This is a genomic window from Tessaracoccus lubricantis (assembly GCF_039544535.1).
Taxonomy (GTDB): domain Bacteria; phylum Actinomycetota; class Actinomycetes; order Propionibacteriales; family Propionibacteriaceae; genus Arachnia; species Arachnia lubricantis.
This window is the reverse complement of sequence record NZ_BAABLV010000005.1, coordinates 1-57,525: the sequence shown is the minus strand read 5'-3', so window position 1 is coordinate 57,525 and position 57,525 is coordinate 1. Positions and strand designations below refer to the sequence as shown.

The window sequence follows — 57,525 nt, the reverse complement described above, 5'->3', positions numbered from 1 at the left end:
TAGCCGTGCTTGGCCAACGTGCGCAGGTGGAACGAGCAGCTGGCCACGGATTCGCCGATGGCCTCGGCGCACTGCGTGGCGGTGGCGTGCTCCACACCGGAGAGGTAGTCCAGCAGCGCCAGGCGCGTGGGGTGCGCGAGCGCGCGGATGCGGGTCGGGTCCGAGGTGTGGTCGGCGTGTCCCTGGGGTGCGGTCATGACCCCACGGTAAATGCTAAAGAACTCTTTCGCAAGAGTTCTTTAGCATCAGTATGGGATGACGTCGCGGAACTGGCGCAGGTGGTAGCCCAGGCTGCTGTCGCTGTGTGCCTCGGCCGCCGCCACCGTCGCCAACACGACGGTGTGGTCACCACCCGCCACGAACTCGAGCTGCTCGCACCGCAGCCAGGACACGGAGCCTTCGAGGCGGGGGAGCCCGTGGTCGTCCTGCCAGGCGAGGTCGGCGAACCGGTCGGGGATGTCGCGGCGGGCGAAGCGGAGGGCCACCTCGCCCTGGCCCGCGGCCAAGATGTTGATGCCGACTCGGCCGGTCTCGCGGATGCGCTCGATCATGCCGGAGCGGTTGTCCAGCGCGAAGAACACCATGGGAGGCGTCACCGACAGGGAGGCGAAGGCCGACACCGTGGTGCCCGTCGGCACGCCGTCGAGCATGGTGGTGACCACGGTCACCGGCGAAGGCACGCGGGCCATGGCCTCGCGGAAGCTCACCTCAAGTTCGTGCACCCGTCCACCGTAGTCGCTCGGCGCGGTGGCGCCTACGACGCGGTGGGCGGGTGCCCGGCGACCCTCAGTCCTCGTCGACGTGGTGCATGCCCTCCACGTCGTACTGCAGGGTGGCGCCGTCGGCCTCCTCACGCATCTGGCGCGGGGCGATGGCGCGGGCCAGGTGGTACACGGCGATCGTCACGATGGTGCCCAGCGCGATGCCGCCCAGCTCGAAGTCGCCGATCGGCACCTTGACGTCGCCGATGCCGATGATGATGCCCGCAGCGGCCGGGATGAGGTTGACGGGGTTGCCGAAGTCGACGTGGTTCTCCTTCCAGATCTTCGCGCCCAGCAGGCCGATCATGCCGTAGAGCACCACGGTGATGCCGCCGAGCACGGCCGAGGGCGTGGCCGAGATGACGGCGCCGAAGACGGGCGAGAAGCCGAACAGGATGGCCACGATGGCCGCGACGACGTAGGCCGCCGTCGAGTAGACGCGCGAGGCCGCCATCACGCCGATGTTCTCCGCGTACGTGGTGGTGGGGCCGGCGCCGACCGCGGTGGCCAGCATGGAGGCGGCGCCGTCGGCCGCGATGGCGCGGCCCATGAGCGGGTCGAGGTCTTCCTTGGTCATCTCGGCCACCGCCTTGACGTGGCCGGTGTTCTCCGCGATCAGGGCGATCACGACGGGCAGCGCGATGATGATGGCACCGAGCGAGAACTGCGGCAGGTGCAGGCCGACGACGTTGGTCGTGGCGCCGAACTCCCAGGTGGCGAGGTCGGTGACCGGGGGCAGGCCGAACCAGTCGGCCTGCTGCACTGCGCCCCAGTCGACGCGCAGCTGCTCGGTCACGGTGCCGTCTGCACCCTCCTTGACCATGGGGCCGAACACCACGTCGGCCAGCCAGCTCAGCACGTAGCCGATCACCAGCGACAGGAAGATCGCGATGCGCCCCCAGAAGCCCCGGAGCCCGATGGACAGACCCACCACGATGAGCATGACGACGAAGGCGAGCCACGGGTCGACCGGCCAGTACACGCCAGCCACCACCGGCGCCAGGTTGAAGCCGATCAGCATGACCACCGCGCCGGTCACCACGGGCGGCAGCGCCTTGTGGATCACGCGCGCGCCGGCGAAGTGGATGATGATGCCCACCATGAACAGCAGCAGGCCGACGACGAACAGCGCCCCGGTCAGCGTGGCGGGGTTGCCGCCCGCCGCGTAGATGGCGGTGGCGACGCCCACGAATGAGGCCGAGGAGCCGAGGTAGCTGGGCACGCGGTGCTTGACCACGAACAGGAACAGCAGCGTCGCCACGCCCGACATCATCACCGCGAGCTGCGGGTTGAGGCCCATCAGGAGGGGGAACACGAACGTGGCGCCGAACATGGCCACGACGTGCTGGGCGCCGAGCCCGATGGTGCGTCCCCAGCCGAGGCGTTCGGTGGGCTTGACCACCGCGTCGGGGAGGAGGACTCCGTTGTTGTGCAGCTTCCACATGAGGGGGGCTTCCTTTCGTCGGCGGAATGTTACTCGCGCGCCCGCCCCCGCAGGAAGCTCGGGTCCCCGAATGAACGCGGCGGCTGCGTGCCGCCCGGCACTGCTCCGACGTCGCCGGTTAGGGTTGGGACATGGCGCATGACGTGGTGGTCCTCGGCGCGACCGTGGCTGGTCTCACGGTCGCCCGCCTGCTCGCGTCCGAGGGCTTCGGCGTCGTCGTGCTCGACCCCAACACCGAGGGGATCAGCGCCGCCATCGGCCACGGCGTCGCCGCCATCGGGCACGCCTCCACCGTGGCGAACATGGCCCACTTCTACGGCCTGGCCGCCGCCCGCGAGCACACCCGCCGCAACATCGCCGGCCTCGCGCAGATCAACTCCGTCCTCCCCGACGCCCAACGCCTGCAGATGCGTGACAACTCCCTTCCGGGCGGCGACGAGGGGGAGACCCTGCAGCTGGCCGAGCTGTACCGGGGCGAGGGTGGCAAGGCCGACGTGCTGGTGGCGCCCGACGCCATCGCGCTCATGACCGAGGTCCTCGTCGTGGACCCCGCGGCCTACGCCGTCGAACTGCGCAGGGCCGCCGTCGCAGCGGGGGCGAACGTGGTGCACGGCGTGACCGTGACGCACCTCACCAGGCGCGACGGCGCCACCCGCATCTACTTCCGCAACAACATGGCCTGGGTCCACGACATGGGACACGTCACCGGCATGGCGGTCATCGACACCCTGGGCGTCAGCCCCTGGGGGCGCGTGGCGCGGATCGGGCCGGCGGAGTACGTGCCGGTGCTGCGCTGCACGCCGGCCGAGCCGGTGACCGAGGTGTCGCTGCACGCCCGGCCCGACGTCTGGATGGTGCGCCCGACGGGGGACACGGCCCTGCTGCTGGGCCAGAAGACGACGCTGAACGGCGTGGCGGACGCGTCCCGGGCACTCGAGGCCTGGGCCGTGGCGAACCTCGGCGCGACCGACCTCGAGCACAGCCGTCTGGCGATCGACCCGAGCGACCACGGCCGGCCCGTCGTCGGCGCCTCCGCCATCCCGGGCGGGTTCTATGCCCGGGGCAACGGCCGGGGCGAGCTGATGAACGGCACCGCCAGCGGGCACTACCTCGCGCGACTGCTGGCCGGGCACCAGAAGAGCGGCAACGCCCTGCCCCCCATCAGCAAGCTGCGGGCCTTCGGGTCGCGGGTGCTGCGCAGCCTCTGACAGACACGAAGGGGCCCCGGAGTCGTCGACTCCGGGGCCCCCTGTGGTGGTTGCTCAGCTCTTGAACATCACGATGTTGTTGAACACCCATTCGTTGTTCTGGCTGAAGGAATATCCACCCATGGGCCTGGCGGTGGCGGCGTACACCGTCGTCCACGTGTACGAGCGGCACGCACCACGGCCGGTGGCCGCGGTGTCGCACTCGGTGCGCCACTGACGGCCGGCGGAGGTGAACTCACCGGCGGCGCCCAGCGGGTTGCCCTTCCAGGCGTCCCGCGTCATGAACGGCAGGTAGGTGAGGTTGTTGAACACCCAGCCGCTCTTGCGCACGAACTCGCCGCCCTCGATCTGCACCACGGTGGCCCAGATCTCCGTGCGGCAGCGCTCGGTCTGCGAGTAGTCCTCACAGGTGGTCATCCACTGGCGGCCGTTCAGCTCGTGCGTGCCCGCCAGCGTGTAGGGCGCCGTGCGGACGAAGTCGGCACCCGGCTTCGTCGGCGACGTCGTCGGCTTGGGGCTGGGCGACGTCGTCGGCTGGGTCGACACCGACGGCGACGGCGACGACGTGGGGCCCGGCTTGCGCTGGACCTTCAGCGTGAACGTCACCTGCGAGGTGTTGCCCTCAACGTCCGAGACACTGACGGTCACGCCGAACGTGCCTGGGCCGGTCGGGGTGCCCGAGAGCTTCCCGGTGGCGTCGACCGTCAACCACGACGGGTTGCCAGCCAGGGTGTAGGTGAGGGGCTGTGACTGGTCTGTGGCCGACACCTGCAGTTCGAAGGCCTCCCCGACGGTGGCGTTCTGCGCAGCGATCTGCGAGACCTCCGGGCCAGTGGCGTCGACCACGAGCAGGGCTGCAGTGGTCACCACGTTCGACGTGCCCACGGCCCGCACCACCGTCTCGCCGGGGGCGAGCGAGGTGGGCACCGCGACGGAGGCGGTGAACGCGCCCTGGGCGTCGGCCGTGGCGTTCACCACGGTGTCGCCGATGGAGACCTTCACGACCTCACCGGATGCCCATCCGGCGCCGCTGACGGTGACGGTGTCACCGGCCTCGGCCTCGGCGGGCGAGACCGTGATGGCGGCCGCGGGCAGCGGCTCCGGCTCTGCCGCGGCGGCGGCGCGGACGCCGAGCTCGCCCGCGTGGGCCCACGCCTGACCGGCAGCGGCCGGCGTGGTGGCGAGGAGCTTCACGTAACGGGCGGTCACCGGCTCGTCGAACGTCACCGTCTTCGGGGCGGTGTTCTTCTCGAACGTGCCGCTGGCGACGGTCTCGTAGACGGCGTCGGCCGGCTGGGCGTACTGGGCCTGGCGCAGCTGCGCCGCGGTGGGTGCGACGAAGGTGCCGGCCGTCGGGACCTGGATGGAGTACCCGCCGATCTGGCCGTTGCAGACGGCCGGGTCGTTCGACGAACCGCAGTCGCTCTTCGGGCGCGGGGTGTAGACGAACGACTGGAACGTCTTCTCCGAGCCCAGGTCGAGCACGATGTAGTGCGGGTAGGCGGGGCTGCCGCCCGACCACTGCGTGTGCCAGAACGTCGACGGATTGCCGTCGATGGCGGCCGACACGAAGCCGTTGGTGGGGCCCTCACCGGTGACCTCGGCGCTGTCCCACGCCGCGATCCCCTGGACCGGGACGATCGACGGATCCACCAGCTGGATGCCGACGGTGCCCGAGACCTCGAGGTCGGGCCCGACCAGCTTCACCCGCAGGGTGCCCTGCGTGCCCGTGTTGGGGGCGCGGACGGTGAACGACGCGGTGCCGTCACCCTCCCCGACCAGCTGGCGCACGGGGGAGACCTGCCAGCCCTCCGGTGCCTCGACGACGAGCTCGCTGCCGGCGGGGGCGCCGGTGTAGTTGACGGTCACGGTGCCGTCGGTGGAGTACACGAGCGAGTCGGGCGCGTCGGCGACGGTGACCTTGACGTTGCCGTCGATGGTGTAGGTGCCACCGGCGGTGGCAGTGAAGGACACGACGCCGTCGGCACGCGTGGAGGCGACGGTGGCGCCGGAGCCGTCACGCACGGTGACGGCGCCGCCGGCCAGGGTCGTCTTGACCTTCACCGGGCCGGCGTTGCCGGTGGTGAGGCGGACCTGGTCGGTGGCGCCGGAGGACCAGGTGGCGCCGACCGTGACGTCGTTCCAGGCCTTGATGCCGTCGAACGAGCCGTCGGCCCAGGCGGCGGGGACCGCCGGGAGGACGGTGATCAGGCCGGGGTCGTTGGCCACGAGCATCTCGTTGATGCCGGAGGTGGCGCCGAAGTTGCCGTCGATCTGGAACGGCGGGTGCGCGTCCCAGAGGTTCGGGTAGGTGGAGTTCGAGATGATGTTCTTCACCATCTGGTGGGCGTGGTCACCGTCGAACAGCTTGGCCCAGAAGTTGATCTTCCACGCCATGGACCATCCGGTGCCGCCGTCGCCGCGGTGGACCAGCGACTTGCGGGCCGCCTCCGCCAGCTCGGGCGTGGTGTTGACGGAGATGTTGCGGCCCGGCCACAGGGCGTAGAGGTGCGAGACGTGGCGGTGGCCGATCTCGCCGAGCTGCTCGGTGCCCTTCCATTCGAGGAGCATGCCGGTCTCCTCGCTGATGGTGAGGCCGTCGTCGGTGTCGGCGAGCGTGGTGCGCAGGCCGGTGACCTCGGACTCGAGGCCGAGGACCTCTGCGGCCTCGATGGTCGACTGGAACAGTTCGGTGGCGATCTGCTGGCTCATCGAGGCGCCGGCCACGAACGGGCCGTGCTCCGGCGAGTACGAGGGGTTGGCGACGAGCTGGCCGTCCCGCGGGTCCTCGACGAGGTACTGCTCCCAGAACTTCGAGGTCTTCTTCAGCATCGGGTAGGCGGTGGTGCGCAGGAAGTCCTCGTCACCGGTGTACAGGTACTTCCACCAGAAGGCCTGCGCCAGCCAGGCGTTGGCCTCGGGGAACCAGAAAGCGGTGGACCAGTCGAACACGCCGGTGAAGCCGAAGGGCGTGGTCTCGTTCATCACCATCCAGGAGTCCTCGATGCCGAGCACGTTCTGCGCGGAGGTGGCACCGGCGCCGACGAGGGAGTCGATGTAGTCGAGGTACGCGTCGTAGGTCTCGGGCATGTTGCCCGACAGCGCCGGCCAGTAGTTCATCTGGACGTTGATGTTGGTGTGGTAGTCGGCCGACCACGGCGGGTTGTTGACCTGGTTCCACACGCCCTGCAGGTTGGCCGCGCCCAGCACGTGGTCACGCGACGACGAGATCAGCAGGTAGCGGCCGTACTGGTAGTACATGGTCTCGAGCGTGCGGTCTGCGGCGGAGGTGCCGCGGTACGCCGACCGGGCCTGGTTCGTGGGCACGGTCAGGGCCGCGCCGTTCAGGTCGAGCTTCACACGGTCGTAGATCGCCTTGTAGTCGGCCTGGTGGGCCGTCTTGACCTCTGCCCAGCCCTTCGTCTGCGCGTCGGTGACCCGCTGGGTCACCTCGGCCGCGACCTCGGCGGCCGTGCGGCCGTCCCGGTAGGACTTCGTGATGTCGGCGTTGTACTCGGCGCCGTAGTCGGTGGCCGCGGCCCACACGATCGTGGCCGAGTTGGCCCCGGCCACGGTGATCGTGGCGCCGGCCGCCGTCGTCGTGCCGCCGTCGGTGACGACGTCGGCCTGGGCGTTGTACTTCAGCCCGTTGTTCGGCGACGTGCCGGCCAACGTGATGCGCGAGCCGGAAGCCGTGACGGTGCCGCTGCTCAGCGCCTGCTGGTCTGCGGCCATGCCGGACTGCAGCTTCTTGTCGTAGGTGGTGGTGAAGTTCACGGCGCCGGGCTTGTCGGCGGAGATCTTCATCATGACGACGTTGTCGGGGTACGAGGCGATGTACTCGCGCGTGAAGGTCGTCTCGCCGACCTTGTAGGTGACCTTGGCCACCGAGTTGTCGATGTCGAGGGAGCGTTCGTAGTCGGTGGGGGTGCCGACGCCGTTGTTGAACGCGAACATCAGCTTGCCGAAGGACTGGTAGTTGCCGTAGCCCACCTTCGGCTGGCCCAGCTTGCCCGCCACCCATCCGGCGGTCGCCTCGCCGGTGGTGTTGATGACGTCGCGCACCTCCTGCAGGTTGGCGCGGCGCTGCGCGACCTCAGCCTCGGGGTAGTTGCCGTAGCGGTAGCCGGGCACGCCGGGGCCGCCGGTCCAGAGGGTCTTCTCGTTGAGGAAGACCTCGTCGTTGGCCACCTGGCCGAAGATCGACGCGCCCAGCGCGCCGTTGCCGATGGGCAGCGACTCCTCCTGCCAGCGGTTCAGCGGGGCGGGTGCGGAGTACTTCAGGACCAGCGGGTCCTGCTGGGTCGTGGTGGGGGCCGCGTTTGCCGTTTGCGACAGCACGGGCGTTACAGCCGTGGTGGTGACCAGAGCCGCCGATACTGCTGCAACGATTGCCTTTGATAAGCGGGACATCGTTGACCAACCTGTGTCGAATGTGGACAGTTCCGGGCCATTCTTGTGCTCACAAGGTGCGTCAGGAACGGGGAGCCCCAAAGTGCGCAGACCGGTTGAGCCTTGTGCGGCAGCGCGCGTCGAATGGGTCAGACCCAGGTGTTGCCCAGCCACATCCGCGCCCACCAACTGCTCCGGCTGATCAGGTCTGCGGTCAGGATGGGGTAGAGGTAGACGAAGTTCGCGATCACGAGGGCGACGATGAACCCGGCCACGACGGAGCGCAGCATCCGCTGGGGATGGTCCGCCGGGCCGATGATCTTGCCGATGGCCATGGCCAGGGCCACGGTGCTGAACGGGATCATCATGATCGCGTAGAAGAAGAAGATGGGGCGGTCGGCGTACTGGAACCACGGCAGCCAGACGGCGGCCAGCGCCAGGACGGGCACGGCGAAGCGCCAGTCGCGCTTGATGATCCACCAGTAGAGGCCGAGCAGCAGCGCCAGGGCGGCGGCCCACCACAGGAACGGCGTGCCCATGCCGGAGATGATCCGCATGCACGTGTCGCCGACGGCCTCGCAGCCTTGGGTGCCGGGCTGGATGTCGTTCTCGGCCTCGATGCCGATGGGGCGCAGCATCAGGATCCAGCTGGCCGGGTGCGACTCGTACGGGTGGTCCGTCTCCGTCATCATCTTCTCGCTGGTGTGGAACTCGTAGGCCTGCTTGTGGTACCACATGAGCGACGCGAGGGCCTTGCCGAAGAACTTCACCAGCGGGTGGTCGGGGTTGTGCTCGCCCCAGTCCCGGGTGTAGCCACCGGTGGTGCTCAGCCAGCCCCACCAGGTGACCAGGTAGGCGGGCACGGCCACGACGACGAGCTGCACGAACGCGGCAGGCGCGTCGATCACGAGCGAGAGCCACTTCCGGTACCGGGCGCCGGCGAGCTGCCGGGCACCCAGGTCCCAGATGACGGCGACGATGCCGAACACGGCCAACAGGTAGATGGTGTTCCACTTCACCGCGCAGGACAGGCCGAACAGGATGCCTGCGGTGAGGCGCCAGGGGCGAAACAGCAGGAGCGGGCCGAACCGGCCCCCCAGGTCGACGAGGTCATGGCGCCGGAGGTGGTTGGCCAGCCGGTGCCTGAACCAGTCGCGGTCCGCGACCAGCGCGGCGACGGCGGCGACGGCGAGCGTGGCCTGGAAGATGTCGAGCAGCGCGATGCGGCTCATCACGAACGCGAGCCCGTCGAACGTCAGGAGCAGGCCGGCGACGGCACCCACCAGCGTGGAGCGGGACAGGCGGCGGGCCAGCCGGATGGTGAAGAACACCAGCAGCGTGCCGAAGATGAGCGCCATGAAGCGCCACCCGAACGGGTTCATGCCGAACATGGCCTCGCCGGCGCCGATCAGCAGCTTGCCGAGCGGTGGGTGGACGACGAACGCGGCAGTGTCCTCCATGCCGCTGAGGTCCCCCTTGAGGAGGAGGTCGTTGGCCTCATCCGTCCAGTTGCGCTCGTAGCCGGACTGCAGGATGGCCCAGGCGTCCTTGGCGTAATAGGTCTCGTCGAAGAGCACCTTGTGGGGGAAGCCGATGTTGTAGAAGCGCAGCGCGAAGGCCATGAGGGTGATCGAGATCGTCACGATCCACCCGAGCGTCCAGTCGCGGAGGCGGCCGTCGTCGAGCGCCCTCAAGGTCGTTTGCACACAGGCATCATAGGCTCTACCCATGCATGACCTGAGCGACGGAAGGCTGATCCTTGCAGCCACACCGATCGGTTCGTCCGACGACGCCAGCCAGAAGCTGCGCGACGCCCTGACGACGGCGGACCTGATCGCGGCGGAGGACACCCGACGTTTCCTCACCCTCACCAAGCGGCTCGGCATCGAGCCCGCCGCACGCGTGGTGAGCTACTTCGAGGGCAACGAGGCCAGCCGCACGCGGGAACTGGTCGACGCCGTCGCGGCGGGGCAGCGCGTGGTGCTGGTCACCGATGCCGGCATGCCGTCGGTCAGCGACCCCGGCTACCGGGTGGTCACCGCCTGCATCGACGAGGGCCTGCGCGTGACGGCGGTGCCCGGCCCGTCGGCCGTGCTGACGGCGCTTGCCGTGTCGGGGCTGCCGGTGGACCGGTTCTGCTTCGAGGGCTTCCTGCCGCGCAAGGCCGGGGAGCGCCGCCGTCGGCTGGGGGCACTGGCGACGGAGGAGCGCACGATGGTGTTCTTCGAGGCGCCGCACCGGTTGGAGGACTTCCTGTCCGACGCCGCCGCCGAGTTGGGGGCCGGCCGCCGTGGCGCCGTGTGCCGCGAACTGACGAAGCCGTACGAGGAGATCATCCGCGGGCCGTTGTCCGAACTGGCGCAGTGGGCCGCAGGGGAGGTGCGCGGTGAGGTCACCGTCGTGATCGCGGGCGCCGAGGCGCCGGAGACCTCCGCCGACGACGCGCTGGCGCTGGTTCGGCAGGCCATGGCCGGTGGTGCGAAACTGTCTGCTGCGGTGGCTGAGGTGGCCAAGGTCACCGGCACCAACCGCAAGGCACTGTACGCGGCCGCGCTGGCCGACAAGGAGAAGTGATGAGCGTCCTCGACGAACTGGGCCTGCCCCCGCTGCCGGAGGCGTTGCCGCGCCCGGTGGTCGACAACCACACGCACCTCACGTCGACGGCGGAGTACTCGGGCCTGCAGGTGGCCGACAACCTGGCGCTGGCCGCCGGGGTCGGCGTCACGCGGCTGATCGAGGTGGGCTGCGACGTGGAGAGCGCCAGGTTCGCCGTCGAACTGGCCGGCGCGGACCCGCAGGTGCGGGCGGCGGTGGCGCTGCACCCCAACGACGTGGCCCGGACGTTCCTCAAGGCGGGGGAGTCGCGGCTGGAGGCCGACCTCGCCGTGATCGAGGAACTGTGCGCGGATCCCGGCGTGGTGGCCGTGGGCGAGACGGGCCTGGACTACTTCCGCACCCGCGAGGCCGAGGGGCGCCGGGCGCAGGAAGTCGCCTTCAGACGGCACGTCCAGTGGGCCAAGCGCCTCGGGAAGACGCTGATGATCCACGACCGCGACGCGCACGACGACATCCTCCGCGTGCTCGACGACGAGGGCGTGCCGGAGCGCTTCGTCATGCACTGCTTCTCGGGCGACGCCGACTTCGCCCACCGTTGCCTGGAGCGCGGCGGCTGGCTGTCGTTCCCCGGCGTGGTCACCTTCGGCTCGGCAGAGGCGCTGCGCGAGGCCGCGCTGGCCACGCCGCTGGACCGGATCCTGGTGGAGACGGATGCGCCGTACCTCACGCCCAAGCCGCAGCGGGGCAAGGCCAACGCGCCCTACCTGCTGCCGCACACCGTCCGTTTCCTGGCCGAGTTGCTCGACGTGGACCTCGCCGAGTTCTGCGACCAGGTCACGGCCAACACGTTCGCCGCGTACGGCGGGAGGTGGGGAGATGCCTGAGCTGGGGCTGCTGGACCCGTCGTCGGTCCGGAAGATCGCCGCGGAACTGGACCTGCGGCCCACCAAGCAGCGGGGCCAGAACTTCGTCATCGACCCCAACACCGTGCGGCGCATCGTCGACCTCGCCGAGGTGGTGGCCGACGATGTGGTGCTGGAGATCGGCCCAGGCCTGGGGTCGCTGACGCTGGGGCTCCTGGAGCGGGGCGCCACCGTCGTGGCGGTGGAGATCGACGACCGCCTGGCGCAGCGTCTCGAACGGACGGTGCGCGAGCGGATGGGCGACGACGCGGCCGGCCGGTTGCACGTCGTCGAGGCCGACGCGCTGCAGGTCGACCAGTTGCCGCTGGCGCCCACCGCGCTGGTGGCGAACCTGCCGTACAACGTGTCGGTGCCGGTACTGCTCCGGATGTTCGAGCTGTTCCCCGACTGGACCCGCGGCCTGGTCATGGTGCAGTTGGAAGTGGCAGACCGGTTGGTGGCCGCCCCCGGCTCCAAGGTCTACGGCGTGCCCAGCGCGAAGGCGGCGTGGTACGCCGAGACCTCGCGCGTCGGCACGGTGCCACCGAAGGTGTTCTGGCCGGTGCCCAACGTCGACTCGGGGCTGGTGCGCATCACGCGGCGGCCCGCTCCGGAGACCACGGCCACCCGCGCGCAGGTGTTCGAGGTAGTGGACGCCGCCTTCGCGCAGCGGCGCAAGATGTTGAGGGCCGCGCTCGCCGGGATGGCAGGTTCGTCGGCTGCCGCGTCCGCCGCAATCGAGGCGGCGGGCCTCGATCCTCAGCTGCGCGGGGAAATGCTTGACATCGAGGCATTTGCCCGTATTGCCGAACGACTTCTGGGGTAGGTTTCATGCCGTGAGCAACACGGTGCGTGTGCGCGTGCCTGCGAAGGTGAATCTCGCTCTGAGCGTCGGTGGGACCGACACTCAGGGCTTCCACGAGCTGGCAACGGTTTTTCAGGCCGTCTCCCTCGGCGACGAGGTCACCGCCGAGGTCGCCCGGCCCGGTGAGTTCAAGTTGGCGTTCCACGGCGAGGGTGCCGCGTTCCTGCCGGTCGACGACACCAACCTCGCGATCAGGGCCGCGAAGCTGCTGGCCCGTCACGCCGAGCTCGACGACGTGGGCGTCTCGCTGGTCATCCGCAAGCGCATCCCGGTGGCCGGCGGCATGGCCGGCGGCTCGGCTGATGCCGCTGCGGTGCTGGTGGCCTGCTCCGCGCTGTGGGGCCTCGGGCTCACCCGTGAGGAGCTCCACCCCTTGGCGGCAGAGCTCGGCTCGGACGTGCCCTTCCTCCTGCTGGGCGGCACCGCCATCGGCACCGGCCGCGGTGAACAGTTGGCGCCGCTGATGACGTCGGGCACCTACCACTGGACGTTCGCGCTCTCGCACACCGGGCTGTCCACCCCGTCGGTGTTCAAGGAGTTCGACCGGCTCTCGACTCCGGGCCAACCGGCGGTGGCCGACGAACTGGTCGAGGCGCTCCGTGCCGGCGACGTGCCCGCCGTCGGGGCCGCGCTGTCCAACGACCTCGAAGAGGCGGCCATCTCGCTGCAGCCCACGCTGGCGCACACCCTCAGGTTGGGTCGCGACGCGGGCGCGTTGGGTTCGATCGTCAGCGGCTCGGGCCCGACGTGCGCGTTCCTCGCGGGCTCGGAGGCGCACAGCCACGAGATCGCCGAGGCCCTGGCCGTGTTCAGCGGCGTCAGGGCGGTCCGACGCGCCTACGGCCCCGTCGCGGGAGCGCAGGTGATGGGATGAACGACGAGGTCGACGCCGTCGTCGCCGCCTGGGAGCGGGTGCGGCCAGACCTGGAGCTGGCGCCGCTGCAGGTGTGGTCGCGGATCGACCGGCTCGCCGGCATCCTGGCGGTGCAGCGCAAGGAGGCATTCGCGCAGCACGGCATCGAGGGCTGGGAGTTCGACGTGTTGGCCGCGCTGCGTCGCGCCGGAGACCCGTACCAGATGACGCCCGGCCAGCTGCTGAAGGAGACGCACGTCACCTCAGGCACCATGACGAACCGGGTGGACCGGCTGGTGCACAGGGGAGCGGTGACCCGAGAGCCCGACCCCAATGACGGCCGTGGCGTGCTGGTGTCGCTGACGGAGCACGGTCTGACGCTCGTCGACGCCGCCATGGCGACGCTGATCCGGCTCGAGGCGGATCTGCTGGCGAATTGGGAACAGACGGACCAGGACCGGCTGGCCCACTACTTGCGGCGCCTGCTCCTGGGCTCGTCCTGAGGCTCCTCCGCCGCTGCCTGCTTGTCACGTCGCTTGTCGATGGTCTCCATGATCAGTTTGGGGTCTGGCTTGAGGTGCGCCATGCCGTTCCAGGCGAGGTTGATCAGATGCCGCGCCACCACCTCGCGTGACGGCTCACGGTTGTCCAGCCACTGCTGACCGGTCTGCGCCACCAGCCCGACGAGGGCCTGGGCGTACAGGCCGGCGAACTGCGGGTCGTGGCCCAGGCGGGTGAACTCTGTGGCGAGGAGGTCTTCGACCTGTACCGCGATGTCGCTGAGGATCGACGCGAACGATCCGCCCGTCTGCCCCGAGGTGGGGACGGACGAGGGGTCACGCGAGAGGATGCGGAAGCCGTCTGGCCGCTGCTCGATGTACTCCAGCAGCGCCATGGCCCCGCGTTCCAGCAGTTCCCGCGAGCCGGCGCCGGGCGTGGTCAGCGCGCTGCGGATGGCGTTGTGCAGCGTCTGCGTCTCCCTGTCGACGACGACGGCGTAGGCGCCCTCCTTGCCGCCGAAGTGTTCGTAGACCACCGGCTTCGACACGCCGGCGCGGGCGGCGATCTCCTCGACCGCCGTGCCCTCGAAGCCCCGCTCGGCGAACAGCTCGCGGGAGATCTCGATGAGCTGCTCCCTGCGTTGGGCCGCCGTCATCCGCGTCCGCGAGCGGCGGGCACGGTTGGGCGCGGCGGGAGTGGTCACTGCCCCAGTCTGGCCCATGCCTCAGGCGCGCGCCAGCCAGCAGCCCTTGATGTGGTCGTCGACGTGCCCGATCGCCTGCATCAGTGCGTACATCGTGGTGGGGCCGACGAACCGGAAGCCTCGTCGGCGCAGGTCCTTGCTGAGCGCCACCGACTCCGGTGTGCTGGCGGGGACGTCGAACCAGGTGAGTGACGCCTGCTCCCGCGGCTCGGGCGCGTACCCGGCGATGACGTCTGCCAAGCGTTCGCCGTTGTCATGCATCTCGTTGAGCGCGCGTGCGTTGCCGATGGCTGCCTGGATCTTCAGCCGGTTGCGGATGATGCCGGTGTTGGACATGAGCACCTCGACGTCGTCCTCGTCGAACTCCGCCACCACCGCAGGGTCGAAGCTCGCGAAGGCCTCGCGGAACGCCTCGCGCTTGCGCAGCACCGTGATCCAGCTGAGGCCCGCCTGGAAGCCCTCCAGGCAGACGCGTTCGAGCAGCTCATGTTCGTCGTCCGAGGCCTCGAGCGGGCGGCCCCACTCCTCGTCGTGATAGGTCTGGTAGAGCGGGTCGTCGGCGCCGAAGCAACGCACCTTGTCCATCTGGTTCTCCTTCATGGCAGGAACAAGTCTCGCTTCCACTCTGGCCACTTGGCTACCGGAATTTCGATGGTTTCGGCTGCTGTGGATAACCCTCGGGCCCCTTGGTAGACTCACCGGAGCCTCAGACGAGGCTGATCCCCGGTTGGTCTTTCGGCAGGGCCCGCCTGACTTTGAATCAGGATTAGCGAAGTAGGTTCGACTCCTACCCGGGGAGCGCAGAGCGATCGCGATGAACAGCGCGCGGTCAGAGCAACTGCCGCAGCACGTACGGCAGGATCCCGCCATGCCGGAAGTACGCCTCCTCTGCGGGGGTGTCCACCCGGACGATGGCGTCGAACTCCAGGTCATCGGCCGTCACCGTGACCCGCTCGGGCAGGGTGTCGCCATCGGCCAGACCGGTGATGGTGAAGACCTCCTCGCCGGTGAGACCGAGCGATTCCGCCGTCGTCCCCTCAACGAATTGCAGGGGCAAGACGCCCATGCCCACCAGGTTCGAACGATGGATGCGCTCGTAGGACACGGCGATGACCGCGCGGACGCCGAGCAGCGTTGTGCCCTTCGCGGCCCAGTCCCGCGACGAGCCCGAGCCGTACTCGGCGCCGGCAATGACGACGAGAGGTGTGCCCTCTGCCTGGTACCTCATGGCAGCGTCGAAGATCGACATCTGCTCCCCATCAGGCAGGTGACGCGTCACGCCGCCCTCCGTTCCGGGGGCCAGCAGGTTGCGCAGGCGCACGTTCGCGAACGTGCCCCGGATCATCACCTCGTGGTTGCCGCGGCGTGAGCCATAGGAGTTGAAGTCCTTGACCGCCACACCCTGCGCCTGCAGGTACTGGCCGGCCGGTGACTTCGGGCTGATGGTGCCGGCTGGCGAGATGTGGTCCGTGGTGACGGAATCGCCCAACAGCGCCAGCACTCGGGCCCCACTGATGTCCCGGACCGGCGTCGGCTCGGCCGTCATGCCGTTGAAGTAGGGCGGCTTGCGAATGTAGGTGGAGTCGGTGGACCACGCATATGCGTCGCCCTCCGGCACGTGCATGCCCTGCCAATTCTGGTCGCCGTCGAACACATTACTGTAGCCGTCGGAGAACATCTCCGCACGCACGTTGGCCTCGACCACCTCGCGGATCTCCTCCTCTGTCGGCCAGAGGTCGCGCAGGTAGACGTCGTTGCCGTCGGCATCCTTCGCGAGGGGGTCGCTGAGCAGGTCTGTGTGCAGGCTGCCGGCGAGGGCGTAGGCGACCACCAGCGGTGGGGAGGCGAGGAAGTTCATCTTCACCTCGGGGTGGATCCTGCCCTCGAGTTGCGGTTGCCCGAGAGCACCGACGCGACGTTGAGGTTGTTGCCCGTCACCGCCTGGCTGACCTCAGGGATCAACGGTCCGGAGTTGCCGATGCACGTGGTGCAGCCGTACCCGACGTTGTGGAAGCCGAGGGCATCCATGTACTGAGTGAGGCCCGCGCGGTCGTAATAGTCCGTCACGACGCGGGAGCCTGGGGCCAGGGTGGTCTTGACCCACGGCCTGGGCCTCATCCCGCGCTCGACGGCCTTCTTCGCCAGCAGCGCCGCACCGATCATGACCGACGGGTTGGAGGTGTTCGTGCACGACGTGATCGCCGCGATCACCACGTCGCCGTGGTCCACGGTCGCCTTGGTGTCGTTGATCACCACCTTGACGGCGTCGCTCGGCCAGCCGAGTTGCGCATTGGCCGTGAGCTCGGCCTCCGTGAGCGTGCGCGGCGGGGCGTCCTTGCGGGGTCCAGGGGTCAGCGCCGCGGGATCGCTGGCCGGGAACGAATCCGAGGAGGTGTCGTCGACGCCGCCCGCCGCCGGCTCGAACGTGCTGCGCTCCCCTGCAAGCAGCCCGAGCACTGTGGCGGGCGCGTCGCCCAGCGGGATGCGGTCCTGTGGGCGCCTGGGTCCGGCTATCGACGGCTCCACTGTGGAGAGGTCCAGCTCGACCACCTGTGAGTAGTCAGCCGGCTGGTCCGGGTCATGCCAGAGTCCCTGCGCCTTCGCATACTGCTCGACGAGCGCGATCTGAGCCTCGCTGCGGCCCGTGAGTCTCAGGTAGTTGAGGGTCACGTCATCGATGGGGAAGATGGCGACGGTGGCGCCGTACTCGGGGCTCATGTTGCCGAGGGTTGCGCGGTTCGCGAGCGGCACGCTGGCCACGCCTGGGCCGAAGAACTCGACGAACTTGCCCACCACCCTGGTCCGGCGGAGCAACTCGGTGACGGTGAGTACCAGGTCGGTGGCAGTCGTTCCCGCGGGCAGTTCGCCGGTGAGCTTGAGCCCGACGACCTCCGGGATGAGGAGGCTGGCGGGCAGGCCCAGCATCGCCGCTTCCGCTTCGATGCCGCCCACGCCCCAGCCGAGCACGCCAAGCCCGTTGACCATGGGTGTGTGTGAGTCAGTGCCGACGAGCGTGTCGGGATACGCCTGGGTCACGCCGTCGCGCTCCTTGGTGAACACCACGCGGGAGAGGTACTCGAGGTTGACCTGATGGCAGATGCCTGTGTCTGGCGGCACCACGACAAAATCGGCGAACGACTCCTGCGCCCAGCGGAGCAGCTCATATCGTTCCTGATTGCGATCGAACTCGAGCTGCGCGTTGATGCCCAACGCTCTGGGTGAGCCGAAGGCATCCGCGATGAGGGAGTGGTCGATGACGAGCTCGCCGGGGATGAGCGGGTTGATCCTCTTCGGGTCCCCACCCAGGTCGGTCATGGCGTCGCGCATGGCCACCAGGTCGACGACGCACGGTACGCCGGTGAAGTCCTGCATCAGGACCCGCGCGGGAGAGAACTGGATCTCGCCGCTCGCGGTCTCCGGCGTCCACGCGCGGAGGGCGTCGATCTGCTCCTTGGTGACGAGACGCCCATCCTCGTTGCGCAGGAGGTTCTCCAGGAGGACCTTCAGGCTGTAGGGCAAGCGGGAGGCGGTCGCTACCTTGTCGAGACGGAAGATCTCGTAGGAGTTGTCGCCGACGTTCAACGTGCTGCGGGTGTGGAAGCTGTTCACGATGGATACCTCTCCGACGGTGGTCTTCGGGAGCCCGGACCGGAAGGCTTCGGGTTGTGCATCCGAAAACCGCGTACCTGTGCCAAGCTACCCAGTTTCGGAGATGAGGGTGCGGTCTACTGGATTACGGTGTGGCCCCCGGCCCGCATCGTGGCGCTCGAGTGCCGGGGCACATCACTGGTAGCGGCCCCGGCGATGCACGAGGGCCTCCACGTCGGAGCCCGGGAGTTCGACGGATTCGATCACTGCCCTCACGAGCAGCCCCCACCCGGCGTGCCCCGGGTTCGCGTCGAGGAGTCTTACGCCGGCCCAGGCCGCAGCATGGACCAGGCGGGGGCCGCGCGGGTCGTCGCTCCACTCTCCGGTACGGAACGGCCCGCCAGGGGACGGTGCCACGCGGGCGAACACGTCGGAGAGCCAACCCTGCCCATGTGGCAGGACGTTGACGGTGGCCAGCCCCGTCCTGCGGAACAGGGTCCACCAGTCGCTGTCCTCGTCCACCAGCGCCACCAATTCAGCGGGCTCCCCGTCGGCCACCAGCACGGACGAGATGGTCCACCCATCGCGCGTGGTGCCGTCGGCGCTGGTCCAGATCGTGACCGGGGACGGCATCAGGCCGCGGAGCCTGCGGACCGGGTCGCGCAGGTCTCGCGGTGGCAGGAACGGATGGTCACTGTGGATCGACATGGTGCGAGTGTGCCCCGGCACCCGAGGGATAGGGTGGGGGAAGTCAAGAGATCGAGGAGCAAGGATGCCCACTCTCGCCATCGTCGGTGCCGGTTCGCAGTTGGGGGCCGCCGTCGCCCGTAGGTTCGCTCGCGAAGGGTTCGCCGTCGCGCTGATCTCCCGCACCGCCGAGCGGGTCGAAGCGGTCGCCGAGGAGTTGCGCGGCGAGGGGATCAACGCCCGCGCCTACGCGGCCAACGTCAAGGACCGCCCAGCGCTCCGGGAGGCACTGGATGCCGCTGCGGCGGAGCTCGGCGCCATCACCGCCCTCCAGTACAGCCCGCTGCCGGCCCGTGAGTTCATGCGCCCCATCCTGGAGACGACGGTGGAGGACCTGCAGTCGGCCATCGAGTTCTCCGTCTACGGGGCCCTGACGGCGGCCCATCACGTGCTGCAGAACATGCGCTTCATGGGCGGCGGCACCATCATCTTCGTCAACGGCGGCACGGCCGTGCGCCCACTCGCGAAGTTCGGCGGGACGTCCGTCGCCTTCCACGGCGAATCGGCGTTGGGCGCCGCGCTCCACGAGGCCCTCGAACCCGACAACATCCATGTCGGCCAACTCGTCATCCCCGGAGGCATCATCGCCGGGCATCCCCGCAAGGACCCTGTCGCCCTCGCGGAGAAGCTGTGGTCCATGCACACCGAACGAGGCGAGTTCCGGGTCTTCGCAGGAGACATGGACGCCGACGGCTGACCGTTACCCCGGGGTCCGGGCAGCTGCCCGGCACTCACCGCCACGCAGCGGTCCGCCCAACGCCGCGCTGATGTAGCAGACGTCGAACAGGCCGGCCGTCAACGGCAGGATGCCCCAGACGATCGATGCCACACCCCAGGCGGACCCGGCTGTGGCGAATCCCGCCGTCAGGAAGGCCGTACCAGCGACGACCCGGAAGACACGGCCCGTCGGACTGTTGATCCAGACCCCGAAGCCCGAGCGGTTGAACGCCTCTGCCCGGGTGCTCACATGAGTTCGCATGGTGTTTCCCCTTTCAGCAACTGAATGTGGTGGCGCCCTCGTCCGGCGTCTGGGTGAGACGACGAGAGGCCGGCCCCAAACCGGGAGCCGGCCTCTGGCCGATCACTGGGTCACTTCAACTTCAGCGAGACGAGCTGACCCGAGGGACCCTCGAACAGCGACTGCGTCAAGGCATAGAGGGTCGAGCCGCTGATGTCGATATCCGAGGGCAGCGGGGCCTCGAGGACCGTGGTCATCTCCATCGTCCGCGCGTCGACCTTGTAGACGGCGCCGCCGAACAGTGAAGCGACGTACAGGTCGCGGCCCTGGAAGGCGATGCCGGTCGGGGAGAGCAGCCCGGTCACGTAGGGCTCGGCCTCACCGGTGCGCAGGTCGATGCTGTAGACGGAACCGCGAGCACCGAGGCTGGGATCCTCCGGGCCGCCCGGGAGCAGGCCGACGTAGAGCTTGCCGCCGGGCCCGAACTCGATGTCCGTCGGGACGGCCTCGAAGCCGTACTCCAGGCCGCCACAGGACGGGACACCCATGCCCGCCGCGGCCTCATCGGAAATCATGGCCATCTGCGCGGGCAGTACGGCGACGGTGGAGATAGCGCCGGTGGTCAGGTTGACGGCCAGCACTGCGTTGGCGCCCGCGTCTGCGACGTACGCGGTGTTGCCGCGGACCGCCACGGAGTAGGCGTGTGAATCCACTTCGACGTCCGCGCCGGCGTAGCTGGCCGGGATGCCGAGCTCACCCAACTCAGCCACACACTCGGGGTTGGCCTCGGCGTCCTCCACCGACAGGCCGTAGCGCACCTCGGCGTCGAGGTTGTTCTCGATCTCGTGGGTGGCGAGCTCGTCCGTGATGGTGGTCACGTTGCCCTCGGCATCGATGGCCTGGAGGATGCCCACCATGGGCCGCGGGTCTTCTGGGCCGGCGCCCATGCTCTGAAGGAAGTAGAGGGTGTCGCCCTGGTAGTCGACCCCGCCGATCTCCCATCCCTCGTCTGCATGGACGGTGGTGGCTTCACCGTCGGTGACGGTCGACAGCATGCCCGCGAACGACTGTGCCACCGCGACGGTGCCATCCGGGCCGGCGGACAGGTGGAGCGGGGTGGTGAGCCCGCCGGTCACGACGGTGGGGTCAGAACTGGGAGCCGCCTGGGCCATGCCGGCGGGTACGAGGACAAGGAGGGTAGCTGAGGCCAGCGCCACGCTGCGAAACTTCATGAGATCCCCTTTGAGTAGTCGGCCAACCTCGACTGGTCGACCGCATACGGGACAGCCTGTTCAACGGCCCCCGTCAAGTCAATAGTTTCCAGCCCTCTCTTGGGCAACTGGCTGCTTGCGGTCCCGTTTTCGCACGCGTCCTCATTCCTGGTAGCGCCAGGCTGGTGAGGATTCGCTTTGTTGGGGTGGGGGTTGGGGTGTTGGGCGTGGTGGTGCCTGGGTGGGTGCGGTGAGTCCGCGTGGTAGTCGACGGCCGAGGTTGTGTCGGCGGGGTGGTCGGCGTTGGCTGCCGTCCCGGTTGCGGCCCGGTGGCTGGTCCGGCGAGTGTTCGTAGCGGATGGTGCGCAGTTGGAAACGGCGGTGGAGTTTGGGTGTTCTGCCGGGGTCGATGTGTGTGGGTGGGGTGAACCACGGCAGTCCGGTGTCGGGATCGAGGTGCACATGCCACTGGGATTCGGGTGACTGGTCCGGGTCTGGTTCCACCAGCCGGTGATGATGGGGACACAGGAGGACGGCGTTGCCGAGGCAGGTGAGGCCGTCTGCCCACCAGGGGACGATGTGGTGTGCTTCGCAGGCGCGGGGTGTGGTGGTGCAGCCGGGGAATGCGCAGCCCCCGTCACGCAGGATCAGCGCGGTACGGATGGCGGCGGGGAACATCCGGTGGGCCCTAGCCACATCCAGCGGGCGGGAGTCGGATCCCAGGACGGCGGGGATGATGTCGGCGTCGCAGGCGAGCCGCCGCGCGTCGCCGGCGGAGAGCCCGTCGAGGTTCTCGGCGCCGATGATGCCGGCCTTGCCGAGTCCGGTGATCAGGGTGTGGTAGTCGAGGGTGATGTGCACCTGGGGCCGGTCCCCACCGTGCGCGGGCAGGTTCCCTGTGGCGGCGGCGGTCTGGATGAGCAGCATGAACGCGTCGGCGCGGCGCATTTCCTTGTCGGGGAGTTCGTCGGCCTCACGGTAGGACGACAACGGCGGCTCCACTGCCTCCAACTGAGCCCTCAGCAACTCCGCCCTCGCCACCGGGAGGAGTCCGGTGATCTTCATCCCGCCGTGGTGGTCGGGGGTGATCCGCAGGAACCTGTTGCGCATCGCGCGACGGTCCTGCGCTTCGAGTTTCTTCTTCTCGTCTGCTTCGGCGCCGTCGGGGTCGACCATCTCGTACAGCTTGACCGACAGGGCGCGTAGTTCGTCGGGGCCCAGTTCGTGGGCGTGCCGCAGGATCGACTCCTGACACTTCTCGACCTCAGCACGGCCCAGGGAGACGGGCAGTTTCCGCAGCGCATGCACGATGGCCTGGACCTGCTCCAACGAGACCGTGCCGTCGCGCAACGCGGCGGCGATCAGTGGGAAGCGGCCGCCCAAGTCGAGCGCCAGCTTGAACGCGGCCCGCGACTGGCCCGTATTCGCACGCACGGAGTTGCGCACGCCTTCGACGGTCATCAGGTCACCGGAAGTCCAGGCGTCCTCGAGGAGGTGGAGCTCCAGCCCGGCCAGTTGTGCCTTGGTTTCGGCGATCAGTTCGACCAGGCGGAGGCGTTCGGGCCGGCGGGCGCCGTCTGGGCTGAGGGAGGCAGCAGAATCCCACAACGCGGCCATCGCGCGTTGCAGCAACTCGACTGTCTCGTTCATGACCACTATTCTAAACGAACATGGGGTCAATATCGATGACGTTTGTCATCGAATCCCCAAACGTCTTTGGTGACGGTGCTGGGTCGGCTGCGGGGCCCCTTCGTCGTGTCCTGGTGCTCGTTCCTCGCACATGCCACGCTCAGGGACCGTGTGCGGCCCTTCGTGGTGGCTCGATGCTTCCTTCGATTGATTCGCTCGTTCCTCGCGAACACTCAGGACAAGCGCAAGCTCGCACACGCCACGCTCAGGGACCGGCCCTTCGATGGGCCACGCTCAGGGACCGGCCCTCTTGGCATAGTGTTCAACCATGCGTGAGCGCAAAGACATCAAGAGCTGGCTGACCGACATGGACGGCGTCCTCGTCCACGAGAACGTGGCGCTGCCCGGCGCGGCCGAACTCATCGATCAGTGGAAGGCCGACGGGACGGAGTTCCTCGTCCTGACCAACAACTCCATCTTCACCCCGCGCGACCTCGCGGCACGTCTCCGGGCCTCGGGCCTGGACGTGCCGGAGGAGCGCCTGTGGACGTCCGCGCTGGCAACGGCCGACTTCGTCTCGCAGCAGAAGCCCGGCGGCTCGGCCTACGTGATCGGTGAGGCCGGCATCATCACCGCCCTCCACGAGAAGGGCTTCATCATGACGGACCGCAACCCGGACTTCGTCATCGTCGGCGAGACCCGCACCTACTCGTTCGAGCAGGTCACCACCGCCATCCGGCTGATCGCGGCGGGTGCCCGGTTCGTGGTCACCAACCCCGACGCCACCGGGCCCAGCCCCGACGGCATCATCCCCGCCACGGGCGCCATCGCGGCGCTCATGACCGAGGCCACCGGCCTCAAGCCGTACGTCGTCGGCAAGCCGAACCCCATGATGTTCCGCTCCGCCCTCAACAAGATCGGTGCCCACTCGGAGGAGACGGGCATGATCGGCGACCGCATGGACACCGACATCATCGCCGGCATGGAGGCCGGGCTGCACACCGTCCTGGTGCTCACGGGCATCGAGACGCAGGAGAGCCTGAAGATCCGGCCGTTCCGCCCCGTCGAGGTGCTCGACGGCGTGCATGAGCTGGTCCGCGACTACCAGGGGCCCACGCACCCGGCCGGGTAGGTCGTCGCTCACAGAAAAGTGAGGAACCTGAGCCCCTGCCGCAATGTGGGGTAGGCACGGCAGCAATCTTCGAGCCGTTGGCTAGGGCTGTGCCCGGGAGAACCGGGCGAACAGCTTCAGCCCAGCAACCCGAGGAGACCACATGGACCGCAAGAAGCTCAGCACCTCACTCCGGCTCGCCGCCGCCGCCCTGATCGGAGCCTCCGCGCTCACGGTGGGCGCCACCGGCATCTACGCCACCCTCAACGCCACCGCCGAGAACGTCACGCCGCAGGAGGCCGCGTCGGGGACGCTGTCGCTCACCCTGGGCGCCGGCGCCGACTCCGCGGGCTTCGCCGCCAACATCGCCAACCTCGCGCCTGGTGACGTCGCCAACCGCTACGTCACCCTCACCAACGGCGGGTCGCTGGCCTCGACGGGGCTGAGCCTCGGCGTCACCGCCACCGGCACCCAGTCGCTCATCACCGACGGTGTCACCAGCAAGGCCCTGCGCGTCACGGTCACCTCCTGCTCCGTGGCCTGGAACGCGGTGGACGGCACCTGCGCCGGGACGACGAAGACCGAGGTGGCGGCCGCCCCGCTGTCCGGGTTCGCCGCGGCCAAGTCGTTCGTCGCCACCACCGGGCTCGCGGCCGGTGGCGCCGCGCACCTGCAGGTGGGCGTCGCGCTGCCGGACCAGGCCGAGACCACCGTCAACGGGCAGTTGCCGGCGGGCACCGTCCAAGGCGGCCAGGTGGCACTGACCTACACGTTCAGCGAGACCCAGGCCGCCCCGGGCACCACCCACCGCTGACGCGACATCAGGGGAGGAGAGGAGTGAGACGCAGTCTGGTTGCAGCGGTGACCGCCCTGGTCCTGCTCCTCTCCACCGCGCCCAGCGCCTCGGCGGCCCACCGCGCGCACGCCGAGGCCACGATGAGGGCGACCGCCGCCACTTGGGGGGTGGTGGCGGTGGCCCAGGGCGCGGCGCCCACCATGTCCCCCCTCACCCTCACCTGGGTCAACGTCAAGGGGCTCCGCTACGCCTTCGTCGACCTGGTCAACGTCGGCACGGTCCCTGTCAGCTCGGCCACGCTACTGCTGGACTCCGTGCCGGTCTCCGGGGGCAACAACACGGCACCTTGGCTCTACTTCGACGCCTGCGTCGGGGCCGACTGGGACGCGGTCTCCGGCAGTTGCTCAGGCACCACCGTGCGCGTCGGGGCCAGCGCGGGCAATGCGCTCACCTCCGTCGTGCCCATCACCACCGGTGGGCGCCTCAGCATCCGCGTGCTGCACTCGTCGAACCCCAACCACTTCCGATCAAGCCTCCAGGTCTCGGTCTCCCATGACCAGATCCGCGCCTCCGCCACCACCAACAGCTGACCGTTCGAGAGTGAGCCACGTACATGAGCGATGACACCGAAGCCAGGCCTGCGCCGCGGGTCAGGCGCAGCCGTCGCGTGGGCAGCGTGGTCGGTTGGGTGCTGCTCAGCGCGCTGGTGCTGTCCTGCGTGGCCCTGGCCGTCATCACGACGGCAGGAAACTTCCACGTGACGCGAGTGCTGTCGAACTCCATGGCGCCCACGTTCTCGGTGGGGGACCATGTCATCGTGCAGGACCGCCCAGCGGCGGACCTGGCCGTCGGACAGGTCGTCGTGTTGCCGCAGCCCGACAGCGACACGCTCTTCATCCACCGCATCCTGAGCGTGGACCACACCCCTGACGGGCCTGTCGTGACGACGCAGGGCGACAACAACCCGGCTCCGGACGCCTGGACGTTGCGGGTCACCTCGGCGACGGTGCCCGTATACGTCGCGGCCATCCCGACGCACGGGCTTCCCCTGCCTGCGGTGCGTCCGGGGACCTCTTCGATCCTGCTGGCGTTGGGCCTGGGGGCGCTGTCGCTGCTCCTGTTCCTGCCCGGGCGCACCGGCCGCGAAACCGCTGATCAGGGCCGGGCCTGACGTAATCGGGGCCGGGGTGGGATTCCCCCTCGTTTGCTGGCAGAATCGCCGTGGACGAGAGGGGGAGCGACCGTGGGGGTGTCGTTCACAAGCGGTCAGGCCCAGGGCATCGAGGACTTTGTTGCGCAGCGGCGCGAACGTGTCGCGGTCTCCGCGATCAGCGAGTTGCGGGCCGCGACCGCCGAGGAACTGCCGGCCCTGCTCCACCGGTTGGCCGGCAAGCTGGATGTCTTCGGCTTCCCGACGGCGGGTGCTGCGGTGCGGGAACTCCTGGGCGACCTTCCGGATCAGCTCGCCGAACTCGAGCACCGCGCAACCCACATCGCCTCAGTGCTGCAGCGCGAGGTGACGCCGTGACGCAGCCGCTCATCCTGGTGGTCGAGGACGACCCGGACCTGCGGGAACTCATGACGGTGAGCCTCGCCAACTCGGGCTACCGCACCGTCGAGGCCGCCGACGGCGACTCCGCCCTCGAACGCTTCCACGCCCACGCACCGCACCTGGTGCTGCTCGACATCGCGCTGGGCCCCCACTCCATCGACGGCCTCGAGGTCTGCCGCCGCATCCGGCGCCACAGCGACGTGCCCGTGGCGTTCCTCACCACGCATGCTGACCCGGTCGACCAGATCGTCGGGTTCTCCTCCGGGGCCGACGACTACGTGACCAAGCCGGTCAACCACCGGCTGCTCCTGGCGCGCATCGCCGCCATCCTGCGCCGCGTCAACGGATCCGGCCGGACGAGCGACCCCACCGAGTTGACCGCCGAGGGCATCGAACTCGACCTCGTCGCCCGCACCGTCCGCGTCAAGGGGACCCCCGTCGACCTGACGCGCATCCAGTTCGACCTCCTCGTGCCGCTGGTGGAGGAACCGCGCCGCGTCGTGACGAGGGAGCAGCTGGTCGAGCGGGTGTGGGGGCAGTGGTACGGTACCGACCACCACCTCGACGTCCACCTGTCCCGACTCCGCCAACGCATCGTCGAAGCCGGCGGGCCGAGAGTGGCCCATGCGGTCAGAGGGGTGGGATACCGCTTGACCAGCTGAGGAGTAGCAATGTCGCCCACGGTGCTTGTCGTCGAGGACGACGCAGACGTCCGCTCGCTGATCGAGTTCTCGCTCCGCCTCGACGGTGTCTGGACCGTGCAGGCAGCGGCAAGCGTCGCGGATGCGCTCGTGGCCCTCGAGGCCGGCGACGGCATCGACATCGTGCTGACCGACGGACAGCTGGGGGACGGCACCTCCGAGACGGTTCGTGCCGCTGCCGCTCCCCGCCCTGTCGTCCTTCTCAGCGCCTGGGCCGACGGCCCATCCGCCAGCAGGGTGCCCGAGACGGGGTATGCGGCGCGGATGGCCAAGCCCTTCGACCCCCTCGCGCTCTCCGCGGTGCTGACCGCCGCCCTGGAGGGCGCGTCCGGCGCCCCGGACGGGGAGGGCTGAGCATGGACACCACGGAGGAGCTCCTCACCGCTGCGCTGGACGGTCTGGTCGACCTGCACATCCTCGTCGGCCCGTCGCGCCACGACGACGGCACCCTGCAGGACCTGGTGGTGCTGCTCGTCAACCAGACGGCCCTCGACGCCTGGGGCGTCGAGCGCGAGGACGTGCTGGGCGTCGGCCTGCTCGACCTGCTCCCCGGGCTGCGCGCCGCGGGCGTCCACGGGCGGCTCGTCGACACCCTGGAGACCGGCCGCCCCACCATCCTGACCGGCCTGGAGTACGCCAGCGAGATGCTGGGCAGCGTCGCCTACTTCGACGTGCGCGCGACGCGGGTCTCGGGCGACAAGGTCAGCATCAGCTGGGCGGACGTGACCTCCCGTCACCTCGCCGCCGCTGCGGCTGCCGAGGCCGGCCGGCGCTACCAACTGCTGGCCGAGAACGCCTCCGACGTGGTGCTGTGCGCCACCGAGTGGGCCGTGGAGTGGGTCTCGCCGTCGGTGGAGTCGGTCCTCGGGTTCAGCCCCCAGCAGCTGCTGGGCTCGGCGCTCGAGCGGCTCGTCCACCCCGACGACGCGCCCATGGCGCGAGCGGCCATGGGGCCCCGCACTGCAGGGCCGCGCCACGCGGAGGCGCGGCTGCGGTGCGCCGGCGGCGGCCACCGCTGGATGGACGTGCGCTTCAACCTGGCGGGCTCACAGGCATCGGGCGAGGCGCTGTGGGTGGTGTCGTGTCGCGACATCGACGCCGAGGTCTCGATGCGCCGCCGCCTCCGGGAGGAGCGCGCCATGTTCGAAGCCATCGGCACCTCCGTGACCGACGCGTTCATCACCGTCAACGGTGCCGGCACCGTGGTGGCGTGGAACCACGCCGCCGTCGATATGTTCGGCTACGCCGAAGCGGAGGCGCTGGGTGAGAGATACCGCCTGTTCCTGCCCAAGCGTTACTGGGGCGTGGTGGAGCGGTGGCTCGCAGACCCGACTGGCCCAGAGCTGCGCGCGGCAGCCGAACGCACGCACCGGGTGCGCGCCCTCCGCCGCGACGGCACCACGTTCCCCGGCGAGTACTCCCTGGCGGTGTGGAGCAGGGACGGTGCCGACCACGTCACGGTGATCCTCCGGGACACCACGCGGCAGCAGGCGGTGCTCGACCACCTCGAGCGGAGTCGCCAGGAGCTTGCCGAGGCCCAGCGACTCGCCCGGGCCGGGAGCTGGACCCACAACGCGAAGCTCGACAGGTTCGAGTGGTCCGACGAGCTGCGCCGCATCTACGGCCTGCCCGTCACCCGCGAACTGACCACGATGGAGGCACTGACTGACCCCATCGTCGGCGACGCGCGCCAGAGGGCGATCGATGCGCTCGAGGCGGCGCTGGCAGGGGCCGGCAACGCCGAGGTCGAGTTCGACCTGCGCCGGGGCGACGGCGAGGTGCGGCGCGTCTGCGGCCGCATCGCCTCCTCCATCGACGCGCGCACCGGCGCGGTGCAGCTCAGGGGGAGCGTCGTGGACATGACGGAGGCCCACCGGGCCGCGGAGGTCCGCGTGCGGCGCACCGCGCGGCATGCCGATTACCTGGCCCGCGTGGAGCACACGCTGCGCACGCACCTGTCTGTGGTGGAGGGGTGGTCGGGCATCCTGGAGCGCTCGTTCGACGACCTGGCTCCGGCCGTGCGCGACGAGGCGATCGGCGCGATCCGCCGCAACTCGACGTCGCTGGTGGCGCACGTCAAGGGCCTGATGAACGAGTCGGCCTTCCTCGCCCGGGCCGACGCCATCGAGGTGGGGCCGGTGGATGCCGCGGCCGTGGTCTCGACGGTCGCGGCCGACTACCAGGGCCTGGCGCAGGACCGGTACCTCAGGGTGTCGCCGGCCTCCGGCGTCACGGCCACCGCGTCCGCCGAGGGCCTGGACACCATCGTGCGCCACCTGGTGGAGAACTCGTTGCACCACGCCCGGGAAGGCGGCGGCGTCGAGGTGCTCACTCGTGAGGTGCCGGGCCGGACCGTGGAGATCGTGGTGCGCAACGACGGCGACCCCATCCCCGACGACGTCCAGCTGTTCGCCCCCTTCGTGAAGGACCGCGCCTCCGGTGGCAACGGGCTCGGCCTCCACGTGGTGGCCACCCTGGTCGAGGCGATGGGCGGCCGCGTGGCGGGCGGCAACCGCACCGACGGACCCGGCGCCCAGTTCGTCGTCTCCCTGCCTGCGGGCCAGTAGCCCGTGCGCTAGTCGAGGCGCTGCAGCCGGTGCATCAGCGCGTCGAGTTCCAGCCGCAGTTCCATGGTGCGGGCCCGCAGCACGTGCGCAGCCCTGCGCCGCATCGCCGGGTCGACGTCATCGTCGTCCAACAACTCGAGCCAGCCCTCGATCACGGTGAAGTGGGTGGCGATGACGTGCTGCTGCTCCCTGGCCCGGGCCGTGGCCGCTCCGCTGCGTCCCGCGCTGTCGGGGGTGAGGGGAACGGTGGCTGTCACGTGACCATCATCCCCGCCCACCCCTGTCATCTCGGTCCCTTTTTCCTCACCGGAGCCTCACAGTCCGCATCCGGCCATGGGCTGGGGTTCACCGAACCGACACCGGCACGACACCTTCAGGCAACCCCCCGTTGTGGGGGCTCCAGTAGGAAATGACAGGACGTTTCCCCCATCACAGGAGCCCCCATGCCCATCCTGTCCACCCGCTCGCTGGCCGCGCTGGCCACGGTCGCGTCGTTGATCAGCCTGTCGCTGGTGACCCCGGCGCAGGCCAAGCCGGACGCGTTCCGCGACGACTCCGCCATCGTCGTGACCGACGCCCAGCTCGCCCCCGAAGGCACCCTGCTGACCAACCGCTCCGACGCGGCCGTCGCGCCCGGCGTGCACTACACCTCCTTCGACCGCTACGCCCCCAACGGCTGGGTCCGCGGCGACCTCCTCACCCTCGACCTCACCAGCGACGGCTTCGAGCTCGACTACGTCAACTCGGGCAAGGTGGCCGCGACCGACACCCTCACCCGCCAGCTCGGCAACGCAGGCGCCATCGCCGGCGTCAACGGCGACGGCTTCGACATCAACGACACGGGCGCACCCGTGGGCCTCGGCGTCCGCAGCGAGGGGGAGGTCGTCTCCGGCTACGCGCAGGGCGCGGGGCATCAGCGCGGCCCCAGCGCCGTGATCGGCAAGGACGGCCTCGCCCAGGTGGCGCAGCTGTTCCTCGAGGCCACCGCCACCGACGGCGAGCACACGCTGCGCATCGACTACCTCAACGCCCCCAACGTCTCGGCCGGGGCCATCGCGCTGTTCACGCCGCAGTGGGGTGACGTCGCCGTGGCCCGCACCCTCAACTCCGGCGCGAACCTGTGGCAGGTGCTGCTGCGCGACGGCGTGGTCGTCTCGTCCGGCCCGAACGTCGACGCGGCGCAGCTCGCCGACAACGAGCAGGTCCTCATCTCCCGCGACGGCGGCTCCGCCGAGCTGGCCCAGTTCACCGTCGGCGAGAGCGTGGACGTCGACTACGAGCTGCGCGGGGCCGACGACATCTCCGCCGCCATCAACGGCTTCTTCCCCGTGGCCATCGACGGCGAGGTCGTCACCCGCAACGACACCGACCTCCACCCGCGCACCGTCCTCGCCATCACCGAGGACGGCAGCCAGATGGCGCTGCTGACCGTCGACGGCCGTCAGGCCAACTCGCGCGGCATGACGGAGGTGGAGACCGCCGACTTCTTCCTCAGCAAGGGCTACCACCACGTCCTCAACCTCGACGGTGGCGGCTCGTCGCAGATGAACGCCCGCCTCGCGGGCCAGTCGGCGCCCACGATCCGCTCGGCCCCGTCCGACGGCGGCGAGCGGCACACCGCCAACTCGCTGGGCATCTTCCACTCGGGCGACGGCTCGGGCGAGGCCCGCGGCTTCTCCGTGGTGGCCACCAACTCGCTGATGCAGTCGGCCGACGCCGACGCCTCGAAGGACCTCCACCTCTTCACGGGCCTGAGCCGCGTCGTCACCGCGCAGGCCTATGACGAGAGCTACGCCCCGGTCGATGCCGCCCCCAGGTGGAACGTGCTGGGTGCCAATGCCCGCGTCGAGGCGTCCGACGCCGCCGACACCGTCGTCCTGACGGGCCGCGCCGCCGGCACCACCGAGGTCGTGGTGGGGCAGGGCCAGGAGGTCAGCCGCCAGGAGATCGTCGTGCTCGGCGAGCCGGTGCGCATCTCCACCTCGACGCCACAGGTCAGCTTCGCGTCCATCTCCGCCCGCGACACCTTCCAGGTCTTCGGCCACGACAACCGCGGCTTCACCACCTGGATCGAGCCGCGTGACGTGCAGCTCGACTATGACCCGGCCGTGCTGAGCATCACCGCCGACGGCGACCGCTTCGTCGTCACCCCGAAGGTGGAGTCCGGCTCCGCGCTCATCCGCGTCACCGCGGCCGGCGTGCAGACCGAACTGGCCGCCAGCATCGGCCTGGCCAGCACCGTCGTCGACGAGATGGACTCGATGACCGGGTGGAGCGCCACCAAGTTCCCCGCAGCCGTGGGTGCGACGGCCTCGCTGGCCGTGGGCCAGGGCCGCGACGGCGGCAACGCGATCGCGCTCGACTACTCGCTGACCGGCACCACCGCCACCCGCGCCGCATACCTCGCGGCGAGCCCCAACATCGCGCTCAGCGGCACGCCGCAGAAGCTCGGCGTCTGGGTGTACGGCGACGGCAAGGGCGCGTGGCTGCGCGCCAACGTCTACGAGTCGACCGGGGGCTCCGCCAAGACCATCAACGTCGCGTCCAAGATCGACTGGACGGGCTGGCGCTACGTCGAGGCCGACATCCCTGCCGGGCTCAACATGCCGCTGCGGTTCTTCCGCCTCTACGTGGTGGAGACCAACCCGGCGCTTCAGTACTCAGGCCGGGTGCTGTTCGACGGCCTCACCCTCCGCTCGGCCCCCGAGCTGCCGGCGCTGGACATCCCGCAGGAGACCAACGCCGCACTCGTCACCGACGGCACGGTGCCCGCCGGCTTCTGGCGCTACGCGGTGGTCTCCGACGCCCAGTTCACCGCCGACAACCCCACCTCCGACGTCGTGGCCCAGGCCCGCCGCACGCTCCGCGAGGCGCTCGCGGCTGACCCCGAGTTCATCGTCATCGCGGGCGACTGGGTGGACAGGGGCTTCGCCCAGGACATCGCGCTGGCCAAGCGGGTCATCGACGAGGAGGTGGGCGGCCGGGTGCCGGTGCACTACGCGCCGGGCAACCACGAGTACGCGGGCCCGTCGAGCCTGGCCGAGTGGATCAAGGTCTTCGGCGAACCCAGCCACACGTTCGACCACAAGGGCACGCGGTTCATCTTCCGCTCGACGCCCGGCTACACGCTGCGCTCCGGCGGCTTCGACCAGATCGTCGACCTCAAGGCGCAGCTCGACGACGCGGCCACCAACGAGGACGTCAACAACGTCGTCGTGGTGCAGCACCACCCGATGACGGACCCGACCGCCACCGGCGGCTCTGCGCTGAGCGACCCGAAGGAGGCCGCGATGCTGGCCGACTGGTTCGCCGAGTTCGCCAAGGAGTCGGGCAAGGGCATCGCGCTGCAGGCGGCCGGCGTCGGCCTGTTCCACGCCTCGAGCACCGACGGCGTGCTGCAGCTCATCAACGGCAATGCAGGCAAGGGGCCCTCGGGCTCGCCGTCGTGGGGCGGCTTCACCGGCTGGGCGCTGGTGGGCATCGACCCCGCGGCCGAGCCGCAGCCCCTGACCGAGCGTCGCTGGGAGCAGCCGCGCCAGTGGATGTCGGTGGAGTTCCGCCCGCACGTGGACGCCCTGGTGATCGACGCGCCCGTGGCCGTCGTCGTGGGGGAGCCCGCCGAGGTGACCGCCACCGTCGTCCAGGAGAACCGCCGGGTGCCCGTGCGCTACCCGGTGGCCGCCGACTGGGTGGTCTCGGAGGGCGTGGAGTTCGACCCGGCGACGGGCCGTTTCGTGGCGCTCGCCGCGGGCAACCACACCGTGACGGTGACCGTCAACGGCACCACGGTGGAGGCCACCGTGGTCGCGTCCTGACCTCCGACCACCAGCTTCGGGGCCCCGCGGTTCGCCGCGGGGCCCCGTCGTTTCGTGCCGGGCGGGGCGCCGGGGCTGGTAGTTTCTGAGGGAGCATCCCGGCCGTCGTCGAAGGGAAATCTGGTGTCGAACACTGACAACGAGCTCGCGCAGGTCGCGGCCGTCGTAGTCCTCGCCGCAGGGGGCGGGACCCGCATGAAGTCGAAGACCTCCAAGCTGCTGCACGAGGTGGCGGGCAAGCCGATGCTGAGCTACGCGGTGTCCGCGGCGGCGGCGCTCGACCCCGAGCACCTCGTCGTGGTTGTCGGGCACCAGCGCGAGCAGGTCGTCGAACACCTCGAGCGGCTCTCGGAGCAGCTGACCACGGCGGTGCAGGAGGAGCAGCTGGGCACCGGCCACGCAGTCGCCTGCGGCCTGGCCGAACTCGGCGACATCGAGGGCGACATCGTCGTCACCTACGCGGACGTGCCGATGCTGGGTGGCGACACGCTGCGCCAACTGGTCGCCGTGCACCGCGGCCGCCACAACGCGGTCACCGTCATGACGTCGCGCGTGGCCGACCCCACGGGCTACGGCCGCGTCATCCGCGTCAACGACGAGGTCACCGGCATCGTGGAGGACCGCGACGCCACCGACGAGCAGCGCGCCATCGACGAGATCAACTCGGGCATCTACGTCTTCGACGCGGCCAGCCTCCGCGAGGGCCTCGCGTCGCTCAAGACCGACAACGACCAGGGGGAGCTGTACCTCACCGACGTGGTGAAGTTCTGCCACGAGCGTTCGCAGCGCGTGGGCGCCCACCTCGTCGACGACGTGTGGCAGACCGAGGGCGTCAACGACCGCATCCAGCTGGCGCGCATCAACCAGGAGATGCAGCGCCGCATCCGCGATTCGTGGATGATCAAGGGCGTCACGATGATCGACCCCGCGTCGACGTTCATCGACGTCGACGTCGACCTCGCGCCCGACGTGCTCATCCACCCCGGCGTGATCCTGCAGGGTGCCACCACGATCGGCGAGGGCGCCGTCATCGGCCCCAGCACCACGTTGATGGACGTGGAGGTCGGCGCCGGCGCGGAGGTCATCCGCACGCATGGCTCGTTCGCGGTCATCGGCGAGGGCGCCGTCGTCGGCCCCTTCGCGTACCTGCGGCCCGGCACCATCCTCGGCGCCGACGGGAAGATCGGCAGCTTCGTGGAGACCAAGAACGCGCAGATCGGGGCGGGCACGAAGGTGCCGCACCTGTCCTACGTGGGCGATGCCTTCATCGACGAGGGCGCCAACATCGGGGCCGGCACGATCTTCGCCAACTACGACGGCGTGCACAAGTCGACGACCCACGTGGGCAGGGCCGCGTTCGTGGGGTCCAACTCGGTGCTGGTGGCACCCGTCGACGTCGGCGCTGGCGCGCTGGTGGCCGCTGGGTCTACGATCACGGACGACGTGCCTGCGGGTGCGTTGGGCGTGGCCCGGGGGAGGCAGCGCAACGTCGAGGGCTGGATGACCCGGAGTCGTCCGGATTCCAAGCAGGCCGCCGCGGCGGCCGAAAGCGACGGCACCATCCATCCGGCAGTGATCGAGTCCCGAGAGAAGAAGGCCTGAGCCACATGTCCCACCAGATCGCCAAGAACGACAAGCACCTGATGCTGTTCAGCGGGCGCGCCTACCCAGAGCTCGCTGAGGAGGTGGCGAACCTGATGGGCTGCCCGCTGGTGCCGACCCGTGCGCTGACGTATGCGAACTCCGAGATCTACGTGCGCTTCGAGGAGTCGGTGCGTGGCTGCGACGCCTTCGTCATCCAGTCCCACACGGCTCCGGTCAACGAGTGGATCATGGAGCAGCTGATCATGGTGGACGCGCTGAAGCGCGCCTCGGCGAAGCGGATCACGGTCGTGGCCCCGTTCTACCCGTACGCCCGCCAGGACAAGAAGCACCTCGGCCGCGAACCCATCTCCGCGCGCCTGGTGGCAGACCTGTACAAGGCCGCCGGCGCGGACCGCATCATGTCGGTGGACCTGCACGCCGCCCAGATTCAGGGCTTCTTCGACGGCCCGGTGGACCACCTGTGGGGCCTGCCGGTGTTGTCCGAGTACGTCAAGGAGAAGTACGACACCTCCGAGATGGCCATCGTGTCGCCCGACGCTGGCCGCGTGCGCCTCGCGGACCTGTGGACCGACCACCTGGGGTGCTCGCTGGCGATCATCCACAAGCGTCGCGACCCGAACAAGGCCAACACGGTGGCCGTGCACGAGGTCGTCGGTGATGTCGAGGGCCTGACCTGTCTGCTCGTCGACGACATGATCGACACGGCAGGCACCATCGCGCAGGCCGCGCAGGCGCTGCTGGAGCGTGGCGCGAAGCGCGTCATCGCGGCGGCCACGCACGCGGTGTTCTCCGGCCCCGCGGCGCAGCGCCTCAACTCCTCGGGCATGGAGGAGATCATCGTGACCAACACGCTGCCCATCCGCACGCCGGAGCCCATCCAGAACCTGACGGTGCTGTCGATCGCCCCGCTGATCGCCAAGGCGATCGACGCGGTGTTCCTCGACGGCTCCGTGACGTCGCTGTTCGGGGGTCAGGCCTGAGGCCCAACTTATCCCTACCTGAAGAGGGGGGTCGGTGTGGATAATCCACATCGACCCCCCTCTTTGGGTAGAGATAGTCCCGCCGGTCAGCCGCGGGTGGTGATCAGGTCGTCGGGGAGTTGCGCCAAGGCGACGGCGAGCCGCTCGGCGTACGTGCCCCGCGGCGCCAGGATCTGCGTGATGCCGGGCGGGAGCTCCTCCGCATCCGTGGCCGGGGGAGCGACGTAGCGCACCTGTACTCCGGTGCCGGGCCCGCCGTCGAGACGGATGCGCGTGGTGAGCGTGGCCAGGTCTGCGAACCGCTCAGCGGCCTCCCACGAGTGCGCACAATGGTCGACGGCCAGGTGCAACCGAGCCAATCCGGCGAGTTCCACCAGCCAGGCGAAAGGAACTTCAGTCAGGCAGCGGTCGAGGACCACCGCCCCCGGCAGGGGCGACTCCTCGCAACTCAGCGTCACGTCGGTCATGCGGCCGGACGCGACCCAACGCAGGATCGCAGCGTGTTTTGTCTCTGACATCGTTGATTCCCATCGCTCGTGAGGCGACCATAGCGCGTTTGGGGAGCAGGAGACGACAACGTGCGCAAAGAGCCGAAAGGCGGTCACCCGCGTCGCAAGAACAACGGTGAATATCCATCCGCTGGAAATCCCTTTCATGCCAAGGTAAGGGAGTTTCGCCGGGGGAGGGCTGGTGGACTCAGGGTTTGCCATGACCACCGTCGCACTCCACGGTCCTACCTGCGGCGGAGGATCTGGCACGTGGGGCTGATGCCTGGTGCCGTGCCGGCTCAATAGGTTGATCGACGAACCACCAGGAAGGATTGACATGACCCACACCCAGCCCACCCTGCTCCCGGCGTGCGGCGCCCAGCACCTCACCAAGGTCTACGGCTCCGGCGACCGGCAGGTGGTCGCCGTCAACGACGTCTCCGTGGCGATCCGCCCCGGCTCGTTCACGGCGATCATGGGCCCCTCCGGTTCCGGCAAGTCGACCCTGATGCACTGCATGGCCGGGCTCGACCGGCCGACGGCGGGCTCGGTGCTCGTCGGCAGCGACGACCTGGCACGACTCCCGGAGAAGGCGGTCACCCGCATCCGCCGCGACAAGATCGGCTTCGTGTTCCAGAGCTTCAACCTGTTGCCCACCCTCACGGCCGAGCAGAACATCCTCCTGCCGCTGGAGTTGGCCGGCAAGAAGGTGGATCGGCAGTTCTTCCAGCAGGTGGTGGGCTCGCTCGGGCTCACCGACCGGCTCACGCACCGCCCGTCGCAGCTGTCCGGCGGCCAGCAGCAGCGCGTCGCCATCGCCCGCGCCATGGTCACCCGGCCCGAGGTGATCTTCGCCGACGAACCCACCGGCGCGCTCGACCTCAAGACCGGCACCGCCCTGCTCGAGTACCTCCAGGTCTGCTCGAAGGAGCACGGCCAGACCATCATCATGGTCACCCACGACGCCCGCGCCGCCTCCTATGCCGACCGCGCCCTGATGCTGCTCGACGGCCACATCGTCGCCGACATCGAGAATCCCACCGCCGAGGGCGTCAGCGCCTTCCTGCAGCAGGCGGCCGCCTGATGTGGCGCCAGGCCGTCTCTGAGCTGAGGCTCCACCCCGGCCGCTTCGTGGCCACGCTCATCGCCATCGCGATCAGCGTCGGGTTCATCGCCGCCATCTCGGTGTTCGTGAACTCCGAGCAGTCGGCGCTCGGCAAGGCCTCGTCCCTGCCGCTGGCCAACGCCGACCTCTACATCTCCACCCAGGGCGCCGAGGTGCCCGACCTGGCAGACACCATCAGTGCCGTCGAGGGCGTCCGCGGCGTCCACCAGGTGCCCTACGCCCAGCCCCTGATCCTCAACAACGGCGACCGTTCCACGCTGAGCCAGCTGTACGCCGTGCCGCCGGAGGACCTCCAATGGTCTGAGCTGGTCGACGGCCGCTGGCCCGCCACCAACCGCGAGATCGTCCTGTCGAGGGCCGGCCTCGACGCGCTCGCCGCGAACGTCGGCGACTCGCTCTCCCCCGACAACAGCGGGGAGAACAGCCTGACGGTGGTGGGTGCCACCGACGACCCCAAGTCGCTGTGGTCCGCCATCGGCTACGTGCAGGTGGGCGAGGACTGGTCGACCGGTGAGTACGCGGTGCTGCTCGACGACGGCGCGTCCACCGTCGACGCCCTCGCCGCCGTGTCGGCCTCGGCCAGGGAACTGGACCCGCAGGTCACGGTGACCACCGCGGCAGACCAGCGGCAGAAGGCGCTGGACCACCTCACCAACGACTTCGACGTCTTCAAGTACCTCCTGCAGACCTTCGGCGTGGTGGCGCTGCTGGTGGGCATGATCACGATCGCGAACACGTTCACCATCCTCGTGGCCCAGCGCCGCCGCCAGGTGGGCCTGCTGCGCGCCGTCGGTGCGTCGCCCGGGCAGGTGATGGGGCGCGTCATCGTCGAGTCGTTCCTGCTGGGGGTCATCGGCTCGCTGCTCGGCATCGCGTTGGGCTTCGGCGTGGCGCTCATCGGCGGCTCCATCACCGGGTCGCTCCACTGGGGCCTCGACGTGGCGTGGGGAGAACTCGCGCTGGCGTTCGCCGCCGGTGTCGCGGCCACGATGATCTCCGCCATCGCGCCCGCGGTGGTGGCGTCGAGGGTCAAGCCGCTCGAGGCGCTGCAGGTGGTGCCGACGGCGGCCCAGGCCCGCCGGGCCGGCCTCGTGCGCATCATCCTCGTGGCCCTCGCCGGCGTCATCGGCGCCCTGCTGTTCGTGATGAGCCGCGTCAACACGGACCTCAGCGTGCTGTGGGCAGTCGGTTCCGGTGCCTTCCTGACGGTGGCGGTGCTCGGCGCGGCGCCGTTCTTCGTGCCGCCGCTGCTGCGCCTGCTGGGCGCGGCCTTCGGCCGTACCGGGCCGACGGCGCGGCTCGCGTTCACCAACGCCGCCCGCAACCCGAAGCGCGCGGCCGCCACCGCCACCGCGCTGATGCTGGCCGTCGGGCTCATCGTGACGCTGCAGGTGGCGCTGGCCACCGCCCGCACCTCCGGCAGCGAATCCATCTACGCCACGTACCCCGTCGACTTCTCCGTGTCGTTCCGCGACGAGGTCCCGGCTGACCTCATCGACCGGCTCGAGGGCATGGACGGCGTGGCCGGGGTGCGGAAGGTCCCGTCCAAGCTGACGGAGGAGGGCGTGGTGGTCTTCGACCAGAACGGCCTGCTGCGTGAACTGGGCAAGCGCATCCCGGAGGACGCCGCGCCCCGCGACGGTGAGATCCTCGTGGCGCCCGACAGCATGATCGCGCAGGGGCGCGACAGCGTCACGCTGCCTGGCACCAGCGGCGACCTCACCCTGAAGGTGCGCACCGGTGACGGCCTGCGCTACGACCAGGCCTCGGTGTCGACCGAGACCTTCGGGCTGCTCGGCGGGGACGCCGTCGAGCGCGAGATCTGGATCACGCTGCAGGACCGCGGCGACGTGACCGCCATCAACCAGGTGGTCAAGGTGCTCGAGACCGTCCCCGACGCCGACTTCGGCATGTCGGGCGCGGGCGCCATCCTGGTGCTCAACCAGGTGCTCGACGTGATGCTGATCGTGCTGACGGGCCTGTTGGGCGTCGCGGTGGTCATCGCTCTCGTCGGCGTGAGCAACACGCTGGGGCTGTCGGTGATCGAGCGGCAGCGGGAGTCGGCGTTGCTGCGGGCGCTCGGCATGCAGCGCTCGGGGCTGCGGTGGATGCTGTTGGTGGAGGCGCTGGCGCTGGTCGGTGTCGGCGTGCTGGTGGGCCTGGTGGCCGGGATGTTCTTCGGCTGGTTGGGGGTGTCGTCGGCGCTGCTGATGATCCCCGGCGAGAACGTGGAGCTGCACTTCTCGATAGACGGGCTCTACACGGCAGGCCTGATCGGGGTGTGCCTCGTGGCGGCGGTGCTGGCCTCGCTGCTGCCCGGTCAGAAGGCGGCGAGCGCCCCGCCGACGGAGGCGCTGGCGGCCGAGTGACGCGCGGCCGGGGCCTACTCGGAGGCGACCTGCTTCCGGTAGGCCTCGGCCTCCCACTCCTCGATGAAGCGGCGTTCCCGCTCGTCCAGGGCGCGGACCCTGCCCAGCGCCGTGGCCGCCTGCCCCACCGTCAAGGCGTCCACGTACACCTCGAGCGCGGTGCGGGCCTGCTTCTCATCCGGCCCGACGGCGACCACGCCCACGCCCGGGACCACGGCGACGACCGGGTCGACCCCGTGCCGGGCCCGGTGGCGGCGCACGGCCTCGGCCGCGTCGTCGCCGGGGTGCAGCACCACGGGGAAGGAACCCGCGTAGACGATCTGGTCGGGGATGAGCGGCCCCTCCTGCAGGAACCGGGCGCCGGCCTCGCTCAGGGGGAACTCGACGGAGACCTCGCTCTGGTCGAACGCCGTGAACTCGGCGCCCACCGCCGCGCGGAACGCCTCGCCCACCGCATGGAGCCCGCCGTCGGCAGCCGACACCGCCTGCTGGATGCGGCGCAGCACGCGGTGGCTGTCGCGGCGGATCTGCTCCGGATCATCACCGGAGACGATCAGGCCGTGGTTCATCAGGAAGGTGACCTTCGGGGCGGCCCGGCCCGTGCGGGCCGTGAACTCGTCGCGGCACCGGGCGACCTCGCGGGCCAGTGGCAGGCCGGGGTCGACGTAGGGCACCCAGAGCACTTCGTCGCCGAACAGCCGCCGCGTGAGTTCGACGCCGTCGGCGTTGCACGTGACCGCGTTGATCAGCAGCGGGTGCGTGTGCAGCACGAAGGTGTCGTCGATGAGGGCGTGGAACAGGATCTCGACCGACGGGCGGCGCGGCCCGTCGTCGAGCCTGGCGAGGCTCGCCAGGTGGTTGACGGGGTCGCCCAGGGCAGGGTCGGGGTCTGGCGCCGACAGCGCGGCGGTGAGGGTGTCGACGGCGAGCGGCACCAGGTCGTCGGCCGTCAGCGTGGCCATGGACACCCCGCTGGGCTTGATCCACAGGACCCCGTCGGCCTTGACCGAGGAGTTGCCGCCGCCTGCCCTGGTGAAGGCGGGGTCCGCGCCGAACTCGTTGGAGAGCGACACGATCTCGCGCAGCAGGCCCGACGGGCGTTCGGGGGAGGGGGTGTAGGAGGTGAGGTCCGTGGACATCGTCACGATCTTTCGCAGGTCGGTGAGGGAGCCGTGCAGCAGGCCCGCGGCGCGGGCCTGGATGAGCGAGTTGCCGATGGCGGTGGCCTCGACGGGGCCGGCCACCACCGGTAGCCGGGTGCGGTCGGCGGTGAGTTGGTTGAGCAGTGCGTTGGCCGAGCCGCCGCCGACGATGACGACGCGGCGTGGGCGGCGTCCCGTGAGCTGGGCGAGTTGGGCGACGGTGTCGGCGTAGGCCGCCGCGAGCGACTCGAGCACGCAGCGGGTGAAGAAGGTGGGGTCGGCGAGGCGGTCGTCGTCGACGAGGGTGCGGACGCGCCCGGGCATGTCGCCGGGTGCCAGCAGGGTGGGGTGGTTGACGTCGAAGACCGGCGCGTCGGCCACGCGGCGCGCCGCTGCGGCGAGCGCGGGCGCCGTGTGGCGGTGCCCCTCCGTCTCCCAGTGGCGGATGGCCTCGGAGACCAGCCACAGGCCCATCACGTTCTTGAGGTAGCGCGTCGTGCCGTCGACCCCGCCCTCGTTGGTGAAGTTGGCCAGCCGTGACTCCTCGGTCAGCACCGGCGCCGGCAGTTCCATGCCGACCAGCGACCAGGTGCCCGACGAGATGAAGACGTCGCCCTCATCCCGGAGGGGCGCCCCCACGACGGCGGAGGCGGTGTCGTGGGAACCGACCGCAACCAGCGGTACACCGGCGGCAGGGCCGACGGTGATGTCGCCCAGCACGGTGCCCGGTTCGACGATCTGGGGGAAGATCCGGCGCGGCAGGCCGAGCCTGTCGATCACCGTCCAGTCCCATTGGCCGGTGCGGGGGTCGAGCAGCGCGGTGCTCGACGCGTTGGTGCGCTCCGCCACGGCCCTGCCGGTGAGCCAGTATCCGAGGAGGTCGGGCAGCATCAGCAGGGTGGTGGCGTGCTCGAGGCGCCCCGTCGTCAGGTCGTGCCCCAGCTGGTTGACGGTGTTGAACACGACGTCCTGGAGCCCCGAGTGGGTGTAGAGCTCCGCGTGCGGGATCACCGCCTCCACGACGGCGCGGCCGGCCGTGGTGCGGTCGTCGCGGTAGTTGTACGGCAGGTCCAGCAGGCCGTCCTCGCCGAGGAGGGCGTAGTCCACCGACCAGCAGTCGATTCCCACGGCGGCGACGTCGCCGTCGGCGGCGGCCATGGCCAGCCCCAGGCCCTCCTGGACCTCGTCGAACAGGGCCACGACGTCGAGCCGGAGGCCCTGGTCGGTGCGCCGCGCGGCCGTGGAGAAGCGGTGCACCTCGGTCAGCGTGAGGCGCTCACCGACGGTGGTGAGGATGACCCGGCCGCTGGTGGCCCCGAGGTCGACCGCGATGACCGAGGCCATGGCGTCAGGCGCCCCAGCTCGACTGCGCGCCGCCCACCCGCTCCGCTGCGATCCCCGCGAGGTAGCCGCTCTCGGCGAACGCGCGCATCGGGTCCGCCGGGAGCCCGCGGGACTCGCGCCACTGCGCCAGGGCCGGGCGGACGTCGGTGTAGAACGCGTCCATGAACACGGCGTTCGCGCCCAGCACGTCGCCGGCCTCCTGCGCGGCCTCGAGTGCGGCGGCGTCGACGAGGAGGGTGCGCGCCGTCATCTCCTGCACGTTGAGGACGGAGCGGATCTGCCCGGGGATCTTGTCCTCGATGTTGTGGCACTGGTCCAGCATGAAGACCACGCCGCTGTCCGCGTCGAGGCCACCACCGCGGCGGACCTCCCACAGGATGCGGAAGAGCTGGAACGGATCTGCCGCGCCGACGATGAGGTCGTCGTCGGCGTAGAAGCGCGAGTTGAAGTCGAAGGAGCCCAACTTCCCGAGGCGTAGCAGCTGCGCGACGATGAACTCGATGTTCGTGCCGGGCGCGTGATGGCCGGTGTCGAGGCACACGACGGCGCGCTCGCCGAGCGCGGAGACGTGGGCGTAGGAGGTGCCCCAGTCCGGCACGTCGGTGTGGTAGAACGCCGGCTCGAAGAACTTGTACTCCAGCACGAGACGCTGGTGCTCGCCGATGTGGGAGTAGATCTCGCCGAGGGACTCCGCCAGCCAGTCCTGGCGGCGACGCAGGTCTCCCTGGCCCGGGTAGTTCGTGCCGTCGGCCAGCCAGATCTTGAGGTCCTGCGACCCGGTCTGGTCCATCAACTCGATGCACTCGAGGTGGTGCTCGACGGCGCGGCGGCGCACGCCGGAGTCGTGGTGGGCCAGGCTGCCGAACTTGTACTCGTCGTCCTGGAACGTGTTGGAGTTGATGGTGCCGATGCCGACGCCCAGCTCGCGGGCGTACTCGACCAGGCCCTTCCAGTCGTCGACCTTGTCCCAGGGGTAGTGGAGCGACACCCGGGGTGCGAGGCCGGTGTACTGGTGCACCTGGGCCGCGTCGGCGAGCTTCTCGTGCACGTCGCGCGGGGTGCCCGGGGTGCCGAAGACCCTGAAGCGGGTGCCGGAATTTCCGTAGGCCCACGACGGGACCTCGATGGCCTGCGCGGCCAGTTGGGCGCTGACGTTGTCGTCGAACATGCGCCGCCTCCTTGCGGTTCTGATCATTGAGACGTTTCAATTGAAACGGTACAAAGAATGCGTGGGGTAGTCAAGGGACGGTGTGTCGATCGCGCGGGGTCGGCCTCAGTGGCCAAGCCCGCGTGGTCAGGCGTCGGTTGCGGTGGCGCCCCTCGTCGAGCGTCGTGCGACCAACTCCGGCTTCAGCAGCACCCAACGGTGGGTGTGGTCCTCGCCCTCGGTGATCTCGTCGTCGAGCAGCTCGACGGCGGTGCGGCCCATCTGCGCGCTGGGCTGCCGGATGGACGAGATGGGCACCACGGCGTCCTCGCAGAAGTCGATGTCGTCGTAGCCGATCAGGGCGATGTCCTCCGGCACCCGGAGGGACCGCATCATGACCAAGGCCTGCAGGACGCCGATGGCGAGCAGGTCGTTCATGGCGAAGATCGCGTCGGGCCTGTTTTCCCGCGCGGCGATCTCGAGGGCAGCGTCGCGCCCGGCCATGATGCTCATCTCCGGCGGCGCGAGGTATTCGAGGTCGACGTCGTCCGCCTCGGTGGCGGCCTGTCGCGCGCCGGCGAGTCGGTGGCCCACCTGCCGGAAGTGCTCGGGACCGCCGAGGACGGTGATGCGGCGACGGCCCAGGTCGAGCAGGTGCTTGACGGCCAGGTAGCCGCCGTGGAAGTCGTCGGCGGCGACTGCGCAGAAGTCGTCGTCCGGTTCGACGGCGTCGACGAGGACCACCCGGGTGCCGCGATTGGCCACGCTCCGCTGCACGTCGAGGTCCGCCGAGACGGGGGTCACCAGCACCCCGCGGGCGCGCTGCTGCTCGAACTGGGAGAGGTAGAACTGCTCCTTGGCCTGGCGACGGTGGGAGTTGGCGATGAAGAGACCCAGCCCACGCTCCTCGGCGGCCTCCTCGGCCTCCAGGGCGATGGTCCCGTAGAACGGGTTCTGGGTGTCGACGACCACCAGGCCGACGGCGCGGCTGGTGCCGGCCTTCAGTTGCCGGGCCGCGTCGTTGGGTACGTAGCCGAGCTCCTCGATGGCCTTCTGGACCTTCTCGCGACTGCTGGGCGACACGACATCGGGGCGGTTCATGACGTTGGAGACCGTGCCGACGGATACGCCCGCCGCGCGTGCGACGTCCTTGATGCCGACCACGGAGCCGCCCTTCGTCATCTTCTCCATCCGCCCATGCTATCCATCGCGTGAAGCGTTTCACCCCGCCGACTCAGCCCATGATGGTCATCGGCACGCGTACGCCCTCGTCAGCTGAGTCCCGCGCCACGTGGAGGGAGTGCCGACCCGCGACGGGGACGCGCGCGCCGGTCTCCGGATTCCAGCGCGCAAGGTCGGTGGGATGCACCGTCAGCACTGTGCTGGCCGATGATCCGACCGCCACGGGCACGCGACGGAATGCCACCAGTTCGCGCGTGGCCTCGCCCTCCAGGTGGGCGTAGACCTGGACGACATGGGTGGTGTCCCGGCTGCCCGCGTTGGTCACGGTGACCCCTAGCTGGACGGATCCGTCGCCGTGCGTGTGCGCGTCAACGTCCACGACCGTGGGGGAGTACCCGAGGCCGTGACCGAACGGGAAACGGGCACCGTGTTCGGCGATGCCGGGCGAGCGGTAGCCGATGCCGCCGTCCGCGTCGTAGTCGACCCTTTCCGGGGCGCACCCGGCACGCCGTTCCCCAGGGAGGTGCGCGCGACGGTGGGGGAAGGTGAGCGGCAGGCGGCCGCCCGGCTCCTCGTCGCCGTAGAGCATCGCGGCCAAGGCCTCGCCGTAACGTTCGCCGGGGTACCAGACCTGCAGGATCGCGGCCACCTCATCGGCCCAGTCGAACTCAACGGCGCCAGGGGTGTTGAGCACCACGAGCGTGAGGGGATTGGCTCCAGCCACCCTGCGGACGAGGTCGTCCTGGTCCCCTGGCAAGGACAGGCCGTCGCGGTCCATGCCCTCGCCTGCGGCCACCGTCACGAACACCACGGCGACGTCGGCCTCGGCGGCGGCTCGCTGCGCCTCCTCGAGGCGGCCGTCGGGCTGCTGCCAGCCCAACCGCAGCGTCGGGCCCAGTCCCATAGGCGGGATCGAGATCGCCGGCCCGGGCTCGTAGTCGATCTCGAGGAGGCCAGGCGCGCCGGCGCTCAGGTGGACTATCGCCTGCATCGGGTAGTGCGGGCCGCTGATGAACTGTTCCGCCTCACGCGCGCCGGCCATGATCTCGACGCCGTCGAGCCGGACGCGGGCCGAGCCCCCCAGCGTGAGGCTCAGCCGGTGCTCACCCGTCGCGGCAGCGGTGATCAGCGTGCGCCATGCGCGGGGCCAAGCGGCGCCCGGGTCTGAGGGGTCCGACGCGTGGTCGATCCGAGGAAGCACTTCGCGCCACGTGGTCCTGCCGTCGGTGAAGTCCACCTCCACGCCCGGCCCGGAACCGTCTGGAACGGTGAAGGCTGACGCGGGCACTGTGGGCAGCGGCACGTCGCCCAGCGAGCCGTCGACGACCGCCACACCGGCTGCCCTGGCGGCGATCGCATCGCGCGGTGAGGTGATGCGCTCGGGCGTCAGCGACACCGACGCGGCCCCACCCCCGACGAGGAAGGCGCCGTCATGCGAAGGCCCGATCAATGCGACGCGCTGGTCGGGTGACAACGGCAGCAGGCCATCGGCGTTGCGCAGCAGCACGGAGCCGCCAACCGCGGCCCGGAACGCGAGCTCACGGTGCGCCTCCGACGACGGCTGGCTGGGTGGCTGGGGCGGATGCTCCACGAGCCCGGCGCCGATCATCGCGCGTGCAACGTTGGCGACTGCGTCGTGGAGGACGGTGGGCCCCGCGGAGGCGACCATGTCGGGCGTGCGCCCGCCGTCCCCGCCGAGCGCGCCGAGGTCAAGTCCGGCCTGGAGAGCCTTCATCGGGTCGCGCACGGCGAAGATGAAGTCCGGGCAGTAGAACCCGCGCCACCCCCAGAGCCGCCGGGGGAGGCTGAGCATCTCAGGCGACTCGCAGACGTAACGGCCGCCGAGCCGGTTGTAGGAACCCATCATCGACCACGCACCTGCGCGCACTGCAGCCTCGAACGGCCTCAGGTAGACATCGTGCAGCAGTGACCGGGACGCCTCGACGTCCACGGAGTCGCCGCGTTCGGTTTCCAGGCCGTGACCCGTGCGACGCTTCTCACCGTTGTAGGCCACGAAGTGCTTCACCTGGGCCACGACATGGCGACTCTGCAGGCCCCGCACGTGGGCTGCGCCCAAGGTGCCCGCCAGGTGCGGGTCCTCTCCGAGGGCCTCGCCGACACGGCCGCCGACTGGGTCGCGGGCAAGGTCCACCGTCGGGCCCAGGACGACGGTGAACCCCGCGCGCCGGGCCTCCTCGCCGACCGCCGCGCCGTAGGCATGGGCCAGTTCCTCGTCGAAGCTGGCCGCCAGCGCGATCCCCGCAGGGAAGGCGGTGGCCGACTCGACGCCGCGCAGGCCTGTGCCGGCATCCACGTAGTGGGGCTCCGGGATCCCCCGCGACGTCAGGGCGGTGAAGTCGCCGAGGGCGACTGCCTGCCGGTCGGCGTCGTCGAGATCGCAGAGCAGTGCTGCCACGCGCTCCTCAAGCGGCCGTTGTGGGTCGAGCCAAGGTGATGCGGGCACGTCAACGCACCCCGCGCCCTGCGTTGAGCTCGTCGAGCTTGGTCTCCAAGGCGCTGACCACCGTGGTCGACACCAGCCGGGTCGTGCTGGCGAGGGGTTGGTTGGCAACCCAACGGGTGCGCCGGCGGAAGTCCTGCCCGACGGCCGGATCGACGGAGTCGAACGCCGCCACGACGGCGGCGTAGGCGGCTGGGTCGTCGATCACCGCGGAGAGCGGGGTGTCCATCGTGATGGCTGCGGTGTCGCGCCCGGGCTCGGGGTCGTCGATCGTCCAGGTGTGCGTGCCGGAGGCGACCTCGAAGGCGTCGCGGCCGGGGAGCGTCACCTCGGCCCGCGAGTTGGCAGGGATGGTGGCAGTCACCACGACGGAGCCACCCTCCCGACGCCAACCCACCCGGATCTCGCCGTACGGCCCGTCGAAGCGGGCGGCGGCGTGCTCGAGACCCGGGATGGGCACCGGCGCCACCCTGACGGTTCGGTAGGCGGGCTCGGCGGGGCCCAGACCAGCGACGACGCGATGCAGCCAGTCGGCCACGGAGCCGAGGGCGTAGTGGTTGAAGGAGGTCATCTCCCCGGGGTTGATGGAACCGTCCGGCAGCATCGAGTCCCAGCGTTCCCACACCGTCGTCGCGCCCATCGTGACCGAGTAGAGCCAGGAGGGGCACTCCGTCTGCAGCAGCATGCGGGCCGCGGCAGCGGTGTGACCGGTGCTGGTCAGCGCGTGCGTCACCAGCGGGGTGCCGACGAAGCCCGTGCTGATCCGGTACCCGTCGCGACGCACCAGCTCGGCGAGCCGCCTGCCGAACCCCGCGGCCAGTTCCGGGGTGGCGATGCCGAACTCCAAGGCCAGCGCATACGCCGTCTGGGCGTCGGAGAGGATGCGGCCGGCGGGGGTGACGAACTCGGCCAGCCACGCGTCGCGGACCCGCTCGGCGGCGGCCCGGTAGCGCGACGCGTCCGCGTCGAACCCGAGTTCGCCGGCCGCCTTCGCGGTGAGGGTCGCGGACAGGAACAGGAAGGCGCTGGCCACCAGGTCGGGGTCGGTCTTGGCCCGGGCCGGGTCGTCGGCGGGGGCGTCTGGGTCCACCCAGTCGCCCCACTGGTACATGCCCTCCCACAGGTGCCGCTCGCCGGCGAGGCCGAGGATGTGGTCGGTCCACCCCTTCATCGAGGGGTACTGGCGGGCCAGGGTGGCGCGGTCGCCGAAACGCTCGTGCAGCAGCCACGGCAACACCGTCGCCGCGTCGCCCCAGGCGGCCGTCGGAATCCGCCCCGAGTCGAGTACGTCCGGGACGGTGAAGCCCACGCTGCCGCCGGTCTGCTCCTGCTCCAGCGCCAGATCCACCAGCCAGGAGGACAGGAAGGAGTCCGAATCGTGGAGAAAGGCCGCCGTCGGGCCGAAGATCTGGATGTCTCCGGTCCAGCCCAGCCGCTCGTCGCGCTGGGGGCAGTCCGTGGGCAGGTACAGGAAGTTGCCGCGCATGCTCCACACGACGTTCTCGTGCAGCCGGTTGACCATGGCGTCGGAGCACTCGAACCAACCGGTGCGGCGCATGTCGGAGCCGATCACCTCGGCGACCACCGCCTCCGGATCGAAGTCACCGGGCCAGCCATCGACCTGGGCGTACCTGAAGCCGTGGAACGTGAAGGACGGCGCCCAGACCTCCTCGCCCACGCCGGAGAGCGTGTACGCATCCGTGGCGGCGGCCACGCGCAGCGGGCGGGTGCCCAGCTCCCCGTTCTCGAGGACCTCGGCGTGGCGCAGGATCACGGTGCTGCCCGCCTCGCCAACCACGCGGATGCGAAGCCGGCCCACCAGGTTCTGCCCGAAATCGAGCAGGACCTTGCCGGAGGGCGAGGTGAGCACCTCGCGGACGGGCAGCACCTGGGTCACCCGTACCGAGGGCGACGTGCGAGGGCTGGGCACGGGGCCCGGATCCGCCAACGCGACGGAGCGCCAGGCCGAATCGTCGAACCCCGGCCGGTCCCAAGCGGACTGGAGCCGGCTGGCGTCGAACCGCTCGCCCCGGTAGAGCCCGGCGGTGAGCCACGGCCCGTCTCCGGCTGCGCGCCACGAGGCGTCGGTGACAACCCAGTCATGGGTGCCGTCTGCATACTCCAGCAACAACTGGCCGGCGACGGCGGGCTGGGTCCCGTAGAAGGGCCGGGCCTGGCCCTGGAACCCGTAGTGCTCGGTGTACCAGCCGCCGGCCAGCGCGATCCCCAGCGCGTTGCGGCCCTCCTCGAGAAGCGCCGTCACGTCCGTTGTCTCGTGCACCAGCCGGTACTGGTACGGAGTCCAGCCGGGTTTCATGTGCTGGTCGTCGACGGCCGAACCGTTGACGAACGCCTGGTAGACCCCGTGGGCGGTGGCGTAGAGCGTGGCGCGCCGAAGCCCGGAGCCTACCTCGAACTCGCGGCGCAACTGCGCCGGCTGGGCCTCCGCCGAGGGCTCCTGCAGCCCGATGAAGTGTGCCTGCCATTCGCCCGATCCCAAGAACGTGGCAATCAACGGGGCCGGCTGGCTCCAGTCGGACCACCCGCTGGCACCTTCGGTGCGCACCCGCACCGTGCCTCGTGCTCGCGGCGTGAGGTCCGCGAAGGGCCAGGCGACGAAGACGCTGGCGTCGCCGTCGACCCGCGCGAGGTGTTCCTCGCCGTCCAGGTCGAGACGGATCTCCGCTGCGGACTGCTGCCAGTCGGGCTCCTCGGCGCGGGAGCGCCAGGACAGCCGGGGGCGGGCGATGGGGACGGCACCGCCGTCGAGTCCGTACTCGAGGCGGGGCGCGTCAGCCACGTGAGGCATGGTGCACCTTTCAGGTGGGTGATTCAGCCCTTGACGGCGCCGGCGGTCATGCCGGCGACGATGTGGCGCTGGAAGAGGATGTAGAGGACGAGCATCGGCACGGTGATCACCAGGATGTTGGTGAACAGCAGGTTGTAGTCCGTGACGAACTGGCTGCGGAAGTTGAACAGCGTCAGCTGCACCGTCGCATTGGAGTCGCCGGGGAGGAAGTAGAGCGGGTTCTGGAAGTCGTTGAACACGAAGATCGACTGCACCACGATGATCGTGACGATCACGGGCTTCAGCAGCGGCAGGATCACGCTGAAGAAGAGCCGCACGGGGCCGGCGCCGTCGACGACTGCGGCCTCGTCGATCTCGCGTGGGATGGTGGAGACGAACGCTCGCATCATCAGGACGGTGAACGACAGGCCGAAGGCGACCTCGATGAGGATCAGGCCGGGCAACGTCTTGAAGAGGCCCAGCGTCTGCATCACCCAGATCGTCGGCACGACCGCCGGCGGGATGATGAGGCCTGCCAGCACCAAGCCGTTGATGAGCCCGTTCCAGCGGCTGGCCCGCCTGGACAGCACGTAGGCGATCATCGACCCGAACAGCACCATCAGGGCGACGCTGGCCACCGTCAGGATCGTCGAGTTGATGAAGGCGATGATCAGCATGTAGTCGCGTGCCTGGAAGACCTCGACGACGTTGCTGGCCAGCTGGAACTGCTCGGGCCACGAGAACTCGAGGCGGGCGGCCTCCTGTGGCGACTTCGCGGCGGTGGTGAACACGAACGCGAAGGGGACCAGGAACAGGACCGTGGTGACGACGATGCCGACGATTCCGACGATCCACCGGGTGGGGGTGCGCATCGCGTTCACAGGTCAGTCTCCTTGGAGTTCATCCAGCGTGACAGCGGGTAGATGATGGCCGTCACCACGATGAAGAGGATGACGTTGCCGGCCGTGGACAGGCCGTAGAAGCCGGCCTGGTACTGCTTGTAGATGACCGACGCGATGACATCTGAGGCGAAGCCCGGGCCACCCTGCGTCGTGGTCCAGATGAGGTCGAATGAGCGCAGGCCGCCGATGAGGGACAGGAGGATGACGGTCGAGGTGGCGGGGAATGACAGCGGCAGGATGATGCTGCGGAACACCTGCCAGGAGGTGGCTCCATCGACGCGCGCGGCCTCGAAGTACTCGTTGGGGATCGCGGCTATGCCCGCGATGTAGATCAGCGTGGCCAGGCCGAGGCCCTTCCACACGTCGATGCCCGCCACACTGAGCAGCGCGAGGTCGGGGTTGGTCAGCCAACCGGGCCCGTCGCTGCCGGTGATGCCGCTGATCACCTTGTTCACCAGCCCGTTGAACGGATCGAGGAGGATCTGGAACGTGAGGCCGACTCCCACGGAGCTGAGCAGCACCGGGAAGAAGGTGACGGAGCGCAGGTAGCCGCGGGCGATGATGGGGGCGGACAGGACGACGGCCAACGCCATGCCGAGCACCACCTTGGCGGCGGAGGTGACGAAGCCGTAGATGAGGGTGTTCCAGAGCGAACCGATCAGGCCCGGCTCCTCGAAGAACATCACGAAGTTCTCGAAGCCCACGAAGAACGACTCGAACAGCGTCCAGCGTGTGAACGCGAAATAGAACGAGACGAGCGTGGGGATGATGAAGAGCACGAAGTAGATCACGCCGCCGGGGAGGTAGAACCACATGGGGTAGGTCCTGTCCATGTGGCGCACTCGACGCCGGGGGCTTGGGGCCGTGGCTTCATCCGGAATGGGTGGCACGCTCGGCGCGCTGATGGTGGAGGTCATCGTCGATTCCTTGGGGTGCAGGTGGAGATGGGCGCGGGGGCGGTGGCGCGGCCGGAGCCCCGCCACCGCCCGCAGGTCACCAGCCCTCGAGACCGAGCTGCTGCGCCTGCTTCTTGACGTCCTCGTCGTAGCGGGCGGCGCCCTCCTCGGCGGTGGCGATGCCGGAGCCCACCTCGACGGTGATCTTCTCGAGGTTGGGGCCCTTGATGGGGGACAGGAACTCGAGCGCAGGGCTGGTGTTGCCCTCGTCGAAGTACGCCTGGAGGTCCTGCACCGCGGCGGGAAGTCCGTCGGGAAGCGTGGAGCCCTTCACCATGTAGGGGCCCGTCGGGTCCACTGCAGCGGTTTGCGCATCGGAGGCCTCGGGGGTGGCCACGTAGGCGAGGAACTTCTTCGCGGCCTCGAGCTTCTCGCCCTCCGTGGTGGTGGGGATGACGAGCGCGGCCGGTGTCCAGACGGTGAGGCCGTAGTTCTCCGCGTCGTCGCCTGGCTGGGCGAAGAAGCCGATGTTCTCGGCGGCGTCCTCGGCGAGTTCCACGTAGCCGGGCACCGCGAAGGTCAGCATGGGGTAGTGCGCGCCCTTGCCCTCGACCAGGTATTGCAGGGCCTGCGGCATCTGGATGGAGGCGAAGTCCTTGTTGAAGTAGCCGGCGTCGTAGACCTCCTGCAGGCGCTGGAAGCCCTTGAGGGCTGGCTCCTCCGAGTACTTGGCCTGGTTGGCGGTGTACTTCTCGGCCCAGTCGGGCTGTTCGGCGGTCACGTTGTGGAAGTCGGCCAGCACGAACAGCTGGGACGTCCAGGTTTCACCGTAGGACTGGAGGACCGGATCGATCCCGGCCTCCTTGATGGCGGCGTTGTTGGCCATGAAGTCGTCCCAGGTCTTGGGCACCTCGAGGCCCAGGTCGGCGTAGACCTTCTTGTTGTAGAGGATGCCCCCGGCCATGGCCTGCCCGAACGGCACGCCGTAGGTCTGGTCGTTGAAGGTGACCGCGGTCTGGAACGTTTCATCGATGTTCTCGAGGAAGGGCTCGTCGGTAAGCGGGACCATGTTCTTCGCCGGGTCCAGCGCCGCGAGCAGCGAGCCGGAGTTGTACTGGAAGATGTCGGTCATCTCCCCGGTGGCGAGCCGGGTCTTGACCAGGTTGTCGGCCTCCGCGCCCTCGGGGCGCGTCTCGACCTTGACCACGACGTCGTCCTGGGACTCGTTGAAGGCGTCGGCCATGGCCTGGCCGGTGGCCGTGGTGTGGGCGGAGTTGTCGATCAGCATGGTGATCTCGACGGCCTCGCCGTCGCCTGCCGCTGAGGGGGACGACGGATCGCTGCTGCCGAGGGAGCCTACCGAGCACGCGGTCAGGGAGAGCACGCCGGCGATGCCGGTGATGAGGGCCTTTCGGCCGGTGCGGAATGAGGACACTTCGTTGTTTCCTTCTGGTCTGGTCCCCTCAGGGGACCGGTGGGTGGATGTGGTCAGACGACGGCGGCTGCCGTGGTCGACCTGCGGGCCCGGAGCTCGGGAATGATCACCTCATGGGTGGGTTCGGTGCGGCCGTCGAGCCGCTCGAGGATCAGGCCCATGGCGAGCGAACCGATGCGTTCGCCCGCCTGGTGCACGCTGGTCAGGGAGATGAGCGGGTGTGCGGCGATCCGGGTGTCGTCGTACCCGACCACGGAGAGGTCCTCCGGGGTCAGCCCGCGCTCTGTTGCGGCGCTCAGGACGCCCATCGCCAGCTCGTCGTGGCCGGCGTAGATGGCGGTGGGGCGTTTCGGGTCGTCCAGGAGTTGCAGCGTCCGCTCATGGGCGGCGCCCTCCGTGGGGGAGATGTGGAGCACGCGGATGTGCTGCTCCAGCCCCGCCTCCGCCATCCACTCCCGGTAGGTGGTGGCGCGAATGGCGTGGGGTGCGTGGCGCATGTGCTTCTCGGCCGCCGGTTCGATCGTCAGGTGAGCGATGTCTCGGTGGCCGAGCCCGTGCAGGTGCTCCAGCACGAGCCGAGTGCCCAACGCGTCGTCGTCGACGATCGTGTCGTAGTTGACCGACTGGTCGTGGCGGCCCAACAGCACCAGGGGGATGTGGCTCCCGAGGTCCTCGAGCCATTCGGGGTCGACGGCGGGGGAGACTGCGAGGATGCCGTCGACCTGTCGGTCTGCCAGGACCTGGATCGCCTCTGGCCCGAAGCTGTAGTCCGGGCCGGCTGGCGCGATGACGATCTTGTAGGGGGTTCCGGCGAGGGCCGCCGTGGCCCCCTCGATCACGTCGTCGAGGAACGCGTTGACCGTGGTGGGCACCTCGATCCCGATGGTGTAACTGCGCCCACGCATGGCCCGCGCCGTGACGCTGGGCCGGTAGCCGAGCTCCTCGATGGCGGCCTGCACCTTGGTGCGCATGGCGTCGCTGACGCCGTACGCGTTGCGGATCACCTTCGAGACAGCAGCGCGGGAGACTCCGGCGTGCTGTGCCACGTCTGCGATGGTCACCGCGTTCAGTGCGGCCATGTTCACACCTCTTCGTCGAGCTTTGTGGATCGGTCTACTGAGAACTGTAGACCGATCCACGAAGCGTGTCCAGCATTTCGTGCAACGAATTTGTAACGGTTCAACAGGGGGCGTGCATGCGTTGCATCCAGATCCATGCTCGCCCCCTCACGCTCAGTTGAGCGTTGTAGTCACGCCAAGGGACACGGCGTCGGAAGCCCCGCCCACCATGAACGACACCTGACCCTTCGGGGTGACCCACTCGCTGGCCCCCTCGTCCCAGACGTCGAGAAGGTGGCGCTCACGCAGCTGCCGGGGGGTCAGTTCGACGGTGACGTTGCGGTGCTCTCCGGGCTGCAGCGTCACGCGCTCCCAACCCACGAGCCGCTTCGACGGGAGGTCGGCGGCCGAGGGCAGCTCGGCGTAGACCTGGGCCACCTCGGTGCCGGGGACGTCGCCGGTGTTCGTCAGCCGGAAGCTCACCCGGATGGCCTTGCTGCCGTCGGTGTTCTTCGGGGTGACGTTCACCTTCGAGTACTCGAACGAGGTGTAGGACAGGCCGTGGCCGAAGGCGTACAGGGGGTCGATGCCCTCGCCTCGTACCAGCGGTAGCCCACCTTGAGGCCCTCGGTGTAGTTGACCTGACGGATCTCACCGGCGACCGTGCGCTGCGTCGTGCCGTCGGAGAAGATGCCCGGGTACTGTTCCGGCGTCGAGGTGGGCGTGTCGGCCAGCGACTTCGGGAACGACATCGGCAGCTTGCCCGACGGGTTGACGTCGCCGAACAGGATCCCGGCCAGGGCCGGGCCGAACTGCTCGCCGCCGTACCAGGCCTGCAGCACCGCGTCGACGTCCTCGAGCCACGGCATGACCACGGCGGTGCCCGAGTTCAGTACCACGATCGTCGCCTGCGCAGCACCGGACACGGCCTCGATGAGGGCGTCGCCGCCGTGATCGAGGTTGAGGTCGTTGATGTCGGAGAACTCGCCCATGCCGAGGTGCCCGAAGACGACGGCGACATCGGCCTCGGCCGCCACTGCGGCGGCCTGGGCCGGGTCTGCTCCGTTGTCGAACACGACGGTGGCACCAGCTGCCACGGCACGCTCGGTGATCGCGGTGAGTGGGTCGACGATCGCGTCACAGTTGAGCACCGCGTTGCCGCGGAAGCCGTTGGCGGCGCAGGCCGTCTTGGCGCTGACCGTCCCCGTGGGGGTGACGGACGCCGTCGGGCCGATGATGGCGATGGTGGGCGCCCCGTCGAGCGGGAGGGTGCCACCGTCGTTCTTGAGCAGGACGGTGCTCTGCTCGGCGAGTTCCCGGGCGACCGCCTTGTGCTCGGCCGTCGAGACCCCCGTGATCGGGGGCTGCGGCACCGGGTTGTCGAACAGGCCCACGTTGATGTACGCACGCACGACGCGGAACGCGGCCTCGTCGATGGCCTCCTGGGTGATCTCGCCGGCGCCCAGCGCTGCGTCGAGACGTTGAGGGGTGAACCAGATGGGGCGGTTGAGCTCCTGGTCGAGGCCGGCGTTGAGCGCGTCCGCGGTGGAGTGCACCGCGCCGAAGTCGCTCATGACGTAGCCCTTGAAGCCGATGCGCTCCTGAGGTCGTCGTTCATGATCGGGTTCTCACACGCCCAGACCCCGTTGATCTGGTTGTAGGAGCACATCACGCTGTCCGGGTCGCTCTCGCGCACGGCGATCTCGTAGGGGAGCACGTAGAGCTCCTGCAGGGTGCGCTCGTCGAGGTTCGACGAGCTGGCCTGACGGTCGAGCTCCTGCTCGTTGGTGACGAAGTGCTTCGGGTTCGAGATGACGCCCTTGCCGGGGTTGCCATCCTCGAGACCGCGCACCGCAGCCGCGCCCATCACGCCGCTGAGCACAGGGTCCTCGCCGAAGTACTCGGGTGTGCGCCCCGAGAGGGGTGTGCGACCGCTGGCGATGCCGGGCCCCTCGGCGCGTGCAGAGGGCGTGCCGCTCGTCTACCCCGTGCCCTTCGCCCTGACCCGCCCCCAGGTGGAGCAGGTCGGTCGGCTCGGCCTGGTCCGGGGCGAGGGGCGCCTCGCGCGCGCAGGTGACCGGGTCGCGTCCGCGCTGCTGCGTCTCGTGTACGTGAGGTTGCCACTGGCGCCCGGCGCCTTCCGCAAGGTCGCGCGGGAGGTGGGCGTCGCGCCGATGAGGACGTTCGCGGACCTGTTCGAGGCCGACTGGAACCTGCTCACCGTCCACCCGGCCACGATTTCCGGCGCCGGGCGCGCTGGGGTAAGCTGACGGGGTTGCCTGGCGAGGGATCCCCACGGATCCGTGATCGACTAGCTCGCTTCTCGCTCGGCGCCTGCATGCGCACCATCCATCTCTCGAGCTTGAGGAGTTCACCCCATGGCCGCTGACGCCAAGCTTTCCGCTTCCACCCGCACCGAATTCGGCAAGGGCGCCTCGCGCCGCCTGCGCCGCGAGGGCGCCACCCCCGCCGTCCTCTACGGCCACGGCACCGACCCCGTGCACCTCGCCCTGCCCGCGCAGGAGACCTTCCTCGCGCTGCGTACCGCCAACGCGCTCCTCGAGATCACCGTCGACGGGGGCAAGAAGCCCGTGCTGGCCCTCGTGAAGCAGATCCAGCGTGACCCGATCCGTCCCGTCATCGAGCACGTCGACCTCCTCCTGGTGAAGGCCGGCGAGAAGGTGCAGGTCGACGTCCAGCTCCTGCTGACCGGCGAGGCCGAGCGCGGCTCGCTGGTCAACCACGACCTCGTCTCGCTGACCGTCCTGGCGCCCGCCACCGACATCCCGACCGAGCTCGAGGTTTCCCTCGACGGTCTCGTCATCGGCGACCAGGTGCTGGTTTCCGACGTGAAGCTCCCCGAGGGCGTCGAGGCGGTCGCCGAGGCCGACACCCTCGTCCTGTCCGTCAACGCCCCGATCGTCGAGGCCGAGACCGAAGCCTCCGAGGGTGCCGAGGGCGAGGCCGCTGAGGCCGCCGAGGGCGACGAAGCGGCAGAGTGACCAACTCCACCTATCTCGTGGTCGGGCTCGGCAATCCGGGCCCGGCCTACGAGATCACCCGGCACAACGTCGGGTTCTGGGCCGTGGCGGACCTGGCGGACCGCCACGGCTCCTCGTTTTCCCTCAACTCGCGTCAGAGGGCGGAGGTCGCGACGGTGACGCTGCCCGGCCCGCAGCCGGTGAAGCTGGTCCTGGCGCGGCCCACGACGTTCATGAACCTGTCCGGCGTGGCGGTCAAGGCCATCGCGTCGTTCCACAAGATCGAGCCCGACCACGTGATCGCCATCCACGACGAGCTGGACCTCGACCCCGGCCGCTTGCGCGTGAAGCTCGGCGGCGGGGACAACGGGCACAACGGGCTCAAGTCCATGCGCCAACACCTGGGCACGGGCGACTTCTACCGCGTGCGGGTCGGCATCGGCCGCCCGCCGGGCCGCCAGGCCGCCGCCGACTACGTGCTGGCCAAGCTGAAGCCCAAGGACCTGGACGCGATGCGCGTCGACGCCGCAGTGGCCGGCGACGCCGTCGAGACCCTCGTGCGCGAGGGCCTCACGGTCACCCAGAACAAGTTCAACTCCTGACGGGCTTCCGCCCTCCGGCCCCCCGGCCCGCCGTCGATTCCGTGAGCAATTGGATGGGGTCACGGACGCCTTAGGATGTGTTTCTCGGCGGGCGGATTCAATCGGTGGGTGCAACACCAACTAGTTTGGCCAGTTTCTCAGCAGGGGTCTCGTAATCCA

Annotated in this window: 48 protein-coding genes, 1 tRNA gene and 1 pseudogene (1 of these 50 only partly in view); 24 read left to right on the top strand and 26 right to left on the bottom strand. The window is 69.7% G+C overall.

What is annotated here, in order from left to right; translation table 11 throughout:
* The 3 genes from ABEA30_RS01055 to ABEA30_RS01045 all read right to left on the bottom strand — a co-directional run.
* Nucleotides 1-197, bottom strand: the beginning of a protein-coding gene (locus ABEA30_RS01055) for a winged helix-turn-helix domain-containing protein (RefSeq protein WP_345577686.1). The gene continues 430 nt to the left of window position 1, outside the view; 197 of the gene's 627 nt are visible here — the first part of the coding sequence; the start codon lies at nt 195-197; the stop codon falls past the left edge of the window.
* 48 nt (nt 198-245) lie between these two features.
* Complete coding sequence (locus ABEA30_RS01050) at nt 246-722, bottom strand: flavin reductase family protein (RefSeq protein ID WP_345577683.1); 477 nt, start codon at nt 720-722, stop codon at nt 246-248.
* 64 nt (nt 723-786) lie between these two features.
* Complete coding sequence (locus tag ABEA30_RS01045; protein WP_345577680.1) at nt 787-2,205, bottom strand: uracil-xanthine permease family protein; 1,419 nt, start codon at nt 2,203-2,205, stop codon at nt 787-789.
* 131 nt (nt 2,206-2,336) lie between these two features.
* Between ABEA30_RS01045 and ABEA30_RS01040 the strand changes: the two genes are divergently transcribed.
* Complete coding sequence (locus ABEA30_RS01040; protein ID WP_345577678.1) at nt 2,337-3,413, top strand: FAD-dependent oxidoreductase; 1,077 nt, start codon at nt 2,337-2,339, stop codon at nt 3,411-3,413.
* Between the two features lie 54 nt (nt 3,414-3,467).
* On the opposite strand, the gene ABEA30_RS01035 is transcribed toward ABEA30_RS01040, so the two are convergent.
* Together ABEA30_RS01035 and ABEA30_RS01030 are read right to left on the bottom strand one after the other, a co-directional pair.
* Nucleotides 3,468-7,754 (bottom strand): glycosyl hydrolase family 95 catalytic domain-containing protein, encoded by a 4,287-nt coding sequence (locus tag ABEA30_RS01035; protein WP_345577675.1) that lies wholly within the window; start codon nt 7,752-7,754, stop codon nt 3,468-3,470.
* 200 nt (nt 7,755-7,954) lie between these two features.
* On the bottom strand, nt 7,955-9,427 hold the full coding sequence (locus ABEA30_RS01030; RefSeq protein ID WP_386085304.1) for a dolichyl-phosphate-mannose--protein mannosyltransferase: 1,473 nt from the start codon (nt 9,425-9,427) through the stop codon (nt 7,955-7,957).
* A 106-nt stretch (nt 9,428-9,533) separates the two neighbouring features.
* On the opposite strand from ABEA30_RS01030, the gene rsmI reads away from it, so the two are divergent.
* From rsmI to ABEA30_RS01005, 5 genes are read left to right on the top strand one after another with little or no spacing between them, the layout of a single operon-like run.
* Nucleotides 9,534-10,379 carry a 16S rRNA (cytidine(1402)-2'-O)-methyltransferase gene (gene rsmI, locus ABEA30_RS01025; RefSeq protein ID WP_345577669.1) on the top strand — a complete coding sequence of 282 codons (846 nt, stop codon included), beginning with the start codon at nt 9,534-9,536 and terminating at the stop codon, nt 10,377-10,379.
* Nucleotides 10,379-11,245, top strand: a complete 867-nt coding sequence (locus ABEA30_RS01020) for a TatD family hydrolase (protein ID WP_345577666.1) — start codon at nt 10,379-10,381, stop codon at nt 11,243-11,245. The genes rsmI and ABEA30_RS01020 overlap by 1 nt, the downstream gene beginning before the upstream one ends.
* Nucleotides 11,238-12,089, top strand: coding sequence for a 16S rRNA (adenine(1518)-N(6)/adenine(1519)-N(6))-dimethyltransferase RsmA (gene rsmA / locus ABEA30_RS01015; protein ID WP_345577663.1), 852 nt, complete (start codon nt 11,238-11,240; stop codon nt 12,087-12,089). The genes ABEA30_RS01020 and rsmA overlap by 8 nt, the downstream gene beginning before the upstream one ends.
* Before the next feature lie 10 nt (nt 12,090-12,099).
* Nucleotides 12,100-13,002 (top strand): 4-(cytidine 5'-diphospho)-2-C-methyl-D-erythritol kinase, encoded by a 903-nt coding sequence (locus ABEA30_RS01010; RefSeq protein WP_345577660.1) that lies wholly within the window; start codon nt 12,100-12,102, stop codon nt 13,000-13,002.
* Entirely contained in the window at nt 12,999-13,484 is a 486-nt protein-coding gene (locus tag ABEA30_RS01005; RefSeq protein ID WP_345577657.1) for a MarR family winged helix-turn-helix transcriptional regulator, read from the top strand. The genes ABEA30_RS01010 and ABEA30_RS01005 overlap by 4 nt, the downstream gene beginning before the upstream one ends.
* On the opposite strand, the gene ABEA30_RS01000 is transcribed toward ABEA30_RS01005, so the two are convergent.
* Both ABEA30_RS01000 and ABEA30_RS00995 read right to left on the bottom strand, forming a co-directional pair.
* On the bottom strand, nt 13,451-14,203 hold the full coding sequence (locus ABEA30_RS01000) for a TetR/AcrR family transcriptional regulator (RefSeq protein WP_386085297.1): 753 nt from the start codon (nt 14,201-14,203) through the stop codon (nt 13,451-13,453). The two genes, ABEA30_RS01005 and ABEA30_RS01000, sit on opposite strands and share 34 nt — an antisense overlap.
* A gap of 3 nt (nt 14,204-14,206) precedes the next feature.
* Nucleotides 14,207-14,785, bottom strand: a complete 579-nt coding sequence (locus ABEA30_RS00995; RefSeq protein ID WP_345577654.1) for a DNA-3-methyladenine glycosylase I — start codon at nt 14,783-14,785, stop codon at nt 14,207-14,209.
* Nucleotides 14,786-14,905: 120 nt separating this feature from the next.
* On the opposite strand from ABEA30_RS00995, the gene ABEA30_RS00990 reads away from it, so the two are divergent.
* A tRNA-Gln gene (locus tag ABEA30_RS00990) sits at nt 14,906-14,984 on the top strand.
* 30 nt (nt 14,985-15,014) lie between these two features.
* Here ABEA30_RS00990 and acnA read toward each other — a convergent pair.
* Together acnA and ABEA30_RS00980 are read right to left on the bottom strand one after the other, a co-directional pair.
* Nucleotides 15,015-17,797, bottom strand: a pseudogene (gene acnA, locus ABEA30_RS00985) (aconitate hydratase AcnA).
* A gap of 171 nt (nt 17,798-17,968) precedes the next feature.
* Nucleotides 17,969-18,481 (bottom strand): flavin reductase family protein, encoded by a 513-nt coding sequence (locus ABEA30_RS00980; RefSeq protein ID WP_345577651.1) that lies wholly within the window; start codon nt 18,479-18,481, stop codon nt 17,969-17,971.
* 64 nt (nt 18,482-18,545) lie between these two features.
* Here ABEA30_RS00980 and ABEA30_RS00975 point away from each other — a divergent pair, with 64 nt between their 5' ends.
* Nucleotides 18,546-19,217: an SDR family NAD(P)-dependent oxidoreductase gene (locus ABEA30_RS00975; protein WP_345577648.1), complete on the top strand. Its 672-nt coding sequence runs from the start codon at nt 18,546-18,548 to the stop codon at nt 19,215-19,217.
* A 3-nt stretch (nt 19,218-19,220) separates the two neighbouring features.
* On the opposite strand, the gene ABEA30_RS00970 is transcribed toward ABEA30_RS00975, so the two are convergent.
* From ABEA30_RS00970 to ABEA30_RS00960, 3 genes are all read right to left on the bottom strand, one after another.
* On the bottom strand, nt 19,221-19,499 hold the full coding sequence (locus ABEA30_RS00970; RefSeq protein ID WP_345577645.1) for a YgaP-like transmembrane domain: 279 nt from the start codon (nt 19,497-19,499) through the stop codon (nt 19,221-19,223).
* A gap of 110 nt (nt 19,500-19,609) precedes the next feature.
* Nucleotides 19,610-20,710, bottom strand: coding sequence for a ScyD/ScyE family protein (locus ABEA30_RS00965; RefSeq protein WP_345577642.1), 1,101 nt, complete (start codon nt 20,708-20,710; stop codon nt 19,610-19,612).
* A gap of 141 nt (nt 20,711-20,851) precedes the next feature.
* On the bottom strand, nt 20,852-22,339 hold the full coding sequence (locus tag ABEA30_RS00960) for an HNH endonuclease signature motif containing protein (RefSeq protein ID WP_345577639.1): 1,488 nt from the start codon (nt 22,337-22,339) through the stop codon (nt 20,852-20,854).
* 307 nt (nt 22,340-22,646) lie between these two features.
* On the opposite strand from ABEA30_RS00960, the gene ABEA30_RS00955 reads away from it, so the two are divergent.
* The 8 genes from ABEA30_RS00955 (at nt 22,647) to ABEA30_RS00920 (ending at nt 29,045) form a co-directional block, all read left to right on the top strand.
* On the top strand, nt 22,647-23,450 hold the full coding sequence (locus ABEA30_RS00955; RefSeq protein WP_345577636.1) for an HAD-IIA family hydrolase: 804 nt from the start codon (nt 22,647-22,649) through the stop codon (nt 23,448-23,450).
* Between the two features lie 142 nt (nt 23,451-23,592).
* A complete protein-coding gene (locus ABEA30_RS00950) occupies nt 23,593-24,243 on the top strand; it encodes a TasA family protein (RefSeq protein ID WP_345577633.1) in 651 nt (216 codons plus the stop codon).
* A gap of 23 nt (nt 24,244-24,266) precedes the next feature.
* On the top strand, nt 24,267-24,815 hold the full coding sequence (locus ABEA30_RS00945; protein ID WP_345577630.1) for a hypothetical protein: 549 nt from the start codon (nt 24,267-24,269) through the stop codon (nt 24,813-24,815).
* Nucleotides 24,816-24,838: 23 nt separating this feature from the next.
* Nucleotides 24,839-25,396: a signal peptidase I gene (locus ABEA30_RS00940; RefSeq protein WP_345577627.1), complete on the top strand. Its 558-nt coding sequence runs from the start codon at nt 24,839-24,841 to the stop codon at nt 25,394-25,396.
* Nucleotides 25,397-25,474: 78 nt separating this feature from the next.
* Nucleotides 25,475-25,753, top strand: coding sequence for a hypothetical protein (locus ABEA30_RS00935; RefSeq protein ID WP_345577624.1), 279 nt, complete (start codon nt 25,475-25,477; stop codon nt 25,751-25,753).
* On the top strand, nt 25,750-26,439 hold the full coding sequence (locus tag ABEA30_RS00930; RefSeq protein WP_345577621.1) for a response regulator transcription factor: 690 nt from the start codon (nt 25,750-25,752) through the stop codon (nt 26,437-26,439). The genes ABEA30_RS00935 and ABEA30_RS00930 overlap by 4 nt, the downstream gene beginning before the upstream one ends.
* Before the next feature lie 9 nt (nt 26,440-26,448).
* Nucleotides 26,449-26,832, top strand: a complete 384-nt coding sequence (locus ABEA30_RS00925; RefSeq protein ID WP_345577618.1) for a response regulator — start codon at nt 26,449-26,451, stop codon at nt 26,830-26,832.
* A 2-nt stretch (nt 26,833-26,834) separates the two neighbouring features.
* On the top strand, nt 26,835-29,045 hold the full coding sequence (locus ABEA30_RS00920; RefSeq protein ID WP_345577616.1) for a PAS domain-containing sensor histidine kinase: 2,211 nt from the start codon (nt 26,835-26,837) through the stop codon (nt 29,043-29,045).
* A gap of 8 nt (nt 29,046-29,053) precedes the next feature.
* Here ABEA30_RS00920 and ABEA30_RS00915 read toward each other — a convergent pair whose 3' ends face one another.
* Nucleotides 29,054-29,302, bottom strand: a complete 249-nt coding sequence (locus tag ABEA30_RS00915) for a hypothetical protein (protein WP_345577613.1) — start codon at nt 29,300-29,302, stop codon at nt 29,054-29,056.
* A 186-nt stretch (nt 29,303-29,488) separates the two neighbouring features.
* On the opposite strand from ABEA30_RS00915, the gene ABEA30_RS00910 reads away from it, so the two are divergent.
* From ABEA30_RS00910 to ABEA30_RS00900, 3 genes are all read left to right on the top strand, one after another.
* Complete coding sequence (locus tag ABEA30_RS00910; protein WP_345577610.1) at nt 29,489-32,860, top strand: phosphodiester glycosidase family protein; 3,372 nt, start codon at nt 29,489-29,491, stop codon at nt 32,858-32,860.
* Between the two features lie 123 nt (nt 32,861-32,983).
* A complete protein-coding gene (gene glmU / locus ABEA30_RS00905; protein ID WP_345577607.1) occupies nt 32,984-34,462 on the top strand; it encodes a bifunctional UDP-N-acetylglucosamine diphosphorylase/glucosamine-1-phosphate N-acetyltransferase GlmU in 1,479 nt (492 codons plus the stop codon).
* Nucleotides 34,463-34,467: 5 nt separating this feature from the next.
* Nucleotides 34,468-35,445, top strand: a complete 978-nt coding sequence (locus ABEA30_RS00900) for a ribose-phosphate diphosphokinase (RefSeq protein WP_345577604.1) — start codon at nt 34,468-34,470, stop codon at nt 35,443-35,445.
* 86 nt (nt 35,446-35,531) lie between these two features.
* Here the strand turns inward: ABEA30_RS00900 and ABEA30_RS00895 are convergent, their stop codons facing one another.
* Nucleotides 35,532-35,963 (bottom strand): hypothetical protein, encoded by a 432-nt coding sequence (locus tag ABEA30_RS00895; protein WP_345577601.1) that lies wholly within the window; start codon nt 35,961-35,963, stop codon nt 35,532-35,534.
* A gap of 307 nt (nt 35,964-36,270) precedes the next feature.
* On the opposite strand from ABEA30_RS00895, the gene ABEA30_RS00890 reads away from it, so the two are divergent.
* Both ABEA30_RS00890 and ABEA30_RS00885 read left to right on the top strand, forming a co-directional pair.
* The gene (locus ABEA30_RS00890) at nt 36,271-37,017 is read left to right on the top strand and encodes an ABC transporter ATP-binding protein (protein WP_345577598.1); all 747 of its coding nucleotides are present in this window, start codon (nt 36,271-36,273) and stop codon (nt 37,015-37,017) included.
* On the top strand, nt 37,017-39,428 hold the full coding sequence (locus ABEA30_RS00885; protein ID WP_345577595.1) for an ABC transporter permease: 2,412 nt from the start codon (nt 37,017-37,019) through the stop codon (nt 39,426-39,428). Before ABEA30_RS00890 ends, ABEA30_RS00885 begins: the two co-directional genes overlap by 1 nt.
* 14 nt (nt 39,429-39,442) lie before the next feature.
* Here ABEA30_RS00885 and ABEA30_RS00880 read toward each other — a convergent pair whose 3' ends face one another.
* From ABEA30_RS00880 to ABEA30_RS00825, 12 genes are all read right to left on the bottom strand, one after another.
* Nucleotides 39,443-41,914, bottom strand: a complete 2,472-nt coding sequence (locus ABEA30_RS00880) for an FGGY-family carbohydrate kinase (RefSeq protein ID WP_345577594.1) — start codon at nt 41,912-41,914, stop codon at nt 39,443-39,445.
* A 4-nt stretch (nt 41,915-41,918) separates the two neighbouring features.
* Nucleotides 41,919-43,082 (bottom strand): L-rhamnose isomerase, encoded by a 1,164-nt coding sequence (gene rhaI / locus ABEA30_RS00875; protein WP_345577591.1) that lies wholly within the window; start codon nt 43,080-43,082, stop codon nt 41,919-41,921.
* Nucleotides 43,083-43,208: 126 nt separating this feature from the next.
* On the bottom strand, nt 43,209-44,252 hold the full coding sequence (locus ABEA30_RS00870) for a LacI family DNA-binding transcriptional regulator (protein WP_345577588.1): 1,044 nt from the start codon (nt 44,250-44,252) through the stop codon (nt 43,209-43,211).
* A gap of 43 nt (nt 44,253-44,295) precedes the next feature.
* Entirely contained in the window at nt 44,296-46,659 is a 2,364-nt protein-coding gene (locus tag ABEA30_RS00865) for a beta-glucosidase family protein (RefSeq protein WP_345577581.1), read from the bottom strand.
* A 49-nt stretch (nt 46,660-46,708) separates the two neighbouring features.
* On the bottom strand, nt 46,709-49,504 hold the full coding sequence (locus ABEA30_RS00860; protein ID WP_345577578.1) for a family 78 glycoside hydrolase catalytic domain: 2,796 nt from the start codon (nt 49,502-49,504) through the stop codon (nt 46,709-46,711).
* 32 nt (nt 49,505-49,536) lie between these two features.
* Nucleotides 49,537-50,364: a carbohydrate ABC transporter permease gene (locus ABEA30_RS00855; RefSeq protein ID WP_345578034.1), complete on the bottom strand. Its 828-nt coding sequence runs from the start codon at nt 50,362-50,364 to the stop codon at nt 49,537-49,539.
* A gap of 5 nt (nt 50,365-50,369) precedes the next feature.
* Nucleotides 50,370-51,227 carry a carbohydrate ABC transporter permease gene (locus ABEA30_RS00850; protein WP_345577575.1) on the bottom strand — a complete coding sequence of 286 codons (858 nt, stop codon included), beginning with the start codon at nt 51,225-51,227 and terminating at the stop codon, nt 50,370-50,372.
* Nucleotides 51,228-51,387: 160 nt separating this feature from the next.
* Entirely contained in the window at nt 51,388-52,725 is a 1,338-nt protein-coding gene (locus ABEA30_RS00845; RefSeq protein WP_345577572.1) for an ABC transporter substrate-binding protein, read from the bottom strand.
* A gap of 53 nt (nt 52,726-52,778) precedes the next feature.
* Nucleotides 52,779-53,804: a LacI family DNA-binding transcriptional regulator gene (locus ABEA30_RS00840; RefSeq protein ID WP_345577569.1), complete on the bottom strand. Its 1,026-nt coding sequence runs from the start codon at nt 53,802-53,804 to the stop codon at nt 52,779-52,781.
* 153 nt (nt 53,805-53,957) lie between these two features.
* Nucleotides 53,958-54,311 carry a fibronectin type III-like domain-contianing protein gene (locus ABEA30_RS00835; RefSeq protein ID WP_345577566.1) on the bottom strand — a complete coding sequence of 118 codons (354 nt, stop codon included), beginning with the start codon at nt 54,309-54,311 and terminating at the stop codon, nt 53,958-53,960.
* Nucleotides 54,308-55,357 (bottom strand): glycoside hydrolase family 3 protein, encoded by a 1,050-nt coding sequence (locus ABEA30_RS00830; protein ID WP_345577563.1) that lies wholly within the window; start codon nt 55,355-55,357, stop codon nt 54,308-54,310. The genes ABEA30_RS00835 and ABEA30_RS00830 overlap by 4 nt, the downstream gene beginning before the upstream one ends.
* Nucleotides 55,354-55,665: a glycoside hydrolase family 3 N-terminal domain-containing protein gene (locus tag ABEA30_RS00825; RefSeq protein ID WP_345577560.1), complete on the bottom strand. Its 312-nt coding sequence runs from the start codon at nt 55,663-55,665 to the stop codon at nt 55,354-55,356. Before ABEA30_RS00825 ends, ABEA30_RS00830 begins: the two co-directional genes overlap by 4 nt.
* 25 nt (nt 55,666-55,690) lie before the next feature.
* Between ABEA30_RS00825 and ABEA30_RS00820 the strand changes: the two genes are divergently transcribed.
* The 3 genes from ABEA30_RS00820 to pth all read left to right on the top strand — a co-directional run bounded on the left by ABEA30_RS00820 (nt 55,691) and on the right by pth (nt 57,366).
* Nucleotides 55,691-56,053, top strand: a complete 363-nt coding sequence (locus ABEA30_RS00820) for a hypothetical protein (RefSeq protein ID WP_345577557.1) — start codon at nt 55,691-55,693, stop codon at nt 56,051-56,053.
* A gap of 108 nt (nt 56,054-56,161) precedes the next feature.
* Nucleotides 56,162-56,785, top strand: a complete 624-nt coding sequence (locus ABEA30_RS00815) for a 50S ribosomal protein L25/general stress protein Ctc (RefSeq protein WP_345577554.1) — start codon at nt 56,162-56,164, stop codon at nt 56,783-56,785.
* Nucleotides 56,782-57,366, top strand: a complete 585-nt coding sequence (gene pth / locus ABEA30_RS00810; RefSeq protein ID WP_345577552.1) for an aminoacyl-tRNA hydrolase — start codon at nt 56,782-56,784, stop codon at nt 57,364-57,366. The genes ABEA30_RS00815 and pth overlap by 4 nt, the downstream gene beginning before the upstream one ends.
* Nucleotides 57,367-57,525 lie beyond the last annotated feature (159 nt).

Coding starts and splice junctions, on each gene's coding strand:
- ABEA30_RS00870 (WP_345577588.1), bottom strand. CDS start 44,252: ATGGAGAAGATGACGAAGGGCGGCTCCGTGGTCGGCATCAAGGACGTC.
- ABEA30_RS00815 (WP_345577554.1), top strand. CDS start 56,162: ATGGCCGCTGACGCCAAGCTTTCCGCTTCCACCCGCACCGAATTCGGC.
- ABEA30_RS00895 (WP_345577601.1), bottom strand. CDS start 35,963: ATGTCAGAGACAAAACACGCTGCGATCCTGCGTTGGGTCGCGTCCGGC.
- ABEA30_RS01020 (WP_345577666.1), top strand. CDS start 10,379: ATGAGCGTCCTCGACGAACTGGGCCTGCCCCCGCTGCCGGAGGCGTTG.
- rhaI (WP_345577591.1), bottom strand. CDS start 43,082: ATGTTCGACGACAACGTCAGCGCCCAACTGGCCGCGCAGGCCATCGAG.
- ABEA30_RS01040 (WP_345577678.1), top strand. CDS start 2,337: ATGGCGCATGACGTGGTGGTCCTCGGCGCGACCGTGGCTGGTCTCACG.
- ABEA30_RS00885 (WP_345577595.1), top strand. CDS start 37,017: ATGTGGCGCCAGGCCGTCTCTGAGCTGAGGCTCCACCCCGGCCGCTTC.
- ABEA30_RS00920 (WP_345577616.1), top strand. CDS start 26,835: ATGGACACCACGGAGGAGCTCCTCACCGCTGCGCTGGACGGTCTGGTC.
- rsmI (WP_345577669.1), top strand. CDS start 9,534: ATGCATGACCTGAGCGACGGAAGGCTGATCCTTGCAGCCACACCGATC.
- ABEA30_RS01005 (WP_345577657.1), top strand. CDS start 12,999: ATGAACGACGAGGTCGACGCCGTCGTCGCCGCCTGGGAGCGGGTGCGG.
- ABEA30_RS01000 (WP_386085297.1), bottom strand. CDS start 14,203: ATGGGCCAGACTGGGGCAGTGACCACTCCCGCCGCGCCCAACCGTGCC.
- ABEA30_RS00910 (WP_345577610.1), top strand. CDS start 29,489: ATGCCCATCCTGTCCACCCGCTCGCTGGCCGCGCTGGCCACGGTCGCG.
- ABEA30_RS00850 (WP_345577575.1), bottom strand. CDS start 51,227: ATGGACAGGACCTACCCCATGTGGTTCTACCTCCCCGGCGGCGTGATC.
- ABEA30_RS00960 (WP_345577639.1), bottom strand. CDS start 22,339: ATGAACGAGACAGTCGAGTTGCTGCAACGCGCGATGGCCGCGTTGTGG.
- ABEA30_RS00940 (WP_345577627.1), top strand. CDS start 24,839: ATGAGCGATGACACCGAAGCCAGGCCTGCGCCGCGGGTCAGGCGCAGC.
- ABEA30_RS00955 (WP_345577636.1), top strand. CDS start 22,647: ATGCGTGAGCGCAAAGACATCAAGAGCTGGCTGACCGACATGGACGGC.
- ABEA30_RS00925 (WP_345577618.1), top strand. CDS start 26,449: ATGTCGCCCACGGTGCTTGTCGTCGAGGACGACGCAGACGTCCGCTCG.
- ABEA30_RS00830 (WP_345577563.1), bottom strand. CDS start 55,357: ATGAGCGACTTCGGCGCGGTGCACTCCACCGCGGACGCGCTCAACGCC.
- ABEA30_RS00900 (WP_345577604.1), top strand. CDS start 34,468: ATGTCCCACCAGATCGCCAAGAACGACAAGCACCTGATGCTGTTCAGC.
- ABEA30_RS00995 (WP_345577654.1), bottom strand. CDS start 14,785: ATGAAGGAGAACCAGATGGACAAGGTGCGTTGCTTCGGCGCCGACGAC.
- ABEA30_RS00880 (WP_345577594.1), bottom strand. CDS start 41,914: ATGGCCTCGGTCATCGCGGTCGACCTCGGGGCCACCAGCGGCCGGGTC.
- ABEA30_RS00970 (WP_345577645.1), bottom strand. CDS start 19,499: ATGCGAACTCATGTGAGCACCCGGGCAGAGGCGTTCAACCGCTCGGGC.
- ABEA30_RS00965 (WP_345577642.1), bottom strand. CDS start 20,710: ATGAAGTTTCGCAGCGTGGCGCTGGCCTCAGCTACCCTCCTTGTCCTC.
- ABEA30_RS00975 (WP_345577648.1), top strand. CDS start 18,546: ATGCCCACTCTCGCCATCGTCGGTGCCGGTTCGCAGTTGGGGGCCGCC.
- ABEA30_RS00840 (WP_345577569.1), bottom strand. CDS start 53,804: ATGGCCGCACTGAACGCGGTGACCATCGCAGACGTGGCACAGCACGCC.
- ABEA30_RS00855 (WP_345578034.1), bottom strand. CDS start 50,364: ATGCGCACCCCCACCCGGTGGATCGTCGGAATCGTCGGCATCGTCGTC.
- ABEA30_RS00980 (WP_345577651.1), bottom strand. CDS start 18,481: ATGTCGATCCACAGTGACCATCCGTTCCTGCCACCGCGAGACCTGCGC.
- ABEA30_RS01030 (WP_386085304.1), bottom strand. CDS start 9,427: ATGGCCTTCGCGCTGCGCTTCTACAACATCGGCTTCCCCCACAAGGTG.
- ABEA30_RS01045 (WP_345577680.1), bottom strand. CDS start 2,205: ATGTGGAAGCTGCACAACAACGGAGTCCTCCTCCCCGACGCGGTGGTC.
- rsmA (WP_345577663.1), top strand. CDS start 11,238: ATGCCTGAGCTGGGGCTGCTGGACCCGTCGTCGGTCCGGAAGATCGCC.
- ABEA30_RS00890 (WP_345577598.1), top strand. CDS start 36,271: ATGACCCACACCCAGCCCACCCTGCTCCCGGCGTGCGGCGCCCAGCAC.
- ABEA30_RS00950 (WP_345577633.1), top strand. CDS start 23,593: ATGGACCGCAAGAAGCTCAGCACCTCACTCCGGCTCGCCGCCGCCGCC.